34 protein-coding genes are annotated in these 44,302 nt (G+C 41.3%); 26 read left to right on the top strand and 8 right to left on the bottom strand.

The annotated features are described in order from the left end of the window. Nucleotides 1-75: 75 nt before the first annotated feature. Nucleotides 76-954: a helix-turn-helix domain-containing protein gene (locus U1E44_RS15195; protein WP_322931961.1), complete on the bottom strand. Its 879-nt coding sequence runs from the start codon at nucleotides 952-954 to the stop codon at nucleotides 76-78. 1,175 nt (nucleotides 955-2,129) lie between these two features. Here U1E44_RS15195 and U1E44_RS15190 point away from each other — a divergent pair. From U1E44_RS15190 to U1E44_RS15180, 3 genes are all read left to right on the top strand, one after another. Beyond that, entirely contained in the window at nucleotides 2,130-5,333 is a 3,204-nt protein-coding gene (locus tag U1E44_RS15190) for a SusC/RagA family TonB-linked outer membrane protein (protein WP_322931960.1), read from the top strand. Nucleotides 5,334-5,338: 5 nt separating this feature from the next. Then, nucleotides 5,339-7,036 (top strand): RagB/SusD family nutrient uptake outer membrane protein, encoded by a 1,698-nt coding sequence (locus tag U1E44_RS15185; protein ID WP_322931959.1) that lies wholly within the window; start codon nucleotides 5,339-5,341, stop codon nucleotides 7,034-7,036. Between the two features lie 230 nt (nucleotides 7,037-7,266). Next, the gene (locus U1E44_RS15180) at nucleotides 7,267-10,773 is read left to right on the top strand and encodes a VCBS repeat-containing protein (protein WP_322931958.1); all 3,507 of its coding nucleotides are present in this window, start codon (nucleotides 7,267-7,269) and stop codon (nucleotides 10,771-10,773) included. 35 nt (nucleotides 10,774-10,808) lie between these two features. Here U1E44_RS15180 and U1E44_RS15175 read toward each other — a convergent pair whose 3' ends face one another. Continuing rightward, nucleotides 10,809-12,227, bottom strand: coding sequence for a sialate O-acetylesterase (locus tag U1E44_RS15175; RefSeq protein WP_322931957.1), 1,419 nt, complete (start codon nucleotides 12,225-12,227; stop codon nucleotides 10,809-10,811). A gap of 24 nt (nucleotides 12,228-12,251) precedes the next feature. Next, nucleotides 12,252-12,986: a carboxylesterase family protein gene (locus U1E44_RS15170; protein ID WP_322931956.1), complete on the bottom strand. Its 735-nt coding sequence runs from the start codon at nucleotides 12,984-12,986 to the stop codon at nucleotides 12,252-12,254. Between the two features lie 270 nt (nucleotides 12,987-13,256). Between U1E44_RS15170 and U1E44_RS15165 the strand changes: the two genes are divergently transcribed. Further along, a complete protein-coding gene (locus tag U1E44_RS15165) occupies nucleotides 13,257-14,630 on the top strand; it encodes a Gfo/Idh/MocA family protein (RefSeq protein ID WP_322931955.1) in 1,374 nt (457 codons plus the stop codon). Nucleotides 14,631-14,706: 76 nt separating this feature from the next. After that, nucleotides 14,707-15,339: a Crp/Fnr family transcriptional regulator gene (locus tag U1E44_RS15160; RefSeq protein ID WP_322931954.1), complete on the top strand. Its 633-nt coding sequence runs from the start codon at nucleotides 14,707-14,709 to the stop codon at nucleotides 15,337-15,339. A gap of 117 nt (nucleotides 15,340-15,456) precedes the next feature. Here U1E44_RS15160 and U1E44_RS15155 read toward each other — a convergent pair whose 3' ends face one another. Further along, a complete protein-coding gene (locus U1E44_RS15155; protein WP_322931953.1) occupies nucleotides 15,457-16,110 on the bottom strand; it encodes an OmpW/AlkL family protein in 654 nt (217 codons plus the stop codon). Between the two features lie 250 nt (nucleotides 16,111-16,360). Here U1E44_RS15155 and U1E44_RS15150 point away from each other — a divergent pair, with 250 nt between their 5' ends. The 4 genes from U1E44_RS15150 to U1E44_RS15135 all read left to right on the top strand — a co-directional run bounded on the left by U1E44_RS15150 (nucleotide 16,361) and on the right by U1E44_RS15135 (nucleotide 22,830). Next, complete coding sequence (locus U1E44_RS15150; protein WP_322931952.1) at nucleotides 16,361-17,677, top strand: TolC family protein; 1,317 nt, start codon at nucleotides 16,361-16,363, stop codon at nucleotides 17,675-17,677. Nucleotides 17,678-17,756: 79 nt separating this feature from the next. Next, nucleotides 17,757-18,833, top strand: coding sequence for an efflux RND transporter periplasmic adaptor subunit (locus U1E44_RS15145; RefSeq protein ID WP_322931951.1), 1,077 nt, complete (start codon nucleotides 17,757-17,759; stop codon nucleotides 18,831-18,833). Nucleotides 18,834-19,268: 435 nt separating this feature from the next. After that, a complete protein-coding gene (locus U1E44_RS15140) occupies nucleotides 19,269-22,484 on the top strand; it encodes an efflux RND transporter permease subunit (RefSeq protein WP_322931950.1) in 3,216 nt (1,071 codons plus the stop codon). A gap of 160 nt (nucleotides 22,485-22,644) precedes the next feature. Further along, nucleotides 22,645-22,830 carry a YgaP family membrane protein gene (locus U1E44_RS15135; RefSeq protein ID WP_322931949.1) on the top strand — a complete coding sequence of 62 codons (186 nt, stop codon included), beginning with the start codon at nucleotides 22,645-22,647 and terminating at the stop codon, nucleotides 22,828-22,830. Nucleotides 22,831-22,880: 50 nt separating this feature from the next. Here the strand turns inward: U1E44_RS15135 and U1E44_RS15130 are convergent, their stop codons facing one another. After that, nucleotides 22,881-23,648 (bottom strand): CDP-alcohol phosphatidyltransferase family protein, encoded by a 768-nt coding sequence (locus U1E44_RS15130; protein WP_322931948.1) that lies wholly within the window; start codon nucleotides 23,646-23,648, stop codon nucleotides 22,881-22,883. A gap of 235 nt (nucleotides 23,649-23,883) precedes the next feature. Between U1E44_RS15130 and U1E44_RS15125 the strand changes: the two genes are divergently transcribed. The 8 genes from U1E44_RS15125 (at nucleotide 23,884) to U1E44_RS15090 (ending at nucleotide 31,518) form a co-directional block, all read left to right on the top strand. Beyond that, nucleotides 23,884-24,504 (top strand): Crp/Fnr family transcriptional regulator, encoded by a 621-nt coding sequence (locus U1E44_RS15125; protein WP_322931962.1) that lies wholly within the window; start codon nucleotides 23,884-23,886, stop codon nucleotides 24,502-24,504. An 88-nt stretch (nucleotides 24,505-24,592) separates the two neighbouring features. Then, nucleotides 24,593-25,033, top strand: a complete 441-nt coding sequence (locus U1E44_RS15120) for a thioredoxin family protein (protein WP_322931947.1) — start codon at nucleotides 24,593-24,595, stop codon at nucleotides 25,031-25,033. 3 nt (nucleotides 25,034-25,036) lie between these two features. Further along, entirely contained in the window at nucleotides 25,037-26,020 is a 984-nt protein-coding gene (locus U1E44_RS15115) for an FAD:protein FMN transferase (protein ID WP_322931946.1), read from the top strand. Beyond that, entirely contained in the window at nucleotides 26,017-26,229 is a 213-nt protein-coding gene (locus U1E44_RS15110; RefSeq protein ID WP_322931945.1) for a DUF4266 domain-containing protein, read from the top strand. The genes U1E44_RS15115 and U1E44_RS15110 overlap by 4 nt, the downstream gene beginning before the upstream one ends. A gap of 91 nt (nucleotides 26,230-26,320) precedes the next feature. Continuing rightward, nucleotides 26,321-27,646, top strand: coding sequence for a DUF3570 domain-containing protein (locus U1E44_RS15105; protein ID WP_322931944.1), 1,326 nt, complete (start codon nucleotides 26,321-26,323; stop codon nucleotides 27,644-27,646). Nucleotides 27,647-27,973: 327 nt separating this feature from the next. Next, on the top strand, nucleotides 27,974-28,576 hold the full coding sequence (locus tag U1E44_RS15100) for a hypothetical protein (protein WP_322931943.1): 603 nt from the start codon (nucleotides 27,974-27,976) through the stop codon (nucleotides 28,574-28,576). Nucleotides 28,577-28,670: 94 nt separating this feature from the next. Then, nucleotides 28,671-30,002 carry a Na+/H+ antiporter NhaA gene (nhaA, locus tag U1E44_RS15095; RefSeq protein WP_322931942.1) on the top strand — a complete coding sequence of 444 codons (1,332 nt, stop codon included), beginning with the start codon at nucleotides 28,671-28,673 and terminating at the stop codon, nucleotides 30,000-30,002. Between the two features lie 154 nt (nucleotides 30,003-30,156). Next, the gene (locus tag U1E44_RS15090) at nucleotides 30,157-31,518 is read left to right on the top strand and encodes an alkaline phosphatase PhoX (protein WP_322931941.1); all 1,362 of its coding nucleotides are present in this window, start codon (nucleotides 30,157-30,159) and stop codon (nucleotides 31,516-31,518) included. Nucleotides 31,519-31,527: 9 nt separating this feature from the next. Here U1E44_RS15090 and U1E44_RS15085 read toward each other — a convergent pair whose 3' ends face one another. Further along, nucleotides 31,528-31,926 carry a hypothetical protein gene (locus U1E44_RS15085; RefSeq protein ID WP_322931940.1) on the bottom strand — a complete coding sequence of 133 codons (399 nt, stop codon included), beginning with the start codon at nucleotides 31,924-31,926 and terminating at the stop codon, nucleotides 31,528-31,530. Nucleotides 31,927-32,091: 165 nt separating this feature from the next. Between U1E44_RS15085 and U1E44_RS15080 the strand changes: the two genes are divergently transcribed. After that, the gene (locus tag U1E44_RS15080; RefSeq protein WP_322931939.1) at nucleotides 32,092-32,214 is read left to right on the top strand and encodes a hypothetical protein; all 123 of its coding nucleotides are present in this window, start codon (nucleotides 32,092-32,094) and stop codon (nucleotides 32,212-32,214) included. Nucleotides 32,215-32,363: 149 nt separating this feature from the next. On the opposite strand, the gene U1E44_RS15075 is transcribed toward U1E44_RS15080, so the two are convergent. Beyond that, on the bottom strand, nucleotides 32,364-32,747 hold the full coding sequence (locus U1E44_RS15075) for a hypothetical protein (protein WP_322931938.1): 384 nt from the start codon (nucleotides 32,745-32,747) through the stop codon (nucleotides 32,364-32,366). A 123-nt stretch (nucleotides 32,748-32,870) separates the two neighbouring features. Next, the gene (locus U1E44_RS15070) at nucleotides 32,871-33,764 is read right to left on the bottom strand and encodes an MBL fold metallo-hydrolase (protein ID WP_322931937.1); all 894 of its coding nucleotides are present in this window, start codon (nucleotides 33,762-33,764) and stop codon (nucleotides 32,871-32,873) included. 380 nt (nucleotides 33,765-34,144) lie between these two features. Here U1E44_RS15070 and U1E44_RS15065 point away from each other — a divergent pair, with 380 nt between their 5' ends. From U1E44_RS15065 to U1E44_RS15030, 8 genes are all read left to right on the top strand, one after another. Next, a complete protein-coding gene (locus tag U1E44_RS15065) occupies nucleotides 34,145-35,554 on the top strand; it encodes an FAD-dependent oxidoreductase (RefSeq protein WP_322931936.1) in 1,410 nt (469 codons plus the stop codon). Nucleotides 35,555-35,563: 9 nt separating this feature from the next. Next, nucleotides 35,564-37,081, top strand: a complete 1,518-nt coding sequence (locus tag U1E44_RS15060; protein ID WP_322931935.1) for an FMN-binding glutamate synthase family protein — start codon at nucleotides 35,564-35,566, stop codon at nucleotides 37,079-37,081. Nucleotides 37,082-37,127: 46 nt separating this feature from the next. After that, nucleotides 37,128-37,274, top strand: coding sequence for a hypothetical protein (locus tag U1E44_RS15055; protein ID WP_322931934.1), 147 nt, complete (start codon nucleotides 37,128-37,130; stop codon nucleotides 37,272-37,274). A 10-nt stretch (nucleotides 37,275-37,284) separates the two neighbouring features. Next, nucleotides 37,285-38,160 (top strand): alpha/beta hydrolase, encoded by an 876-nt coding sequence (locus U1E44_RS15050; RefSeq protein WP_322931933.1) that lies wholly within the window; start codon nucleotides 37,285-37,287, stop codon nucleotides 38,158-38,160. Between the two features lie 77 nt (nucleotides 38,161-38,237). Continuing rightward, nucleotides 38,238-38,879 (top strand): GDSL-type esterase/lipase family protein, encoded by a 642-nt coding sequence (locus U1E44_RS15045; RefSeq protein WP_322931932.1) that lies wholly within the window; start codon nucleotides 38,238-38,240, stop codon nucleotides 38,877-38,879. 9 nt (nucleotides 38,880-38,888) lie between these two features. Then, nucleotides 38,889-40,505: a family 20 glycosylhydrolase gene (locus U1E44_RS15040; protein WP_322931931.1), complete on the top strand. Its 1,617-nt coding sequence runs from the start codon at nucleotides 38,889-38,891 to the stop codon at nucleotides 40,503-40,505. A 690-nt stretch (nucleotides 40,506-41,195) separates the two neighbouring features. Beyond that, nucleotides 41,196-43,508 (top strand): ethanolamine ammonia-lyase subunit EutB, encoded by a 2,313-nt coding sequence (gene eutB, locus U1E44_RS15035; RefSeq protein ID WP_322931930.1) that lies wholly within the window; start codon nucleotides 41,196-41,198, stop codon nucleotides 43,506-43,508. Between the two features lie 61 nt (nucleotides 43,509-43,569). Next, complete coding sequence (locus U1E44_RS15030) at nucleotides 43,570-44,259, top strand: hypothetical protein (RefSeq protein ID WP_322931929.1); 690 nt, start codon at nucleotides 43,570-43,572, stop codon at nucleotides 44,257-44,259. Nucleotides 44,260-44,302: the final 43 nt, after the last annotated feature.

Genomic DNA, 44,302 nt, shown 5'->3' with positions numbered 1-44,302 from the left:
CAAAAAGGCAGTTCCGACCTCTCCAAAGGAGCGATAAATAGGAAACCCCGACCCAAGGGTCGGGGAATCTTTAGATTAAAGCACCCTTTTTATCCCTGAAAAATTTCTTCTGTACACCGATGGTGTTACTCCTTTTATTCGTTTAAAAATACGATTAAAATTGGCAATATTGTGGAATCCCGACTTAAAAGCAATTTCTGAAATGGTCAACTCATTTTCTGAAAGCCACCGCGCAGCATATCCAACGCGCAAATGATTCAGATATTCCACAAAAGTCTTCCCGGTACATTTCTTGATATACCGGTTAAAGGAAACACTGCTCATATTTACTAATTCAGACACTTCGGAAAGGGCAATTTTACGTTCATAGTTGGCATCTGCATAATCATGTACAAGTTGTATTTTATGATCCTTTTCTGCACTTTGTCGTTGCACCGCTAGTGTTGATAACAATCGTTGATTTCTAGAAATGGCCAAATCATACAAAATGGAAAGTAGGGATAAAAAATAATCCATTCCATCTAATTTTGAAATGCCAAACAATCTAGGAGCCATATGCTTAATGGTGTCCTGAGAAAATAAAATACCATGCACCGATCTTGCGAACATATCTTTAATCGGCTTCATTATGCCACGATTTAAGAAATTTTCATCAAATAGATTCTGATGAAATTGAACGGTAACCTCTCGTATATTCCTTTGAGTACATCTATGTTGCTCCCATACATGGTATAAATTGGGGCCGACCAAAACCAAGTCATTCGCTGTAATTTCTTCTATACTATCCCCAATAATTCGTTGCACGCCTTTAGCTCCCCAAACGAAGTTCAATTCATACTCCGGATGAAAATGAATGGGGTAATCAAAATAATCTTTAGTGCGTTCTACCACCAAAAAACAATCATGGGCAGACATCGGAATCATCTCTCGATGAAGTTTCTTTAAGATATCCATAAACAATTTACAAAAAAACGCAATTATAACATAAAATATTGATAAAATAGTATTACTCTAATACTATTTTACATTTGTACTTTTACTATCGCATAGTTCATATCCCAAGAAACCTATTGTTTATGTGGTTATTTTCATAAGAAGTAAAGTTTAAAATTACCCTAAAATACGGAATATTTTGATGCTTTTTTATCGTTTTAATAACTGCATGATGTAAAAAATTACTTTACAATGTTGATTTAGGTTTAAAATTATGTCTTTATCGTATCACAGAAAGTCTGTTTTTCATTGCATATGAGAAACCGTTGATTTATAGCTATTAAAATCTTCTTCTACTGGATGAAGTTGAGTTGAGTTGTTCCGAATTTCTTTTTTGCACCAGGCAGCATTGCAAAGAAATTAGGATTCCCATTTCGTTTATGCCAAGTAAACGAAATAAGTAGCGAAGCTGAAAAAAACACCTTTTGGCACTTAGTCATCAGGTGTTGTTTTTCAGTGATTTTTATCAACATCGTATTTGATAATCAAACTACTCCTCACGAACAAAACTGGCAACCATTTGCTCCACAAAATTAGCACTTTCTTACGATTTTGCTACCTTGTGCTTTAACCGTTCATTTTTCTTTTTATGTTAAAAAAAAACGTGTTTGTTGCTTATTATTAATGAAAGGGATTTTTAATTTCAATATGTTAATTTACATAAGCTTTAATTATCATATTACTATTTGACAAAATAATACAAGCCTTATATTGCGTAAACTACTATTTTCGCATTGGTTATATAAAAGTTAAATTTTTAACAATTCTGTATACGTTTAAAATCAACATAAAAAGAGATTGCTCAATAGAATCGTAGCCTATGCTTTTTTGCACCCTATTTGATTTACAGGTTTACACTTATAAAATAGGCCTAAACAGGTTTGTGTTTTTATACTATTATAACATACTATTTCCGCTAAGATTCTAGGAATTCCTTATAGTAAAGAGAACTATAACCTAAACAATTTAACAATAAAGTGTGATTTTTTTAATTTTTAACTTATTATTTTATGTAAATGTAGTAATATTAACCTTTATTTAAGATTTTCGTAAAACGAAAAATTTTTTCGGATATCATTTAGTATGCGTAACAAACTCAATTTTTCAATTATTAACTAACTTAACAACAAACAATTATGATTCAAAAGTGCGATTATCATTTGTTAAAACTGAAGCGATGGACACTGTCCTTCGGCATAAGGTCTTTAGCAATACTGATTTGTTTTGGGGCTCAAATGGCTTTGGCCAAGACTGATGCAGCCAATGAAAAAGTAACATCAGCCATGTTACAATCAACGATTACAGGTACTGTAACAGACCAAGACGGTGCGCCGCTTCCGGGTGCCAACGTATTAGTCCGCGGTACCACGAACGGTACACAAACCGATTTTGATGGTAATTATACCATAAATGCGGACAGCAATGCCACATTGGTATTCAGCTATGTCGGTTTTAAAAGTGTAACGGTAGCCATTGCTGGTAGAACCACTGTGAATGTTTCCATGGAAGAGGATGCCAGCCAACTTTCGGAGGTTATCGTTTTAGGGTATGCTTCGCAAACCCGAGGCGACCTAACAGGTTCCGTGGCTTCAGTAGATTTAACCGAAGCGGTAAAAGTACCCATTGTGAACGCTGCCGAAGCCTTACAAGGCAGGGTAAGTGGGGTGACCGTAGTAAGTCAGAACGCACCAGGTGCCTCGCCGGTGGTTCGTATTCGTGGATTTGGTACAGGGAACAACAACAACCCCTTATATGTAATAGACGGGGTACAGACCGATGATCCTTCCATATTGAATAGCATCAATCCCGGAGATATTGCGCAAATGAACGTCCTTAAAGATGCCGCTGCAGCCATTTATGGGGCAAGAGCTTCGAATGGGGTTATTATTGTAACCACAAAATCTGGTGGTTATAACATGGAGAAAACGAGTGTAGAGGTAGATACCTATACCGGTTTTTCCAGAGCTACCAACTTAATCGATCTTTTAAATGCCGAAGAGCAAGGTCGCGTTATTTGGGAAAGCCTTACTAACGATGGTGTTGCACTACAGCACCCACAATACGGCAACGGAGCGAACCCAGTGGTTCCTTCCCAATTACAAAATGTTCCGGTATCGGCCACAGTAAGACCAGGGGGTACCGATTGGTTAGACGCCATTTTCAGGGAAGCCGTAACAACAAGTGCATCCGTAACGGTACAAAACGGTACCGCAAAAGGCAAATCTTTAATGTCTATAGGCTATCTTAACAGACAAGGTATTCAGTTGGCTACAGGCTTTAAAAGAGGTACTGCCCGGTTTAATTCCGAATATAAGGTATCGGATAGAATCCGTATAGGACAGCATATTAACCTATCATTCTCAAATACCAGCGGAGGTGTTAGCCAAGTGCAGAGTGCCCTCCTAATGAACCCTTTGATTCCCGTAAGAGATGATGAGGGACTATTTGCAGGAACCTACAACGGTGCTGCAAACTTGGGAAATACGCGTAGCCCGGTGGCTCAATTGCTTCGAGCCGAAAATAATTTTGCCAAAAGACTTCGTGTTTTTGGTGACGTATATGCTGTGGTAGACATCATGGACGGCTTAACATTTAAAACCTCAGTCGGGGGTGACATTGAGGCGTTCAATGACCGAAGATTCCAAGCACTAGATCCGGAGCATTCAGAGCCGCTGTCTGTAAACACCTTATTTGAGCAAGATCAAGATCGATATGAGTGGGTTTGGAACAATACGCTAAACCTTAACAAAACTTTCGGCGATCATTCCATCAATGCTGTAGTCGGTATTGAAGCCTTAAAGTTTGAAAGCAAAGGAAAACAAATTACTCGTAACGACTTTTTATTCGAAACTCCGGAATTCTATCTCTTGAGCAACGGTGCCGGAGTTCCCAATGTGTCCTTTGCCTTTGACGGAGCTACCTCGCTCTTTTCGGTCTTCGGAACAGCTAACTATTCGTACAAAAGCAAATACTTATTAACCGCAACAGTGCGTCGGGATAAGTCTTCTCGTTTCCTAGGGGACAACCAAAGTGACACCTTCCCTTCTTTTAGTGGGGGTTGGGTAATTAGCCAAGAAGACTTCTTTCCGCAAGATGCCTTGGTGAGTTCCTTAAAAGTAAAAGGTTCTTGGGGACAAATGGGGAATCAAACCCTACCCGCCAACAACCCAACTATAAATATTTCCAGTTTGGGCGAACAATTGGCAAACTATTCCTTTAACGGTGCAGGAGCCATTACTACCGGGGCATTTTTAAGTCAGGTTGGAAACCCAAGTCTAAAGTGGGAAACCAGTGAAAGCATCAACTTTGGTGTTGATTTAGGCTTCTTTAATGACAAATTATTAATAAGTGCGGAATATTTTGATATCGAAACCAAAGACCTGATTTCCAGAGACAATAGTTTAATTAGTACCACGGCTATAGATGCACAAGCACCCTTAGTAAACTTAGGTTCGTTCACGAATAAAGGGTTCGATTTTAGTATTGGTTATTCTAATACTACCGCATCCGGCTGGACTTATGGTATTCAGGCCAATATTTCGCATTATGACAATGAGGTTACAGAATTAATTAGTGACTTCCAATTGGGTGACGGCGGATTTAGAGGAGGTGCCATGACTAGAACTCAAGTAGGACAACCATTGTCTTCCTTCTTTGGACGTGTGGTCGATGGTATTTTTGCTTCCGAAGCAGAAGTGGCATCAAGTCCAGACCAAGGATTTCCTTCGAACGCTGCCGGTGTGGGTCGCTTTAGATACCGAGATTTAAATGGTGATGGTGCCATCACCGATGAAGACAGAGCTTTCATAGGATCGCCTCACCCCGATTTTACCTATGGTATCAACCTAAATGTAGCCTACAAAGGGTTTGATGTTTCGGCATTTATTCAAGGCTCTCAAGGAAATGATATTTATAACTATACCAAAATTTTTACCGATTTCCCTACCTTTACTAATACAAACCGTAGTACTCGAGTATTGGATGCTTGGAGACCGGATAATTTAGGTGCCTCTATACCAAAGTTGAGCCAACAAATTACCAATAATGAAACTCAACCCAACTCCTATTTTGTGGAGGACGGTTCTTTTATGCGCTTAAAAAACCTTCAAATTGGATATGCATTGCCTGATCAAATTATAGAGAAAATGGGATTATCATTGCTGCGTTTCTACGTGCAAGGCACTAACCTGTTTACCATTACTCCATATGATGGTTTTGATCCGGAATTAGGTCCACGATTTGGAGGTGATAACTTGACTATTGGCGTAGATGATGATGTTAATGGTAACCAATATCCAACAGCCCAGATATTTACTTTAGGTCTAAACTTAAAATTCTAAAAAAAATGAAAAAGAGATTTATTTATTATGTAACCCTTTTTGTTACTGCATTTTCGTGTAGTGATGACTTTACCCAGTTGCCGGCGGTAGGAGCACTTTCCGATCAGGCACTTCAGAATGAAGTCGGAGTAGATTTATTATTAACTGGAGCCTATTCCACTTTGGATGGTATTCGCAACAACCAAAACGCAGACGAATGGACCGTAACCGGTGATAACTGGTGGCTGGATGTGATTTCCGATGACGCCCATAAGGGAAGTACCGATGGAGATCAGGCGAACTTATTTGAAATTGAACGATTTAGCTGGGAAACCGCCAACACCTACTTCTTTGGAAAATGGGTTGGCTTGTACGCCGGTGTAAACCGTGCCAATGCCGTTATTGATCTTATTTCCAAAATCACAGAAGGGGATTTTACGGCCAAAGAAGCGGAAGCCCGTTTTTTAAAGGCACATTATAATTTTGAACTTCAAAAGATTTATGGAGCTCCCGCCTTTATCTCGGTAGAAAATTACTCGAACACCGAGTTTAACCAACCCAATCCGGGACCTATTTGGGACGAAATTGAGGCAGATTTCCAATTCGCCATCAATAATCTGCCCACTACCATTAACGCCTCAGAGCCTGGTAGGGCCAATGCATGGGCTGCAAAAGCCTACCTTGGAAAGACACATTTGTACCAAGGAGAATGGGCCCAAGCACTAACCATTCTTAAAGATGTAATTGACAATGGTCCGTATGCGCTACATGCCAATTTTGTGGAAAATTTTAATGAATCTGGCGAAAACGGAGTGGAATCTATATTTGCGATTCAATTTGCAGCGGATGGTGGGTTATCCTTTAACGGTAATCGTGGTGCTACTTTAAATTTTCCGAACGGTGGCCCTATTAACTCTTGCTGTGGGTTCTACCAACCTACTCAAGATTTGGTAAACGCATTTCAAACAGATGCCAACGGCTTACCACTCTTGGATACCTTTAACCAAACCGATTTTAAGAATGACTATGGTGTTACCAGCCAAGAGCCTTTTACCCCCGACACAACCACGCCCGTAGATCCTAGATTGGATTTTACCGTAGGGAGAAGAGGTATTGATTACAATGGTTGGGGCGAAATGATTGGCAAGGATTGGATTCGCGCCGATTTTGCGGATATTTCCGGTCCTTATTTATCGACCAAAAACTTCTACCAAGCAGGCGACGATGGTAACAGAGGTACCGGTGATTGGGGTCAACAACGTGCCGGCATCAATTATAACATCATTCGTTTTGCAGATGTTCTTTTAATGGCTGCTGAAGCCGCCGTAGAAACCGGCGATTTGGCATTGGCTTTAGAATATGTAAATCGCATACGAAACCGCGCCAAAACCATGCCTAAAGTACAAGCTGTTAATGGTCCTGGCGATGCCGCCAATTATGTGATAGAACCATACGCTTCCTTTGCTGACCAAGCCTTTGCACGCAAAGCGGTGCGTTTTGAGCGACGCTTAGAACTAGGCATGGAAGGCCATCGCTTGTTCGATCTGAGAAGATGGGGAGTAGCAGAACAAGTGATCAACACTTATATTGCGAACGAGGCACGTACGATCCCGAATATCACGGCAAAGTTTTTACAATACCAATCGCGTCATGATAGGATTCCGATTCCGTTAAATGCCATCGACTTAAGTGGTGGTGTGTTACAACAGAATCCAGGGTTCTAATCCCCTAATTTTTATACAACCTAATCAACCGAAAAAAGCAGGGCAACTAATTGTCCTGCTTTTTTAATTAATGCTAGTAGACGAAAGAATACGCACTACACATTCCCCAAACACTACAAATAATAGAGAAACCAGATCATAAAATAACCAAAAAAGGTAACAAATTAGCACTTATTATCCTAGATATTAGGATGGTATTTGTGTATCTTTATTTATCTTAACATCAAACAATGATTTCACTTAACACCCCTATTTTGAATCGTTTATGTTTTATAGCACTTCTTGTATTGCTCACTAATTGCATCCAAAAAGAGGGCGCCAAAAAGTTTGAATTGCTGTCCTCCGATGAAACAGGAATACAATTTTCAAACACCATAACGGAAACTCCTGAACTTAATCCTGTTAACTACATCTATATGTATAATGGTGCCGGTATCGGCGTGGGTGATTTTGATAATGATGGATTACCCGACCTTTTTTTTTCCGGAAATCAATCACCTTCAAAGCTATATAGGAATCTAGGAAATATGACCTTTGATGATATTACTGAAAAAAGTGGAATTACAACAGACGGATGGGCGACAGGCGTTAGTGTGGTAGATATTAATGCGGATGGCTATCTGGATATCTATGTATGTATGGCCGACCGAAATGGCACAAAATCGGGTGAAAACTTATTATTTATTAATAAGGGTGATGCTACTTTTGAAGAAAAAGCCTCGTCATATGGTCTTAATGATAACGGTTACAGCACACAAGCCGTATTCTTTGATTATGACAAAGATGGCGATTTGGATGTGTATATTCTGACCAACGGTATTGAGGAATTTAATCACAATAACATCCGAAAAATTAAAAATAAAGGACAGGGTATTAGCACAGACCGACTCTACAAAAATAATGGAGATCATACCTTTACCAATGTTTCGGAAGAGGCGGGAATTGTGATAGAAGGTTATGGATTGGGAGTAAGCATTTTTGATGTTAATGGAGATTCTTGGCCCGATATTTATTGCTCCAATGATTTTATTACCAATGATTTGCTTTGGTTAAACAATGGGGATGGCACCTTTACAGAAAGCTTAAAGCGGTATTTTACGCAAACTTCCTACAATGGTATGGGTATGGATGTTGCAGATTTCAATAACGATGGCCAAGAGGATCTGGTGCAGGTAGACATGCTTCCGGAATCTAATGAGCATTTAAAAACAATGACCATGGCTATGAGCTACACCAATCAAAGCATGCGCTTTTTTCTGGATTATTTTCCGCAGTTTGTTCGTAATACTTTGCAGATGCGTACTGCAGACCATAATTTTTCGGAGATAGGACGAATGGCTGGGATACACAAAACCGATTGGAGTTGGGCACCTTTGTTTGCAGATTTAGACAACGATGGCCATAAGGATCTATTTATTAGTAATGGCTACGGCCGAGACATTACTGATCTTGACTATACCAATTATTCGGAAAGATCCAGAAAACCAATGGACAACAAAGATGCTGTGGACGAATTAGCCTATGCCAGTATGCAGCAACTCCCTCGTATAAACCTCCCCAATTATTTTTTCAAAAATTCAGGCAACCTTTCGTTTGAAAATGTTTCTAAAAATTGGACTGACGAAATACCCAGTATGTCTAACGGTGCCGTTTATGTGGATTTGGATATGGACGGAGATTTAGATCTCGTAACCAACAACATTAACGAAAAAGCGTTTATCTACAAAAACAATACTGTAGAACAAAGTCCGGAAGAGGCTCAATTTATCAAAATTGCCCTTAAGGGTCCAGAAGGCAATCGCTTCGGTATAGCTACCGAAGTAATCCTGTACCATAATGGAATGTTACAGAAAAACGCTCAACATCCCATTCGGGGATACGTGTCTTCCGTAGAGCCATTACTCCATTTTGGATTGGGAAATAATGCCCTTATAGATAGCTTACATGTCATCTGGCCCGATGGTAAAAAGCAGTCTATTAAAAATGTGAATAGCAATCAAACACTCACACTTTCATATACTGAGGCAGTGGAAATGCCTAAACAACAGCTTTCCCACAAGGATCCGTTACTAAATGATTTATCTGGTCTTACGGCAATGGTAGTTCATACCGAAAATAATTATGTCGATTTTCAGGATCAACCGCTACTTTTAAAAATGCTATCTAGAGAAGGACCAGGACTGGCTGTTGGTGATGTAGACCATGATGGCTTAGACGATTTTCTAATGACGACAGCAGTTAACGACACCACCTTTATTTGGAAACAGCATCTAGACGGTAGCTTTTCAAAGGGGGTATTTCTGCCGGAATCTTGGTTATATGAAGAATTAGGTTGCGTTTTGGCCGATTTCAATGGCGATGGGCGCTTGGATGTATATGTAGCCAGTGGCGGTAATGAATTTATTGAACGATCAGAACCATATCAGGACAGGCTGTATTACCAAGAAGCCAATGGAAGCTTCAAAAATTCCCTAAAAATTCCGAAAATAACTTCATCTTCCGGTACAGTGGTTGCAGCGGATTTTGATGGCGATGGCGATATGGACATCTTTGTAGGTGCGCGATTAGTGCCCAAAAAATACAGCGTTTCAGGAAGAAGTTATATTCTTCGGAATGACAATGGAAATTTTACAGATGTAACCTCTGAAATAGCAGAAGACTTGGAAACTATTGGTATGGTCACTTCGGCGCTTTGGACCGATTTTAACAATGATGGTAACATAGATCTGATCGTAGTGGGCGAATGGATGGAAATTAGTTTCTTCCGAAATGAAGGAAATCATTTTAAAAATGTAACGACTACAACGGGTATAAGTGGGCTTTTTGGTTTTTGGAACAGTATTTCAGGGGGTGACTTTGATTTGGATGGAGATATTGACTATATCATAGGAAATATGGGTGCCAACATGGAACTTAAAGCTTCGGCTCAAGAACCGGTTGGCGTGCTGTCAAAAGATTTTGACAACAATGGCAGTTTAGACCCCCTACTATCTTACTATATCAATGGGGTAAATTATCCTCTTGCAGCAAGAGATGCGCTTATTACTCAAATTAATGCCTTAAAGCTAAGATATCCATCGTACAAAGACTACGCACAGGTCACATTTGACCAGTTGTTGGATAAAAAAGATTTAGAAGGTACGCTGAGCAAAAAAGTAGTTATTCTAGAGTCTATTTTGATTGAAAATAGGGGTGATGGTACATTTACCTTTAAAAATTTACCTGCCGAGGCTCAAATGGCACCGGTGTATGGCAGTATTATAAAGGACATAAACAATGACACCTATCCTGATGTGTTGCTCGCAGGAAACAGAAGGGATACGGAAACATTGAGTGGATTTCTTGACGGTTCAATTGGCACCGTACTATTGGGTTCAGCAGATCTTAGCTTTACATCTTTGCAGCACAAAACAAGTGGATTTTACGCCGACGGAGATGCTCGGAGCATTGCCCACATCAGCACACCGAATCATCAAGGCTTCTTGGTGAGCAATAATAATGGCGCTTTGCAATTCTATGGCCTTAAAACCAATGGGCGTACTGTTCGTCTGCAAGCAGGTGATGTTTATGCACTAGTGGCGCTACCTAACGGCAAGACCTATAAAGAAGAATTTTATCATGGCTCCGGGTATCTCAGTCAACATTCCTTTAGTCTTAACATTCCTGAGAATGCCCAAAAAGTGACCATTTTTAATATTAGGGATGGACAGCGAATTCTAAACTTGGAAGATTTCTAAAAGCCGGATTCCCGTCGCCTTAAAAATCATTGCCTTTACAAACCAGACCTAAAACTAGATGCAGGTAGCCCTGCTGAATTAAAAAGATTTGGGATGGCGGTATTATGCCATGCAAAACGCACATGTTTAGGATGCTTCACCTCATTGGAAGAAACCCAAACTTGATCCTCTTTAAGTACGGCCTTGGCAGGAAAAAATACACCATCTTCTCCTGCAATTTCAAAATGGGTCAAGATAGGGCCTTTTGCATATAAACCCTGCGCATAGTGGAATCGCACAATGATTTTATCTTTATAAATTTCCATATCTTTAAACAAAGGGCCCGAAATCACTTTATTTTCGTTGGTTCTATACTGCTGAACTAATGCCATATTCGCCAGTCGTAAGCCTACATCTTTTTTATTTCTGGGATGAATATCGTCTACCGTACAAATATCGCTTACCACGACCATTCCTGTGTTCGGTACTTCCAGACTTCTACGTTGTGCATCGCGCACCAAAACACCTTGCTCTGGTTTATTATACGAATACGGGGCGATTTGTACAAAATAAAAAGGGAAATCGTACCCCCAAGCCGATCGCCACGCAGCGATCATTTCCGAAAATAATTTTTGATAGGTATCCGCATTTGCCGTGTTCGATTCTCCTTGATACCATAACGTTCCGGCTATCTTAAAGGAGGTAATGGGGTGAATCATGGCATTAAATAAAGTAGACGGTTTGTTAGTTACCCAAGGGTTTTCTTCAATGCGCTGCGCTGCTTCTTTTAGCGCATCATGTTCCTCAAAAACCCGAGCAGGCGTCCACACTTCTGCACTTGATGCGCCCCAAGAGGCATCAATTAAACCAATAGGAATACCCAAATCGGATTGAATTTTTCTGGCAAAAAAATAGGCAATGGCACTAAAGTCTTGCATCGTATCTGGCGTACATACTTCCCAAGTGCCCGAAAAATCATCCTGTGTCCCGTCCGATGCCCTTTTATCTACACTAAAAAAACGGATATTTGGATAATTTGCCTGTGTAATTTCATCTGCGGCATTATCGATACCGCTATTGGCACTCCACTCCATATTGGACTGTCCTGAACACAACCACACCTCTCCAATAAGTATATTTTGAAGTTTTATCTCATTGGAATTTCCTCGTACGAGCAGAAAAAAAGGACCGCCTGCCTCAGGGGTTTCTACGGCGATCTCCCATTTTGCCCCTACCGAGGTTTTAAAGGCGTATTCTTTTCCATTCCAACTTGTATAAAGGGTAATTTCCTCCCCCGGATGTCCCCAACCCCAAATCGTGACCTCCGTATTGCGCTGCAACACCATATGTTCCGAAAAAATAGAAGGTAAAGCGATTTTAGCTTCTGCACCTGCGACCGCCCATAGCCCAAAAATAAAACATAGAATGCTTCTCATGTTTAAATAGTTCGATTCTAAAAGTGATGGGGTAGCCATGAAGTCCCGTTTTTGATTTAAAAATTAAAATTCCGCACTTTCAACATCCATCCGTTTTTGCCGTACAAACCACCGATACAATTCTTCGGTGGCATAGGCCCGTTCCCATGAATTATGCCCTACTCCTTTATACATGGTAAATTGTACATTGTATCCCATTTCCTTCAACTTGGCCACCATATCTATAGATTCGGATATTGGAATAGATTCATCCTTATCGCCATGAAATACCCAAATAGGCATTTTTTTATCGATCCAGGACGCATACGGTAAGGGTGCCATACCACAAACAACTGCTAATGCCGCAAATCTATCAGGATATTGTACGGCCATCTCCCAAGCCCCCGCACCGCCTCGACTCAAACCGGTAAGGTAAATTCTGCTGGGGTCTACTCTGTTCGATGCCACAATGGTGTCTAAAAGCTGAGCAACCGCTCTTGTATTCCACCATTTCTTTTTGTCGGGGTTTTGCGGTGCCAAAATTAAAAATGGAAACTGCTTTCCCTTGGCAATTAATCCCGGGGGGCCGTTCCTCTTAACGGTTACTAAACTATCACCGGATTCTCCGCCACCGTGTAAAAAAAGTAACAAAGGAAACTTTTCATCGGGTTGGGTTTCATACTCCTCAGGATAATACAAATAGTAACTGTATGTTTCTTTGGACGTAATTTCTAACTCCCCATCAATTAATTGCGACTGTACACTACTACACCCCTGAAATAGTAGAAAACAATAAATAATTATAAAACTAAACTTCATGGAAATATTCGATCTATATTTTTTGATATTTTTCACAAGAAAATTATGCTGATCCGTTTGGGATCAAAGGTCTATATATTTACAGGAAAACTAGTTAATTTTTTTTTAAATAATCCCAGACAAGAATGAAAACACGTGTAGGCTAAAAAAAATTACCGATTCCCTAAGGGTTTTCATATATTTAACCAAACTTGATGCGCAACGCAGTATCATATAGTTACAAATAACGCTTTCAATTTTAATATCAATACTAAATTTGTACCGCTACACATGGATACCAAAATCTTCACTATTAATCGACGAAATTTCATGAAAGGAGCCACGGCTTCCTTGGTATTATCCTCTTTTGGTGCCTATGGATTGGAGTTACTCTACCGCGATAAACCCTGGCGTGTGGGCTTAATTGGCACTGGCTGGTATGGTAAAAACGATCTTTTCAGGCTGATCCAAGTAGCTCATGTAGACGTTGTTTCGCTGTGCGATGTAGATGCGAATCTGCTCTCGAAAGCCGCTGTGCTTGTAAGTCAACGTCAAAAATCGGGTAGGCAACCGAGAACGTACACCGATTACAGAAAAATGCTGGCCGAAAAAGATTTGGACATTGTACTCATTGGCACTCCGGATCATTGGCATGCCTTACAAGCCATTGAAGCTATGAAGGCCGGTGCCCATGTGTATGTACAAAAACCGATAAGTGTTGATGTACTAGAAGGTGAGGCCATGGTAGCCGCAGCCCGAAAATACCAAAGAGTGGTGCAAGTGGGCACGCAGCGAAAGAGCACGCCACACCTGATCCATGCCAAAAAAAATATTGTAGATGCGGGGCTCTTGGGTAAAATTTCCCATGTAGAAATGTGTTGTTATTACCATATGCGTGCCAATGGCAATCCGCCTGAAGAACCGGTACCCGACTTTTTAGATTACGACTTATGGACAGGACCTGCACCACTAAGACCTTATGACGGCTTACCCCATAAAAGATGGTGGCGTACCTTTAACGAGTACGGCAACGGAATTATGGGCGATATGTGTGTGCATATGTTAGATACGGTTCGTTGGATGTTGCAATTGGGCTGGCCCAATCGAATTTCCTCTACCGGAGGTATCTATGTACAAAAAGACGGAAAATCGAATATCGCCGATACCCAAACTGCCCTGTTTGAATACGAGGATCTCAATTGCGTATGGCAACACCGAAGCTGGGGTGCCCCCGCAGATCCTGAATATCCTTGGTCGTTTAAATTATTCGGGGAAAAAGGTACTTTAAGCGGCAGCACTATGCAATATGATTTTATCCCTTATGGCGATGGCAAAAAAATACATATGGATGTGGTGTATGAAAAAGAAAAATATCCTGAGGATCTTACCGAAAAGGATATCGAATTGAATGCGGCACCCGCTACCCGACTCCATATGCTCGATTTTTTGGCAGCCATTGATAAAGGTACACGTCCGGTTGCGGATATAGAAGAAGGGCATATCTCTACGGCAAGCTGTATCCTTGCCAACATGTCTATGAACACCCAAAGGCCTTTGGTCTACGACCCGAAATTAAAAATAATACCTAACGATCCGGAAGCCACACGCCTTTTACAAAGAGCATACCGAGATCCGTGGTTGCATCCCTATCTACATCAAATTTAATGAAACAAAATTATGGGTATTGCAACCTTAGTTAAACCATTAGGTATAGTCCTTTTTTCATCTTAAAATGACCATCATGATTAAAGAGCTACAGCAGACCTACGGATCTATTTTTGAAGATGCCCTTATAGCGGAAATAGTCAAAGTAGCCACGTATAAAGAAATTCCGGAAGGGTATACGCTAATGGAAATAGGACAATATATTAAAAGCATGCCCCTGCTGATCTCCGGGGCAATAAAAATTTTGAGAGAAGACAAGGATGGTAATGAACTGTTGCTTTATTATCTAGAACGCGGCGAAACCTGCTCCATGACGTTAAGCTGTTGTATGGGACAATCCAAAAGTGAAATACGTGCCATAGCAGAAACAGATACCAAAGTAATTATGGTACCCATACATAAAATGGAAGAGTGGACGGCACACTATAAATCCTGGCGTAATTTTGTTTTTTCCAGTTATCACGATCGATTAAACGAACTATTGACCACCTTGGACAGCATTGCTTTTAACAGGATGGATGAACGACTTGCAACCTATCTCAAAGAAAAAGCACGGATAAATGATGGCAAGACGCTATACAACACCCATCAGGAAATAGCCTACGATCTGCACACCTCACGAGTCGTTATTTCTAGATTGCTTAAAAAATTGGAGCAATTGGGCAAAATAGAATTGCATCGAAACCATCTTACGATTTTAGACCTTTAATGGTTACCGTGTAAAAGCCTGTCATCCGTAGCCTCCCTTGTGTTGGCTACAAACAAAGCATCCGGAAAGTAGATTCGATAGCAACTTTCCGGATCCTTTTACCTTTAGGTAATAGATCTAGAACCTATACCCTACCCCAAAACCTAGCACCAAAGGATCAATATCTACATCGGCACCTACAGTAGCTCCCAATGCAGTTGTGGCATTTACGGTAGCATCGGTATTGATAAATATCTTTTTAATATCGAGGTTCAAAAACCAGCGGTCACTTAAGTTAAAGTCCACCCCCGCCTGAAACGCAATACCCACACTATTGTCATACTCCACATCGTCTGCCACGGGACCCTCATCTGCACCGTAAAAAATGGTATAATTTAGACCTGCTCCCAAATAGGGCTTTAGCACACCCCCTGTAAAGTGATATTGCACGGTAAGTGTTGGGGGTAATAACCATACATCGCCCAATTCTATAGTCCCCGCAGCAGTATTTACCGCCTTAACATCATGATTAGAGGTAGCCAGAATAAGTTCTAAAGCCCAGTTTTTAGTAATAAAATACGTAAAGTCAAGTTCAGGAACCACAGCGGTTTCAATCGCTACATCGCCACCAATAGCTTCAATGTCGGCACTTTCATCCGGGGTAATAACCAAACCTCGTAAACGCACCTGCCATTTACTAAAATCTGTTGCCTTCGGTGAGGGATCTTGTTGCGCAAGTACTGAGAAAGGAAAAAGGGTAATAAAAATTAAACCTAAAATATACTGTTTCATAAATCATAATTTTAAAGTGAATAATGGGTCAAAATTACCTAGTAGAACTACTGATATTCATGACTTATATCATGGATTTTAAAAATCTATTTTCAGATCTGAACCATTTGATGGGGTTAATTTCGCCTGCTGAAGTTCTATCATGAAAAATTTATGGTCGTTTTAAAAACCTATTTTCTTGTTGGGTAACATAGGTTACTGACCGGCATATGTTTCCCACCCTACTTTTGCAGCATTAACTAAAAGTGTTATGAAAACAGCCCTCAGTGCCCTGCTATTCTTACAGCTACTTTATATGGGTGCCCAGTACCCCCAAAACCCGATTGCGATAACCAAGGCTGAAGTACTTGAAAAGGTAACCGAAAAGAACAATGCCATTAAAATTGCTCAAGAAAATTTTACCCAAGCAAAAGCAGATCATTCACAAACCAATGCCCTATTCCTGCCTACCATTTCGGTGGCTCATACGGGTATTAGCACCAACAATCCGGTCATGGCTTTTGGCTCTAAACTAAATCAAGGGGTGTTTTCAGAAAATGACTTCGCCATTAGCAGTCTTACTAATCCCGGTAGTATTGAAAATTTCACTACTTCGTTTCAAATCCAACAGCCACTATTCAATGTTGATGGAATCTACCAAAGAAAGGCGGCCAAAAACAAGATGGACGCCATGGCATTGCACACAGAGCGAACACGGGATTATTTGACTCTAGAAGCAGAAAAAAGCTATATGCAACTGCAATTGGCTTATAAGACCGTGCATGTTTTGGAGCGGGTATTAGAAGCAGCTAAAGCCAACCGAAAATTGGCTGACGATCAATTTACACAAGGATACCTGCAACGAGCCGACGTATTATCAATGGATGTTAGAGTAACTGAGGTACAAAGCCAGCTACAACAAGGACACAGCCACATTAAAAACACTTCAGAGTATCTGGCTTATTTAATGAATGATCAAACTAGTTCCCAGTATGTTCCGGCAGACAGTTTAAACCTTAACACCATGACGCAAGAATTGGAAGGATCATCATTGTCCGAACGTCCTGATATTAAGGCGATGCAGCTGTCCAAAGAGGCCTATGAAGCGCAGTATAGGGCAGATAAAATGGCTTTTTTACCTCGTCTTAATGCGTTTGGAAGCTATGATTTATTTGACAGGAAAGCATTTCAGGGCAGTGCTAACAGCTACGTGGTAGGCGCACAATTGACCTGGACCGTGCTCGAAGGAACAAAACGCTATGGAAAGACCAAAAAAAGCAGGTCTGAATTGGAAAAATCCAAACTCCAATATGAGCAATACCTGTCTCAGAGCCATCTGGAACTACACAAAGCCCAAAGGATATTGGACGATGCCGAAAACAAGTTACAGCTTACTGAACTTGCTGTTGAACAATCGGAGGAAGCCTTGCGCATTCGCACCAACCGCTTTGAACAAGGTCTTGAAAAAACCACCGAATTATTACAAAGTGAAAATCAATATGCCCAAAAACAACTGGAATACTTTCAAACCGTTTTTGAATACAATTTCGCGAAAGCGTATCTGGAATTTTTAACCAAAGGAGATTAAATAATTAAAAAACCTCTACCCCCTCTCCACACTTCGACTCCGCTAAGTGACCGGAGAGGGAAAGGATAAACAATAGAAAATGAAAACAACGATACTTAGCACAATAGTCCTTACCGCAGCACTTTTAAGCAGCTGTGGCAACTCAGAAAAAGAAACGGCAACAGACAGCCAAACACCCATACAGGTCAACACCAAAGCCCCGGCAGCAAGCTCAGGCAACAATCTCGGCGTGAGCGGAGAGGTCGTGGCAGTCAACAATGCCACGCTAAGCACCCGCATGATGGGTTTTGTGAACCGTGTTCACGTGACTATTGGTGACAAGGTTTCTCAAGGACAACTTTTGATTTCCATCAACAACAGCGACTTGCAAGCCAAGCGAGCACAAGTCAATGCCGGTATTAACGAAGCACAGGTAGCGTTCAACAATGCAAAAAGAGACTTTGAACGTTTTACGGCCTTGTTTGCACAAAACAGCGCTTCACAAAAGGAACTGGACGATATGACCGCCAACTATGAAATGGCCAAAGCCCGCCTCGAATCTGCCAAAGCGATGAAAGCAGAAGTAGATGCTCAGTTTGCCTACACTAACATAACCGCCCCATTTAGTGGAGTGGTAACCAACAGATTTATAGAAGCAGGCGCCATGGCCAATCCCGGTATGCCGCTTCTCGCCATCGAAGCCCCCGGCAACTTTGAAGTGCGTGCCACAGTGCCGGAAGGGACCATCAGCCATATAAAATCGGGAGCAACCGTTACAGTACATATCAATGCCATTGAAAAAACTATCTCCGGAAAAGTCACTGAAGTGAGCAGTTCCTCATCCACAACCGGCGGACAATATCCCATAAAAGTAGTTTTAGAAAAAAACGACGCTCTGAAATCAGGAATGTACGCCACGGTGCAGTTTCCGGTTACACAAAATGAAAACACCCCACAACTCGTAACCGTGCCACAGGAAGCCATTGTTACACAAGGTGACTTGCGCGGCGTCTATACTTTAAGTCAGCAAGGCACCGCCATGTTGCGCTGGTTGCGTCTGGGAAGAAACTTTGGCAACGAAGTAGAAGTGCTCTCCGGGTTGAATGCAGAAGAAGCAATTATCGTGGAAGCGGAAGGTAAACTTTACAATGGAGCGAAAGTGGAAGTACAAAATTAGAAGTTAGAAGTACGAAGTTAGAGGTGAAAAGTACGAAGTACAAAGTACAAAGTATGAAGTTAGAAGATAGAAATACGAAGAACAAAGTAAGAAGTACGAAGTACAAAGTATGAAGTTAGAAGATAGAAATACGAAGTACATAGTACAGAGTAGGAAGTAAAACCAACAACTGTCAACTGTCAACTGACAACCATCAACCGACAACCAACAACCATCAACGATTTGAAAATGTATCAATGAAACAATTTTACGGACAACGGACAACGGTCAACCATCAACCTCAACAGACAACGAAAATTGAAATACGAAGTAAAAGATGGATTAAGACTGAAACTTTTTGCTCTTAGCGAGCTTCTTTGAGGACTTTGTGTGAAATATGAAGTGTTGATTTAAACAATAAGCTTTTCGCTACAAGCGAAAACAATTTATAGAAAAATGAAAGAAGGTTTAGCCGGCAAAATTGCCAAATTATTTATAGACTCCAAGCTCACCATCCTCTTGATGGTTGTGTTTATGGTCATTGGGGTGTACAGTTCTTTTTTAATACCACGAGAAGAGGAGCCTCAGATAGACGTGCCTATGGCCGATATCTTTATCGGATATCCCGGGGCGAGTCCGCTGGAAGTGGAGTCACGGGTCATTAAACCCATCGAAAAAATGGTGTCTAACATCAAAGGGGTGGAGTATGTCTATTCCACCTCGATGCAGGAACAAGGAATGATTATCGTGCAGTTTTATGTGGGTGAAGACATCGAGCGTTCCTATGTAAAACTTTACAACGAGTTGATGAAGCATATGGACGAGATGCCGGAAGGTGTTACGCCACCACTGGTAAAAACCCGTTCTATAGACGATGTGCCTATGCTGGGTCTTACATTTTGGAGCGAAACGTATGACGATTACCAATTGCGCCAAATCGCCAATGAGGTGAACCACGAAATAAGAAAAATAACCGATGTCGCCTCCACAAACCGAATTGGAGGTCGCAGTCGAGAAATTCGCGTGGTTTTAGACAAAAACAAAATGGCTGTGGCCGGCGTAGATATGCTGGGTGTCGCCGAAAAAATAAAAGCCAACAATGTCCAAATGACCTCTGGGGCGTTTAACCGAAACGATACCGAGTTTAAAGTGAATACCGGGAGCTTTTTACAAACCCTGGATGATGTGGAAAACCTGATTGTTGGCACCGCTCAAAACCATCCTGTCTATTTAAAACAAATTGCTCATGTGCTAGACGGGCCTGAGCTTTCAAAAGAATATGTTAGTTTTGGTTATGGCCGGGCACATCCCCATCTGGCGGAAGATTTTCCGTCAGAATACCCGGCTGTGACCCTTTCTATTGCTAAACGCAAAGGCGCCGATGCGATGAAACTTTCAGATATTATTCTGGAAAAAGTAGCACACCTGCGCACTACCATCATTCCCGATGATGTTCACGTGGACGTCACCCGAAACTATGGCGAAACGGCTTCCCAAAAAGTGGGCGAACTGCTGTTGCACCTGCTCGGCGCCATTATTGCAGTAACCATCGTTGTGATGCTGGCAATGGGCTGGCGTGGCGGACTGGTCGTTTTTCTTTCAGTGCCCGTGACCTTTGCGTTGACGTTGCTAAGTTACTATTTACTGGACTATACGCTCAACAGAATTACTTTGTTTGCCTTGGTATTTGTTACCGGTATTGTGGTGGACGATTCTATCATCATAGCCGAAAATATGCACCGCCACTTTAAGATGAAACGCCTGCCGTTTAAACAGGCCGCCCTCTACGCCATCAACGAAGTGGGGAACCCAACCATATTAGCTACTTTTACGGTCATAGCTTCCGTATTACCGATGGCGTTTGTTAGCGGATTGATGGGACCTTATATGAGTCCGATGCCGATTGGCGCTTCCATTGCAATGATTCTTTCTTTGATTGTCGCCCTAACCATCACACCTTATCTGGGTTATATTTTCTTACGCGAAAAAGATAAAAAGAACGCGGATGGCGAAGTGGAAAAACCCATCGAAATTGAAGACACCCGCATCTATAAAATCTACAGCAGGTTTGAACGACCCTTACTGGACAACCCCTTTAAGCGCTGGGTGGCACTGGGGATTACAACGCTATTGCTTTTGGGTTCTGTAGCGATGTTCTTTACGGAATCTGTTTTGGTAAAAATGTTGCCGTTTGATAACAAAAACGAGTTTCAGGTGGTCATCGATATGCCCGAAGGCACTACGCTGGAGCGCACTAATGTAGTCACTCAGGAAATTGCCCAATACCTTTCCGGCAGAACCGAAGTGGTGAACTATCAAGCCTATGTGGGTACTTCGGCACCCATAACGTTCAATGGTCTGGTGCGTCATTACGATTTAAGAGGCGCTTCCAACACGGCGGATATTCAGGTAAACATTAAAGACAAAAGCGACCGAAAACTGCAAAGTCACGACATCGCCAAATTGCTGCGTCCCGATATTCAGAAAATTGCATCAAAATATGGCGCCAACGTCAAGCTGGTAGAAGTCCCACCGGGACCCCCCGTGTTGAGTACCATTGTGGCGGAGATTTACGGGCCTGATTACGAAGAGCAAATACGCGTGGCAGATTCCGTACAAAGCATTTTACACAACACTACCGATGTGGTGGACATTGACTGGATGGTGGAAGCAGACCAAACCGAATTTGTCTATGATATCGACCGTGAAAAAGCGATGCGTTACGGAATTGCCCCACAACAAATTGTTCACACCTTAAATATGGCTTTGGGCGACCGTGCCGTCACCCATTTGTATGACGAAAACGCCACTGAGCGTGTGGGCATCCTGCTGGCACTGGACGAACAAGAAAAGGCCAGCCCCGAAGCCATTGCACAGATTGAAATTGCTTCCCAACAAGGGACTATGGTTTCTGTGGGCGACTTGGTAAGTATTAACGAAAGTACCGTTCCGAAAAGCATTTACCGCAAAAATCAAAAGCGTGTGGTCTATGTCCTTGCCGATATGGCGGGCACATTGGAAAGCCCCGTGTATGCCATTTTGGGAATGGAAGAAAAATTAAAGCAAATTCCGTTACCGGAAGGGTACTCGATGAATGAACTTTATATGGGTCAGCCCTTTCACGAAGATGATTATACCGTAAAATGGGACGGTGAATGGCAAATTACCCTCGAAGTCTTCCGCGATTTAGGGATTGCCTTTCTGGGGGTGATTGTGATTATCTATATGCTCATTGTGGGCTGGTTTCAAAACTTTAAAGCTCCTGTGGTGATGATGGTTGCCATTCCGTTATCGATGATAGGCATTGTAATTGGCCATTGGTTGTTGGGCGCTTTCTTTACCGCTACTTCCTTTATTGGGATGATTGCTTTGGCAGGAATTATGGTGCGAAACTCCGTCCTGCTCATTGACTTTGTCAACCTACGACTGGAAGATGGCATTCCCCTAAAGCAAGCCATTCTGGAAGCCGGAGCCGTGCGTACCACACCTATTCTGCTCACCGCAGGAACGGTTGTAATCGGTGCCTTTGTCATCCTGTTTGACCCCATTTTTCAGGGACTGGCGATCTCACTAATGGGCGGAACAATTGGTTCAACCTTTCTCACGCTATTGGTCGTGCCGCTGGTGTATTATCTGATTATGCGGAAGCAGTATCCGGAACAAGAAACATAAGCCCCAATCGCTTCTAAAAATAGGAAACAACGTCTAACTTAAATTAAAAACAGGTATATAAAAACAGATAAAATGAGCCATGCCATGAAAGGTGATACCAACCGAAGATATGGATCGGCAAAGTCTATCTGACATTTAAAAACCAAATAAAAATTAACAGATGAAAAACAGAATAGTTCGCGGCATTGCAGGAAGTTTTATACTTATTAGTCTTGCATTATCCATTTACGTACATCAAAATTGGTTGTGGTTTACCGCCTTTGTAGGCGCCAATCTGCTTCAATCATCGATGACAAAATGGTGTCTTATGGATACTCTATTAGGAAAATTGGGGATAAAGGATTAACCGTATAAAAGTTCAAAATTTCTTATTGTACGTCTCTTATACCAAGCACATTAGGCATTTATAATCCTGCGAAGGGCAATAAACACAAAGATGAATACTGAGTAACCGATGAAAAAAGGAATTATAAATTCTTTGAGATTTAAAACAAGCATAAGTGCAATAATAAGCAATTGAAAGCCCAACCCAAAGGTAGACACAAAAGTCATAAACCAATTGGGCAGGTATCGGCTATGCACTGCTTTTTTATCAAAAAAATAAATAATTTTATCAAACAGCCCATAAAACAAGCTGTACAGGCCGTAGAGTATGTTTACATGTCGCTGCTTTTCCCCTTTCATTGCTTGGGGAACACCTGTTTCAAAAATGCGACTTGTGGTATCACCATTGTATTTATTTCGGAGAATTACATAATAAAAATTATACAAAGTGCCTTGCAGTTGAAGTCCAAAAAAGGCAATTAAGGTATAGAGCAAAGAGCCATCTGTAACGGATAAAATGGTTAAGAGAATACATAAATTCAGTACAATGTCGGCCACGGAGTCTAGATAACGTCCCGTGTACGAAGGGGTGTTTTTAATGCGTGCCAATTCGCCATCGGCAGCATCCAAAATCGATTTTAACAATAGAAAAAAAGCAGTGGCACCATATTGACCGTATAAAATACATACCATAGCGAGTATCCCAGAAACAACAAAACTCAGAGTGAGATGTATGGGCGTAAAGGCCGTGTTTTTAAGGGTGTTGGCAATATATTTGGCGATGGGTCTTCCGTAATCGGAGAGGTCCAAAAATTGATGTTGTACTGGAAGTTTTGACATGCTGAACCAATTTCCAAACCCACCAACAACAAGAACGACAACACGCTAGCCTGTTTGGCACTTTTGAAAATCAATGTAAATATAATGTTAATTGCAGTAAAACTCAAATCAGGCCATAAAACCATTTTAAATCTTATTTTTGAGTTTTCAATACCTCAATAATGACTCCCAGCTTCCCGTATCATAAATTCAATTTTGAAAACGAACGCTTGTTAGACGGACTTCCGGCGCCACTATCCCTTCAAATAAAAAAAACCGTCAGCATTTATCCTTTAAAGAGGGTGCCGTTATTTTTAACGAGGGCGATAGCCCTGAAGGTATTTTTCAGGTAAAAAGAGGTCTTATAAAGAAGATAACACAAACCAACTTTAGGTTAGATCATCTTTTTTACTTGTGTAAAGCCGGAGAATACTTTGGCCATCACGCCCTGTTGAGCAACGAAATCCATAACGATACCGCCATAGCCCTAACCGCCTGTGACCTCATTTTTATTCCAAAAGTAGATTTTCTTTTGGCGCTAGACAACTCGCAATTACTAACGCATCGTTTACTTAAAAGTTTGGGGCACGAATTTAATGTGTTCATCACCTATTCTAAAATATTGGCAAAACATACGGTGCGGGAGCGTGTGGCTATTTTTACGTTGGTGCTAAATGAAAAATTCAAAACAAACACCTCCGAACCTTCAGGCATACATTTTTCTAGAGACGATTTTGCCAGTATTGTGGGCACCACAAAAGAATCTGTGGTACGAATGCTTCACGACTTTAAGGAAGAAGGCCTCATAACTGTTGAAGGACGGAGTATTTATGTAAAGGATGCTGTAGGCTTATTAAAAATCACCAATCTTTACTAAAAAGGTTGATCTCCTGCAAAAACGTTGATTTTTATCAACTTTAGTAATGAAACTGGTATCCTTGCGTTACTAATATAAAAAGCAAGCTATGCTCGTACGATTTTTAATGATGATTTGCTTCCTATTTGTATCCTTAGGAATAACAGCACAAAATTGGAAAACTAACTTTACGCAAGCCCAACAACAAGCCGCTTCCGAAAATAAAAAACTCATCTTAGTGTTTCAAGGATCCGATTGGTGTGCGCCTTGTATCAAACTTAATAAAGAAGTGTGGAGCACCGACGAATTTACGACCTATGCCCGAAAAAATTATATTATGGTACAGGCCGATTTTCCTCGTAAAAAACAAAATGCACTGCCCGAAGAACAAGTAAAAGCCAACGCCCAACTGGCCGAAACCTATAACAAAAACGGTATATTCCCTTTTGTTGTTATCCTAGATAGCCAAGGCAAAGTACTCGGAGGCACCAGTTATAAAAAAATGCCTCCTAAGGAATATATTGCGCTGCTTGAATCTTTTAAATCCTAGTACTTGAAAAATACGATCACCACACTATTACTGCTTTGGTTCACTATTACCATAAATGCCCAACAGCCTTTCAAACGGGTGTTAAAATTGATGGGAAGCAGGTTCGATATTACCGTGGTGGCGACTACTAAAGCAGAAGCAGATTCGTATATAGACAGTGCCGTAGCCGAAATAACCAGAATAGAACGGTTGATTTCCTCTTGGGACGAAAAATCGCAAACCTCTGAAATTAATAGAAATGCAGGTCTAAAACCGGTAAAAGTTGACAAGGAGTTATTCGATTTGATAGCGCGTTCCATCGGAATTTCGAGACTTACCGATGGCGCTTTCGATATCAGCTATGCCTCTATGGATCGAATATGGAAATACGATGGAAGTATGACCGAAATGCCCTCAGAAGAAGCTCTAAAAGCATCTGTTCAAAAAGTAGGCTACAAAAATATTGTCATGGACGCCACCCAGAGTACGGTATTTTTAAAACTGCAAGGAATGAAAATAGGTTTTGGTGCCATCGGCAAAGGATATGCTGCGGACAAGGCCAAAGCCCTACTCATGGCAAAAGGAGTTTCGGCCGGCATTATCAATGCGTCAGGAGATATGAATACTTGGGGAAAACAACCCAATGGCGAGGCATGGAAAGTAGCTATTACCAATCCGATGGATAAGACTAAATCGTACGGCTTGTTCCCAATTTCAAACAGTGCGGTGGTTACTTCGGGAGACTACGAAAAATTCGTCTCTTTTAACGGTAAAAGATATTCCCATATCATTGATCCCAGAACAGGCTATCCGGCCAGCGGAATTCTAAGTGTAACTGTTTTTGCACCTAGTGCAGAACTGGCAGATGCCTTGGCCACTTCAGTGTTTGTAATGGGCCAAGAAATCGGCATCAATAGATTAGAACAATTACCGCAAGTAGAGTGCATTATTGTAGATGAACATGGTGCTCTTTTTACATCAAAAAATATTAAAATTCAAAAGCTATGATAAAAAAAATCCTTGTATTGTGTGCTATTGCATCTAGTTTACAATCCTGTTTGGCTGTAAAAGAATACGAAAAAGTAAACCTTAACGATCCCGATATGGTATTGTCAGACAAACTATCGGATAGAAACATAAGTACCTTTCATTCGTATCGCGAGGCAGCCTCCGGAGGAAACGGTGGCAAAACCGGGGGCGGCTGTGGCTGTAATTAAATTATTGACTCTATACAAACCAAACTTAAAAAAAGGAGCTCATACTTCTTTAACGCAAACATTTACAAATCGCTTTTAAAGCAAGAAACGCATGAAAAATTGGATGGTAGTACACGTTGCCCTTGTAGGATGTTTTATCGGTTCCACCTATGGCCAACAAACACCGGTAGAGAGTTATAAAAAGCGCGTTTTAGAAACCACAGAGGTCAACTTTTTATCGAGCTATTATTCTCAAGACGGCGATAATGCGGCAGTAACGGGAGGTTTTGGTACCGAAGAACTGACCGACTTTACCAGTACTTTTGTGGTTGCGATTCCGCTAACCGACGACGATGTACTTACTATAGATGCGGGAATTTCTGCCTACACATCAGCTTCTTCCAGCAATATAGACCCGTTTGACAGTAGCAATCCGGCAGACCCCTTTGTAGAAAGCACAGGTTCCTCCAGAAGCGATCTGTGGGCCAGTGTTTCAGGCACCTACACCCACAGCTCCGACGATAGAAACGATATTTGGTCCGCCACCCTTTCTGTTGCTAACGAATACGACTACTTCTCCATTGGGGGAGGCGGTAGTTACACCAAACTTTTTAATGAAAAAAATACAGAAGTTAGTGTTAATGGTCATGTGTATATCGATAGTTGGAAAGCCATATACCCCATAGAATTTAGACAACCCGGCACACCGGGAAGTGAAGACGAAGGTGAAGGCTTTGATATTAATGATTTTGTAGTAACCGGCAACCTTAATTTCAGGGAGGCATTTTCCGAATTTGGGAGCGAGGGGCGTAATACCTATGCCTTGGGCTTTGGGTTTTCTCAGATTCTCTCTAAAAGACTTCAGGTATCGTTGGCCGTTGATTTGGTAGCACAAGACGGATTACTCTCCACACCCTTTCATCGCATTTATTTTAGTGATGTAGAAGATACGTTTATAGAAAATTTTCAACTTGCCAATGATATAGAACGCCTGCCCGATACCCGATTTAAAGTAGCAGTCGGAGGGCGCCTTAATTACTACATTAACGAAATGTTTGTGCTGCGTACCTTTTACCGGTATTATTCAGACGATTGGGGCATAAGCGCCCATACCGCAAGTGTGGAACTCCCTGTGAAAATTGGACAAAAATTTACAGTATACCCCAGTTACCGGTATTACACACAAACTGCAGCCGATTATTTTGCCCCCTTTGAAGGGCACTTATCGAGCAGTACGTTTTATACCTCAGATTTTGACCTTTCCGATTACAATGCCAATCAATACGGCTTTGGCATTAATTACACCGATATTTTCGCTAAATTTCACTTATGGAAATGGGGGCTAAAGAGTATCGATGTAAAATACAATTCCTACGACAGGAGCAATACCCTTAGCTCCAGTATCATTACTACAGGTTTTACCTTCGTAATGGATTAAAATTATAAATAATTTGTATTTTTGGGGAATCACCGTTCATTGGAGGTGGGTGTACTAAAGTTTTAAAAAACACCGATGCTGCCATTTTACGGTACTGTTATTTAACGATTAGAATCCCCATTCTTATCCATTTATTCCCTAAAAACTACCCAAAAAGTGTATGTGGGGCAGTATTTGCTGTTTTTCGTCATAGAATTTGGGATGGCAACAATTCAACCTTTTAGGTAAACATGCTTTGCTTGGTAAGCCATTTTTAAAATAATCGATTTACTAATGTTATTACCTGTGCCTAAAAAGTACCACCTGCTCGTTAAAACTATCTTTTGTTTGATAGGCCTTATTGTCCTTACCGGCTGTATAAGCCCAAAATCAAAATACCAAAAAGAATATAGTTTGCTGTGGAAGGAATTGATTAAATCTGAAGCATGGCAAAACTCACTGATGGCTAGAAATACGGTGTCTGACAAGCAACAAGCCGATTTGTATAGCTCCACATCAGATATGGTAGTAGTGCGTGAAGGTTTGGATGCAAGTGGTGTGCGGAAAGCACTATTTTTAGCAACATATGACGATCTCGTAGCCCGAGCTTATTTTAAAATTATTTCCCAATCGGAAAAGGCAGACGCACAATTGCAAAAAGAGCACGCCTATTGGAACCATCCGGATCTTGCTAAACGACGTAAAAACGACAAGGATTATAGAAGACAGCTTGCCCTAATCAACCGAAAATACAATGCCCACAAGGCTATGTTAGAAGGCCTAAAATCTTGGAATATTTTTAGTGAAAATCGATCTGGGGATCTCGACTTTTTTAAAGCAGAAAATGAGGAAGCGGCATTAGAACTGTTTAAAAACGGCGTTAGCGAGGATCAAATTGTGAATACCTTGGTTTATAAATTGGCCGATTTGTATCACTTTGAGGAACACTAAAATGCTATAAGATTCCTAAATACCATTCCGATTCCCTTGGCTTTTGCCCTTGTAAATACTATCTTTGGCGATTCCTTTTTTGTTCTAATTTCGTATGAAAAAACAACCAATTGATGTTTGGGTCATAGATCCAATGAAGCACTTTATGAGCAATAGTACTACAAGTGGCATCGTCTTGTTTTCCTCTGCTCTTTTAGCTTTAATCCTAACCAACTCGCCCTGGGCAAATGCCTTTCATCATTTTTGGGAAAATACTTTCTCCATTGGTTTTGGTAAGTATATGGTATCCAAATCGCTGCATCATTGGATAAATGACGGTCTTATGGCTGTATTCTTTTTTGTAGTGGGACTGGAATTAAAACGCGAAATTATTGCCGGCGAATTAAGTAATCCCAAAAATGCCATTCTACCATTAGTTGCCGCACTTGGAGGCATGGTTTTTCCTGCCTTGCTTTACCTTTTCTTTAATCCGGAAGGGCAAGCTTCTAACGGCTGGGGTATTGCCATGGCTACAGATATCGCCTTTGCCTTGGGTGTACTGTATTTGCTTGGTAGTAAAGTACCTACTTCCTTAAAAATATTTTTAACAGCGCTTGCCATTGCCGACGATATCGGTGCCGTTTTGGTCATTGCCTTTTTTTATACCTCAGACATCAACCTAATGAGCCTTGGCGTTGGTGCTCTTTTTTTTGCAATTCTTATAACGGCAAATTTCATTGGGGTAAGAAGCACGCTATTTTATGGTATAGTCGGTATTGGCGGTCTGTGGCTCGCTTTCCTAATGTCTGGAGTCCATGCCACAATTGCTGCAGTTATTGCCGCTTTTACAATTCCTGCGAATGTAAAGGTATCGAACACGTATTTTTCGGAAAAAGCGCAATTGCTATTAGATCAATTTAAAAAAACAGCACCTAACGACAACAGCACGGTAACCCAAGATCAGATGCATATTTTGCAAGATATTCGCACGTATTCCAAAAAAGCCCTTACGCCATTACAACGTTTAGAACACGGATTACACCCTGTGGTTGCCTTTATAATAATGCCTATTTTCGCCCTGAGCAACGCCGGGGTGGCCATAACTTCAGATTTCTTAAATCAACTAAACAGTCCTGTTACCTATGGCATTATCGCCGGTTTAATCCTTGGCAAGGTTTTGGGCGTTACCGGTTTTGTATTTTTAATGCTGAAACTAAAATGGGCTACACTTCCGGAGGGCATGAATAAACTTCATGTTTTTGGCGTCGCCTTTTTGGCCGCAATAGGGTTCACCATGTCGTTATTTATTTCCGAATTGGCTTTTGATGATAAGGAATTGGTAGCACAAGCTAAAATAGGAATTTTAATAGCTTCGCTCACTGCAAGTTTTATTGGCTTTTATCTCATTAAGCTGGCAGGTAAACAAAAGACTCAGACACGCACATAATGGTTTTCATAACTGGGTTAAATTACTATTATCAAGCACAACGAAAGTAGCACCGGTTTCTACTTTGATCTATTTTTACGACAAAAAATATATTGAAACTATTGCGTATGGGTAATTCAACGTCTCTAGAAGCATAATTAAATTTCACAAAAGCATGGATTCTATTTCGAGAAAACAATTTTTACAACAGTCTCTAGCGGCTTCCGCCGGCTTTTACGGCCTATCGCTATATCTTTTTAATCCGGAAAAAATAATAGCCGCTACCCTATCCGCCCAAAACAAATGGTTAGAAATTCCTGCCGGATTTAAGGTCGAAGTCATTTCCGAAATGGGTCAGAAAATGGCCGACGGATTGCATGTCCCCGGACGGGCAGATGGTATGGGAGCATTTCATATCAATGGAAAAACAATCATTATTCGCAACCATGAAATAAGTCCCAATGACACTAAAAACAGCGCCTTTGGAAAACGTAATAAACTTGCAAACAAACTACCTAAAGGGTATTTTTTTGATTTTGGACACGGTACAAATCCAAGTTTAGGAGGCACCACCACGCTTGTATTTAACGAGCATACCGGAAAGGTAGAAACACAATTTTTAAGCTTGGCAGGAACCAACAGAAACTGTGCCGGTGGAATAACGCCTTGGGGGACTTGGATTAGCTGCGAAGAAGATGTGACACCTAAAATGGCCGACAACGAAACCGAGCACGGCTATAATTTTGAGATTTCTGCTAAGGCCAACAATATTACAAAGCCCATTCCCTTAAAGGCGATGGGTAGATTTAACCATGAGGCCGTAAGTGTGAATCCCAAGTCCGGATTTGTGTACCAAACCGAAGACGCCGGAGATGGACTTATTTATCGATTTATTCCCAAAACCAAAGAAAAATTAGCCGATGGCGGCATCTTGCAAGCACTAAAAATTAAAGATCAATGGGGCTTTGACACCCGAAACTGGGAAGATAAAACACTATCCATTGGCGATTCCTTGGAGGTAGAATGGATTACGCTTGATGATGTAGAAGCTCCTAAAAATGACCTCCGACTTAGAGGGCGCAACCAAGGTGCAGCTGTTTTTGCGCGTGGAGAAGGCATGTGGTATGGCAATAACGAAATATACTTTGCATGCACCAATGGTGGCAAGAAAAATTTGGGACAAGTTTTTAAATACATTCCTTCGCCAAATGAAGGCACTGATGCAGAGGACAATGCTCCAGGCAAATTGGTTCTGTTTGCTGAATCTGATGATTTTGATACCTTGAAAAATTGCGATAACCTCACTATTGCCCCATGGGGAGACGTTATTCTGTGCGAAGATCATCCCGACGCCTATATTCGAGGCATTACGCCCAATGGCAAAGCCTATACCATAGCCCGAAACATTTTTTCTAAGTCAGAATTGGCCGGTGCTTGCTTTTCACCCAGCGGGAAATATCTCTTTGTAAACATCCAGGAAGAAGGCCTCACGCTGGCCATTTCAGGGCCATGGGAGACCTTACGGAGCGGTTTATAAGTAATGCGTTTAATGTACGTACCACACCGAACGCTCAAACTTTGCGAGTAGGGTTCCCATATGTTGTTGAACTTCTTCAAATTCCTTGGACTCCCCTATCTTTTCCACATCTGCAGCCCGGGCATCAAGGTTGGGATACTCGCACTCCCAAATGACATACGGTTGCCCATCTACAGTATCAATACGTTGTAATACACGCCCCACGGGCAGTTGCAATTTCGCCCGAACGGCTGAAGCATGCAAACGCCATTGAAACACTTCGGTTTCTAACCCGGGTTTAGGATAGTATAGGTTTTGAACTACGATTTTTGTGGCCGGTAGATTTTCTGTGCTCTGCGCAGAAACCAGCGACGCTGAAAAAATTATAAAAGACAAAGTAACGTAAAGAAAAAACGGATAAAACTTCATAGGCTACACTGTTAAAAACAAATAAGATTGTATCAAATATAGCAATAACCATTCAGGTATGGTAGTTCGGCGAATACAAGCAAGTGCATGAATCACAAAGCCTCAAAAGATGTCTTTCCATAAATTTTAGTTTAGCAGGTAACCGATTTTTCGTTGTCAAAACAAATGAATAAAAACATTCAAGAAACAATCGAAACTCCTGTTGATCAAATATTGCATACGAAATCGCAAGACAATTTAGCCGACACCAAAGACTCATATTACCAAATAAGTCAATTGGTGTATTAATTTTCCGAATTGGCGAAAGACAAAAATCAAATTATTGAGAATACCTAAAAAATGAAATGGTTAAAACCATTTTAAAATTATGATACATCAACAATAGCCCACGGTTTAAACCGTGGGCTATTAAAACAGCTATCTACTGTATCCTTTCTTTACAAAGGTGCACCAACGGCCACGTCGCAGCGATGGCCCGGTTGTCCGTGTGCCGGATTTACATTAGCCGTATTGGTTACTACAGAAGCCTGATTTACCGGAGCAAACACCGAAGGTGCCGTAGTACTAGCACTGCCATTTAAGGGAGCACCCACCTGAATATCGCAACGGTGTCCGGGTTCGCCATGCGCAGGATTCACCGTAAGCCCTGAATTGGACACCACTGTTTTGGAAGCGGGCAACACCAAAGGTTCTGCTGGTTCTGCCGCTATTTGTGCCTCGGGAAGCCGTTCTACGGCATTTTTTTGGTTACAACTTTCTAATAAAAAAACAACACAAAAAGTAAGTACAAAGAAACGTAGATGATGGGTTTGGAACTTCATTTTCAAGTATTTTACTGCGTTAGAAAGGGCTGCTAAACAAGCCCATTGTATTAACCAAAAAAAGGAGGTTTTTCGTATAATTACAGTCAAATTTAACATTTAATTGGGTTATTAACCCGTACTTTATTCCTGTTCTAAGGGCGCAACCAGGCTATCATAAAATAATTGACGAATACGTTCTCCGTTTATAAATCCGGTGCCAAATTGCAAAGCATCGTATTTTTGCGTCAGGGAGGCATCGGCCAATATTGCCTCTTTCGTTTTCCCGGATTGTATAGCCCCTGAAATATTTTTCTCCAAATAACGCAGCATTTCTAAAAAATCTTGATATTCTTCTTTGGTTGCCAATTCCCCATGACCGGGAATAATTACCGTATCTTCATTGATCAGCATTAGGGCGTGTTCTACAGATTTTATATAGCCTTGTACGTCGCCCCCCGAATTTAGATCGATATAGGGATATCGACCATTAAAAAATAAATCGCCGGTGTGCAATACATTACTGGTCATAAAATACACCATGGCATCCCCATCGGTATGCCCCCTATGACTATGAAAAAAAGTGATTTCCTCATCGTCGAAATGGAAATTTAATCCGTTCGCGAAGGTAATTTCGGGTAATGCATCCGATTGAGATAGATTTTTCGTTGTCTGATCGTCTTTCAATCTTTTTCTAACATTCTCATGTGCCACTATGGTGGTACCCATGGCACCAATATTTGTATTTCCACCCGTATGATCACCATGCCAATGGGTATTTAGCAAAAAATGAACCGGTTTATCGCTCACCGTGCGCACCGCAGCTAAAATTTTTGGGGTCATATCAGCAAACTGATCATCTACCAAAAGCACTTTATCTACACCAGCGAGAACCGCTATATTACCGCCTCTTCCCTTTAACATTTTTACATTACCCTGTGCTTGAATAATTTCAATAAGAACATCCTGATTTTGCCCCTGTACGGCACTTACAAAAAATAAGGCTGCAAAGGCCCCTTTAAGGGTTATTGTTTTCAATTTGAATTGCATTATGGTCTTTTCTTAATACGATTGAAATTATAGTAAAGAAAGCGTATTTTTAATTGATACGCGAACATTTGGTCTTTCAACTAAAGGATAAATTACATGCACATCAAACGATTTGCGTCAAACTATACCAAATTTTAGAAAAGGAACCTTTCTCAACCATGATACGCCAGCCTCCTCCCTAAAGGCTTATGTATCGTCTCATTTTTTCCTATAGGCCTCATTTCTCAACAGTCCAAAAGACGTTCTCTAAGCCCTTTAGTTATGTTGTGCTACCTTTTGCGACAGAAACAAAAGTGAACTTAGGTGCAGCGAATCATTTTAAATCCTATATTTTTATGGCTCTTAACTATTTTTAAAATTTAATGTAAATGCAGATTACCATGTATGGGGCAGAATGGTGTCCCGATTGCCGAAGAACCAAAGACTTTTTACAAAAAAACAATGTTGACTACAACTATATAAATGTAGATATAGATCCCGAGGCCAGTAAAATAGTTGAGGGCATCAATAACGGAAAACGGATCATCCCCACGCTTCTTATCGATGGTACAAGCTACAGTAATCCTCAAAACTATAAACTAGCCGCTCTATTAGGCATCAATGGGCAAGGTAAAATTGTAGTTTATGGTGCCGATTGGTGTCCCGATTGCCGAAGAGCAAAACGGTTTTTACAGGACAACCAGCTCAACTTTGTCTTTGTAGATGTCGATAGCACACCCGAAGCGGCCGATTTTGTTACAAAAATCAACAATGGCAAACGCATTATCCCCACTATTACTCTAAACGAAAAAGCATATACTAATCCTGACAATAAGACCCTTACCGAGATTTTAAAATTAGACGCCCCTGCGGATAAACGTATTTACGACGTGGTGATCGTTGGTGGTGGCGCTGCCGGACTCACTACCGCCATTTATGCGCAACGCGACAAGTATGATGCGCTTATTTTAGAGCGAAAAAATATAGGAGGGAATGCCTTTATAACAAAAAAAATTGAGAATTACCCGGGGTTTAATGAAGTATCCGGCCCGGATTTAATGGACAGAATGGAACAACAGGCTGCCACCTTAGGTGCTAAAATTGAAACCGGAGAGGACGTAACCTTAATCGAAAAAACGGAACATCATTTTAAAATACACACCACATCCAAAACTTTCTTTGGTAAAACTATTGTAATTGCCACGGGAAGCACCTACCGCACGCTGGGAATATCCGGTGAAGAAGAACTCATTGGTGCCGGCATCCATTTCTGCGCTACCTGTGACGGTGCTTTCTATAGAGATAAAGAGGTTATTGTTATTGGCGGTGGTAACTCAGCCTTAGAGGAAGGTATGTTTTTGGCCGGATTCTGTAAAAAAATAACCCTAATTCATCGCTCAAAGGAATTTTCGGCCACGGAAACCTACATTGAAAAACTAAAATCCTTTAAAAATATAGACGTAGTATTGAACCACACCCCTACGAAGTTTGTTGCGGGCACTTCGGGCACATTTAAGGCTGTACAGGTGGTAAACAATGAAACTGAAAAACCACTGGAAATTGCTGCAGATGGCGTATTTATTTTTATTGGATTGATACCCAACACCTCATCTTTTGAAGGCCTTTTAAATCTGTCCGATAGTGGGCATATATTAACTAAAGCACTTAACAAAACAAATGTAGAAGGCATATTTGCCGCAGGCGATGTGCGCAAAGGTGCAATTGCTCAGGTTGCTGCTGCGACCGGCGAAGGCGTTGTAGCCAGTTACGGCCTGCGCGACTATTTAACCAACCTGTAAATCATTTCCATGAAACTAAAACCTAGAGAGATTTTTATTTTAACTGCAACCATTGTCGTTGTCCTCATTGGATTCGTATCCATATTTTGGAAACCTATTTTGTGGAGTTTCTTGTTTTTTGCGCCGCTCATCCTTATCGGTATAGGAGATATTTTACAGAAAAAGCAGGCCATTCGAAATAATTTTCCGGTTATTGGTCACTTTAGGTATTTGTTGGAAGCGTTCCGTCCGGAAATACAACAGTACTTTGTAGAAACGGACATGGAGGGAACTCCCGTAAACCGAATGTTCCGATCCTTAGTGTACCAAAGGGCAAAAAATGTGAATGATACAACCCCATTCGGCACAAAATCGGATGTGTATAGAATAGGATACGAATGTATGGCACATTCTATGTACCCCAAGCGCCATGAAGAGGTAGATGCAAATCCCCGAGTGCTTTTTGGAGGACAAAGGTGTACACAACCCTATAGCGGCAGTATTTTAAACATTTCTGCTATGAGTTTTGGCTCATTGAGTAAAAATGCCGTTTTGGCACTAAGCAAAGGCGCAAAACTTGGGGGCTTTGCTCATAATACCGGAGAGGGCGGTATCAGCACTTATCATTTAGAAGGAGGGGGCGATCTTATCTGGCAAATAGGTACAGGATATTTTGGATGCCGTACCGAAGACGGGCACTTTTGTCCCGATAATTTTAAAGCAAATGCCCTGAAAGAAAATGTAAAAATGATAGAAATTAAACTATCTCAAGGTGCGAAACCGGGTCATGGAGGTATTTTACCGGCCGCAAAAAACACGGTTGAAATTGCCACCATAAGAGGGGTAAAACCGTTTACCGATGTACTTTCGCCTCCGTACCATACCGCCTTTAACAACGCAGAAGGCTTGTTGCATTTTGTGCAGCAACTTCGAGATTTATCACAAGGAAAACCGATTGGATTTAAATTGTGTGTAGGTAGTCCTTCGGAGTTCGAAGAAATCTGTGATGCTATGCTAAAAACACAAATCCTTCCCGATTTTATTACGGTAGATGGTGGTGAGGGAGGCACCGGGGCTGCACCGGTAGAGTTCACCAATTCCCTAGGGTTACCGCTGCGCGAAGGCCTGACACTCGTGGTAGACTGCTTAAAAAAACATGGGTTAAAAAAGGAAATTAAAGTGATTGCATCGGGAAAAGTATTTTCCTCTTTTCACATGATTCGCCTAATGGCTTTAGGGGCAGACGCAATAAACAGCGCCCGTGCCATGATGATGGCTATAGGGTGCATACAAGCATTGCAGTGCAATACCAACACCTGCCCGGTGGGAGTGGCTACACAAAATAAAAGCCTTATGAAAGGTTTAGATGTAGGAGATAAATCGATACGGGTGGCAAATTTTCATAAAAGAACCATACATTCTTTTACCGAAATGATTGCGGCTTTAGGGGTTACTGAAGTCAGTGAAATTAAACGGAAACACATCTTACATCGCATGGGGCCCAATAAAATGGTAAGCTACGACGAACTTTATCCGGAGCGCTCATAAATATAAAATACGTCTTTTTTTATGACGCCCTATTTTAGGGCAAAAAATGGAGAATGTAGAAGCATCACTTCGCAATCATCTAAATTTTAGCTTTACCGCCATTGTTAAAATTGGTATCTTTAGCGGACGAAAGGATCACAGTATAGCACACACCGATTTTAAGGCAATCAAAATATATCGTTTTAACACTTAACCCTATAAAAATGAGGAATTCTTTTTTTAGTACCCTTCTCTTATTGTGTACCGCTATAAGCTGGTCTCAAGAAATTATTCAGTTACCCTATAAGCCGTCGTCTACCGTAAGTTGGGAAGGCAGCGAAAAAAGTTATTACTCTGATATATGGCAAACGCAGGTTGTTACCAATGTGTCAGTACCTACTATGGAAGTCTTTAGGCCTAATGCCGAAGAAGCTAATGGCACGGCGGTTATTATTGCCCCTGGTGGCGGTTTATATGCGCTGAGCATCAACAGCGAAGGGAACGATGTCGCAAAATGGCTGAATAAAAAAGGTATCACGGCATTTGTTTTAAAATATCGACTATATCCCACCGGAGCAGATGGTGTAAAAGAAATTACCGAAGCCGGAGCCAGTGTTATTACGAATGTAAAACCCATACTGCCCTTAGCCGTCGAAGATGGATTAAAAACTATTGCCGAAGTACGTGCCAATGCTGCCTTATATAATATTGACCCTAACAAAATTGGGTTTATGGGTTTCTCGGCCGGAGGAGCGGTTACCATGGGGGTAGCCCTACAAGCTACAAAAGAAAATAGACCCAATTTTATAGTTCCTGTATATCCTTGGATGACTGTAGTCGGCGACTATGAAGTGCCCCAAGATGCACCGCCTATGTTGGTAATCTGTGCTTCCGATGACCCGCTAGATTTGGCAGCCCCAAGTGCCTCCTTATATGCCGCATGGCTACAGGCAGGCAAACCGGTAGGCATGCATATGTACGCCAAAGGAGGCCATGGTTTTGGCATGCGAAAACAAAACTTACCTTCAGACAAATGGATTGAACGTTTTTATGAATGGTCTTTGGCCGAAGGCATTACCGTTCCCAGAGGCGGAATGTAATTGGATGAACTCGACTTTTGCGGGTTTTAATTTTGTTCAAATTAAACCTATCTTTCAACGGCAAAAATTGCCCTATAATGAAACTATTATTTTTATTTCTTTGGATTCCGCTTACGGTGCAATCGCAAAATGCCCTCCGCTTTCAGGAAGAGGTAAACGCCATCTATAAAAAATATGAAACGCTCCATGAACCGGAAACGGGAACCATCGTTTTTACCGGTAGTTCCAGCATACGACTGTGGAACGATTTAGAACAGCGATTTCCTGATGCCCATATCGTAAATACGGGTTTCGGCGGTTCTGAAGCTTCCGATCTTTTGGCGTATTCCGAACCCTTAATTCTTCGGTACAAGCCTAAAAAAGTCTTTATCTATGAAGGTGATAATGATATCGCCAATAAAAAAAGGGTAAACGTAGTACTCACTGATTTTCAAAAAATTATAGCCACCATTCATCAACATAACCCAAACACACAAATTGTACTCCTTTCGGCCAAGCCCAGTCCTTCGCGTTGGCATCTCCGCAGAAGGTATAAAAGATTAAATAGAAAAATAGAAACACTTGCGCAACGGCATAGTGCCGTAGCTTATGCTAACATTTGGGATGTGATGCTGGAAAATGGCCGACCAAAAGCGTTTCTTTTCACCCAAGACAACTTGCATATGAATGCCCAAGGTTACGATCTTTGGTATTCCGTTATAAAAAATTACATAAACTAAATCCAACGTATGAGAACCTCACTAGTAACCAAAACCATCATAGTCCTGGTAGGCATTGCCGGGATTATTGCCTGTACCGAAACCCAAAAAAAGAAAGAAATTCTATTTCCGGTCACGGATTTAACGGCAGAAAATCTCATCCCTAAACCCCTAACATCAAACGCTTCCCATAGTGCTTTTGCCTTGGACCAACATACAGCCATTGTAACCACGCCCGATGATGAGTACCATCAGGTGGGTCTATTTTTAGCAGATAAAATTAAAGAACATATACAGCTTAGGATCCCCGTAAATGAAACCAGTCCTGGTCTTGTAGAGCGTGTTGTGTACCTTCAACAAACAGAGGACGCCCATCTTGAAAACCATGAAGCGTATGAACTAACCATCACTAAAGATTCTGTTCGTATTACCTCTAAAAGTGCAGAAGGTGCCTTCCGGGGGGTACAAACCTTACGGCAGCTTATCCCCAATAACAGCAACGACACGCTTGCTCCCCATAAAATGTGGCTCATTCCCACCGGAAAAATTGATGATCATCCCAATTTCGCCTTTCGCGGTGCCATGTTAGATGTGGCGCGGCATTTCTTTAGTGTGGCCGATGTAAAAAAATACATAGACCATTTGGCGTACTATAAGTACAACGTGCTGCACTTACACCTGTCGGACGATCAAGGTTGGCGTATTGAAATAAAGTCATGGCCCAAACTTACCGAAATAGGAGGCAGTACCCAAGTGGGTGGAGGCCCTGGCGGATTTTATACGCAGGAAGACTATAAAGATATTGTAGCGTATGCCGCCAAGCACTATATTACCATTGTGCCGGAAATTGATATGCCGGGGCATACCAATGCGGCCTCTGTAGCCTATCCCTTTTTAAATGGAAATGGAAAAAAGGTTTCTTTGTACACGGGGATGAAAGTAGGTTTTAGCACTTTTGACACCCGTAAAGATACGGTCTATGCCTTTATCGATGATGTAGTACGAGAAATTGCCGCCCTAACGCCCGGACCTTATTTTCATATTGGGGGAGATGAAAGTCATGTGACAAAGAAAAAAGATTACATCCATTTTGTTAATAAGGTAGAAAAAATTGTGCAGAAGTACGGGAAGCGAGTAATTGGTTGGGACGAGATTGTAACCGCCGATTTAGATTCTAATGCTATTGCACAGTTCTGGAGTAGTGCAGAAAATGCTAAAACAGCTGTAGCCAAAGGCATGAAGGTAATTCTTTCACCGGCAAAAAAAGCCTATTTAGATATGCAGTACGATACCCTTTCTAAATATGGACTGCACTGGGCCGGTTACGTTCCGGTAGATACCGCTTATGTATGGACGCCGGAAACGTATGAAGGCATTCCCATAGAAAATATATTGGGTATAGAAGCCCCCTTATGGTCCGAAACAATAGGTACCATAGACGAGTTAGAATATTTGGCATTCCCACGGGTCATTGGGATTGCGGAATTGGGTTGGTCTACTCAAGAAAACAGGGACTGGGAAAATTATAAAGTACGCCTAGGCCACCAAGCCCCGTATTTGGAACGAATGAATGTTAAGTACTACCCCGATGCGAAAATAGACTGGCAAAAGAGCCAGTATACCTATAAGGATATTGGTAAAGATTAGTTTGGGGCAGTTACGCTACAGAGGGCGGCAAAAATAGTTAGCCACGGGTAGTGTAGTGAAATTTTGGAATAAAAAATTTCTTTAAACTGACTATCCCCGAAGCAAGCCATAGGGGTAGGTATACTTCTACTGCGTTCAGTACGGGTTTCGCCAGTTTCATTTTGGCCTTTGGGTCAAAAACCGAAATTTTGTATTTTACCTCACCCGGAACTGCAAAAAGGCAGTTCCGACCTCTCCAAAGGAGCGATAAATAGGAAACCCCGACCCAAGGGTCGGGGAATCTTTAGAATAAATTAGTAAAAAAAGGAATCCGTGATATACTGTAATAGTACTCCAAAAAAACGATTCTCATCGTCCTAGAGGTAATGGAATATTGCCACAGGCAAAGGTGCACTTTCTCTACGATTTCTTACCCTAATCAGAAACCCAAGCACGCTGAACCATAACTACAGTAGCCATGGCTAAAAGGAGGCTCCTTGTACCCCATGTAGTTATACAATGACCCTTAGGATATCTACGCCTCCTAATTTTATAGTAAAATCAGGGGTTCTGTTCACAGAAAGAAAAATCCTTTGTATCTTTAAAAAGCGTTTCACATAAGGTTTTTAGCAAGGTTTAACAAAAGGGAATAGCACTCCTTTAGCGTGAAATAATACGCAACCACTAACTTAACAATGAACGTAGCAGGTTATGACCCCAATATCCCGAAAGCGATTTATGGCACAAACAGGCATCTTAGCATCAACCCTAATCCTCACCAAGGGATGTGGTCTAATTTCGGATTCGAAGCTAAATCACGAACATACAGGTGTTCATGTGGGCACTCCGCAGCCGGGCGAAGATCTATTTTCGTACATACAACGGACTACCGGAGGTAAGAATCTTAGCCTTTACCGTCAAATTCTAGGGGCAGCAAATGAATTTAAAGAAGGAGATCTTACGCTTGGTATTTCGGCCGATTCTGAAGCCTCTCGCAAGAATGCCCGAACCCTGTTGTTCCAGACCAAAATAGGCGATATAAATACACATCCTGTTTATGAAGACGATGTTTGGCGACTGATTCGCACAGATACCACCGCTGATCCGGAGGTGGAACAAATGACGTTGTATGAACTAAAACAATTCGTACTAACCCGATCTGAAGCGGATATTAAAAAAATAATGCCCGCATTGAGTAGTGATTGTATCGGCTGTTTGGTAAAATTGATGCCGAACCAAGACCTTATTGAGGTAGGACAAAAGGTATTCAATCCGTTGCCCAACAGTAAAATTGGCAGCAAGGGATATCTTAGTGCGCGCATACAGCCCAACTCCCCTACCGATAATATTGAAGATATTACATGGCAGGTATTCAATGCCTGGTCCTACGCCGTGGGCGATCTCGTATTAGGCACAAATCCTGTATCTAGCGAGTCCGCTTCCGTTGCCAAAATAGAAGCCGCCCTTTTTGATATCATAACCACTTTTAAACTTCAAGACATCATACCCCATTGTGTGTTGGCGCATATTGATGTACAAGCCGAGGTGGAAAAAAAACAGCCGGGCACCACAGGCGTGTGGTTTCAGAGTTTGGCCGGTACGGTAAATGCCAATGCCACTTTTGATGTTACCATTGCGAAAATGGTACAACACCTATCGAAACGAACAGGGCAATACGGTTTGTATGGCGAAACCGGACAGGGTGCCGATTTTACGAACGGACACGGTGAAGGTTTTGATATGGTACTGCACGAATCTCGAAAATATGGTTTTGTTCGGGCCTTAAAAGCGGCGATGACAAAAGGAAAATCACCCGATAAAACGCCTTGGGTTTTTGTAAATGATGTAGCAGGGTTTATTGGTCCCGAGGTATTTCGTACCAAAGAACAACTAGTGCGCTGTTGTCTGGAAGATACGGTTATGGGCAAACTTCACGGGCTTACCATTGGTTTAGATATTTGTTCTACACTGCATATGGATGTTACCTTAGACGACCTTAATTGGTGCATAGATCAGATTATGCCTGCCAATCCGGCCTATCTTATGGCACTACCTACCAAAAACGACCCCATGCTTAGTTACCTTACTACGGCCTTTAACGACCATGTTAGAATTCGACATCAATTTGGGTATAAAGTAAACGATGCCATGTGGGACTTTTTTAAAAAATTAGAGGTGATTGATGAATTAGGCCATCCTACTTTACATTTTGGCGATCCACTTTGGGTATATTACCAATACCAACGGGCTAAAAATGATACCCGAAGTAAGAAAACGATTTACGAAGAAGGACAACAATGTATGCAACGCATCCAAACCAGAGGCGTTCCTATTGCGCAAGGTTTTGGGAAAAATCATTGGGATTTAGAGCCCAAACTGGAGGCGGAAGTCCGCCGATTATATGAAGATGCCAAAATAAGCCTGTGGACCGAAATGAATGCCAACTTTGTAGCTTCTATTTCAGGGGCAACCCACATTTGTACAAAGTCGGTAGATCGACAGGATTATGTGTATCATCCCGAATCCGGAGAAAAATTAAGTCCTAAAGCGATCGCCATAGTAAACAATGTACGCAGGCAATGGGGCAATGACCAGCCCGATGTGCAACTCCTTATTTCGGACGGACTCAATGCAAGAGCCTTAATGGATGAGGGGCATCTGCGGCCATTTCTGGAGCGCCTTCGACAAGGGCTACAGCACAACGGATTTCGTGTATCAAACGAACACATTGTAATTACCCACGGTAGAGTACGTGCAGGATACGCGTGTGGAGAATTGCTGTTTGGTGCTTCTGAAAATGCTATGAAAAAAGGCATCATCCACATTATAGGGGAACGTCCAGGTTCGGGACATCATAATTTTTCGGCCTATCTTACAGCAGCAACACCCCAAATTTGGAATAAAAAGGGTTCGGTAGATCATAATATAACACGAGTAATATCCGGTATTTCCGATACCGCACTTACTCCTGAAAAAGCCGTGATAGAAACCTTACAGATTTTTGAAGGGTTGATGCATTCCTAAAAAATAAGCACTTCGTAAAAAATAAAGTACTTTTAATTGCTTTTTTAAGAAGAACATTGCCATGATTCAAAACATCCCGGATGCGTATTTTCACGCACAAACAGAAAAAACAGATTTTTTAGTTCATGATTTTAAAATGACCAAAGAAGTGGTCAAAAATAAGGTAAACCTTACCTCCAATATGTTCAGCTTTTTACAGACCGGAGAAAAAAAAGTACATTTTGAAAATGCATTTGTAGAAGTAAACAAAAGTCAATCTGTTCTTATACGATCTGGCAATTGTTTAATGACCGAATTACCCGATAATGACCATGTATATTACTGCAAGCTCTTCTTTTTTACCGACAAAAGCATTGCAAATTTCCTAAAAAAACATGAAGATGTACTAGGTAATTACGTAAAACAACAACATCCGGAGTCTCCATTTTTTGTGATTCAAAATGATGATTTTATTTTTTCGTTTGTTAATTCGATCACCATAATTTTAAATTTAAAAACGCCCCTTAAACCGTTGTTAGACGTTAAATTCGAGGAAATTATGTTGTACCTATGTCATAAATACGAAGCGCAGTTCATTAATTATATTCGAGGCTGTGCAGCGTCCACTACCCGCACAACGTTTAAAAACATTGTAGAAGCCAATATCAACTCTGACCTTAACCTATCGGAAATTGCGTTTTTAGCCAACATGAGCCTATCCACCTTTAAACGTCATTTTATAATTTCCCCCAAAAATAGGACAGTAATTTAAGTTTAATTTTTTATTCTAAATTTACTGTATTATGGAACGCAGA

Source organism: Aurantibrevibacter litoralis (assembly GCF_034651555.1).
In the GTDB taxonomy this organism is placed as follows: Bacteria; Bacteroidota; Bacteroidia; order Flavobacteriales; family Flavobacteriaceae; genus Aurantibrevibacter; species Aurantibrevibacter litoralis.
Note: the sequence above shows the minus strand (reverse complement) of the source record. Positions and strands in the feature narration are given on the sequence as shown.

Bases quoted from the DNA above. Each gene is read 5' to 3' on its own strand.
- U1E44_RS15195 (WP_322931961.1), bottom strand. From the start codon at position 954: ATGGATATCTTAAAGAAACTTCATCGAGAGATGATTCCGATGTCTGCC.
- U1E44_RS15190 (WP_322931960.1), top strand. From the start codon at position 2,130: ATGATTCAAAAGTGCGATTATCATTTGTTAAAACTGAAGCGATGGACA.
- U1E44_RS15185 (WP_322931959.1), top strand. From the start codon at position 5,339: ATGAAAAAGAGATTTATTTATTATGTAACCCTTTTTGTTACTGCATTT.
- U1E44_RS15180 (WP_322931958.1), top strand. From the start codon at position 7,267: ATGATTTCACTTAACACCCCTATTTTGAATCGTTTATGTTTTATAGCA.
- U1E44_RS15175 (WP_322931957.1), bottom strand. From the start codon at position 12,227: ATGGCTACCCCATCACTTTTAGAATCGAACTATTTAAACATGAGAAGC.
- U1E44_RS15170 (WP_322931956.1), bottom strand. From the start codon at position 12,986: ATGAAGTTTAGTTTTATAATTATTTATTGTTTTCTACTATTTCAGGGG.
- U1E44_RS15165 (WP_322931955.1), top strand. From the start codon at position 13,257: ATGGATACCAAAATCTTCACTATTAATCGACGAAATTTCATGAAAGGA.
- U1E44_RS15160 (WP_322931954.1), top strand. From the start codon at position 14,707: ATGATTAAAGAGCTACAGCAGACCTACGGATCTATTTTTGAAGATGCC.
- U1E44_RS15155 (WP_322931953.1), bottom strand. From the start codon at position 16,110: ATGAAACAGTATATTTTAGGTTTAATTTTTATTACCCTTTTTCCTTTC.
- U1E44_RS15150 (WP_322931952.1), top strand. From the start codon at position 16,361: ATGAAAACAGCCCTCAGTGCCCTGCTATTCTTACAGCTACTTTATATG.
- U1E44_RS15145 (WP_322931951.1), top strand. From the start codon at position 17,757: ATGAAAACAACGATACTTAGCACAATAGTCCTTACCGCAGCACTTTTA.
- U1E44_RS15140 (WP_322931950.1), top strand. From the start codon at position 19,269: ATGAAAGAAGGTTTAGCCGGCAAAATTGCCAAATTATTTATAGACTCC.
- U1E44_RS15135 (WP_322931949.1), top strand. From the start codon at position 22,645: ATGAAAAACAGAATAGTTCGCGGCATTGCAGGAAGTTTTATACTTATT.
- U1E44_RS15130 (WP_322931948.1), bottom strand. From the start codon at position 23,648: ATGTCAAAACTTCCAGTACAACATCAATTTTTGGACCTCTCCGATTAC.
- U1E44_RS15120 (WP_322931947.1), top strand. From the start codon at position 24,593: ATGCTCGTACGATTTTTAATGATGATTTGCTTCCTATTTGTATCCTTA.
- U1E44_RS15110 (WP_322931945.1), top strand. From the start codon at position 26,017: ATGATAAAAAAAATCCTTGTATTGTGTGCTATTGCATCTAGTTTACAA.
- U1E44_RS15105 (WP_322931944.1), top strand. From the start codon at position 26,321: ATGAAAAATTGGATGGTAGTACACGTTGCCCTTGTAGGATGTTTTATC.
- nhaA (WP_322931942.1), top strand. From the start codon at position 28,671: ATGAAAAAACAACCAATTGATGTTTGGGTCATAGATCCAATGAAGCAC.
- U1E44_RS15090 (WP_322931941.1), top strand. From the start codon at position 30,157: ATGGATTCTATTTCGAGAAAACAATTTTTACAACAGTCTCTAGCGGCT.
- U1E44_RS15085 (WP_322931940.1), bottom strand. From the start codon at position 31,926: ATGAAGTTTTATCCGTTTTTTCTTTACGTTACTTTGTCTTTTATAATT.
- U1E44_RS15080 (WP_322931939.1), top strand. From the start codon at position 32,092: ATGAATAAAAACATTCAAGAAACAATCGAAACTCCTGTTGATCAAATA.
- U1E44_RS15075 (WP_322931938.1), bottom strand. From the start codon at position 32,747: ATGAAGTTCCAAACCCATCATCTACGTTTCTTTGTACTTACTTTTTGT.
- U1E44_RS15065 (WP_322931936.1), top strand. From the start codon at position 34,145: ATGCAGATTACCATGTATGGGGCAGAATGGTGTCCCGATTGCCGAAGA.
- U1E44_RS15060 (WP_322931935.1), top strand. From the start codon at position 35,564: ATGAAACTAAAACCTAGAGAGATTTTTATTTTAACTGCAACCATTGTC.
- U1E44_RS15055 (WP_322931934.1), top strand. From the start codon at position 37,128: ATGGAGAATGTAGAAGCATCACTTCGCAATCATCTAAATTTTAGCTTT.
- U1E44_RS15050 (WP_322931933.1), top strand. From the start codon at position 37,285: ATGAGGAATTCTTTTTTTAGTACCCTTCTCTTATTGTGTACCGCTATA.
- U1E44_RS15045 (WP_322931932.1), top strand. From the start codon at position 38,238: ATGAAACTATTATTTTTATTTCTTTGGATTCCGCTTACGGTGCAATCG.
- U1E44_RS15040 (WP_322931931.1), top strand. From the start codon at position 38,889: ATGAGAACCTCACTAGTAACCAAAACCATCATAGTCCTGGTAGGCATT.
- eutB (WP_322931930.1), top strand. From the start codon at position 41,196: ATGACCCCAATATCCCGAAAGCGATTTATGGCACAAACAGGCATCTTA.
- U1E44_RS15030 (WP_322931929.1), top strand. From the start codon at position 43,570: ATGATTCAAAACATCCCGGATGCGTATTTTCACGCACAAACAGAAAAA.